Origin of the sequence: Pseudomonas sp. zfem002 (assembly GCF_032621685.1) — a bacterium.
Taxonomy (GTDB): domain Bacteria; phylum Pseudomonadota; class Gammaproteobacteria; order Pseudomonadales; family Pseudomonadaceae; genus Aquipseudomonas; species Aquipseudomonas japonica.
This window is the reverse complement of the sequence record NZ_JAVYJH010000031.1, coordinates 1-40,746: the sequence shown is the minus strand read 5'-3', so window position 1 is coordinate 40,746 and position 40,746 is coordinate 1. Positions and strand designations below refer to the sequence as shown.

Genomic DNA, 40,746 nt, shown 5'->3' with positions numbered 1-40,746 from the left:
ATATTTGGGAACGGGCGCTTCCTGCTGCGACAACTCGAAGGGACAAGAGCTGAAATGGCTCTTGCCGTGACCGCTTACAACCTCAAGCGGGCGATCAGTGTCCTGGGTGCCAAGCAAATGATGCAACTGATGGGCTGAAGAGCCTTTTTCAGCACAAAAACAAACGCCCCGAACAAGTCGGGGCGTTTGGTATAGGGCCTGTCAGTGTGTTTTCACACAGTCTGTTCGGGATCCTTTTTTTATGCGCGCGAATTGATACGACGACTTGCATCTTGCAAGCGCAGCAAAGCGGTAACTTGCAAAATGCACGATCCGGTCACTTTTGTATTTCTTTAACTTATTGTTTTTAAAGGAATTATTTTCAGCGAAAAACTGGCACAGCGTTCGCAATAACCCTGTTACACCTGCTGCCAGGAACCTCGGCGCAGACTTTTCGAAAAACAGGAGTGTCTCGTATGAAGAAGTTCGCTATTGCTGCTGCCACCGCTACCGCGCTGACCCTGACCATGGCCAACGTAGCGCTCGCTCAACAACCCGCCCAGGCCCCACTGACCCTCGCGGCCGGTGAAATGACCAAGGCGAAGGAAGCCACTTCCGATACCTGGATCACCACCAAGGTCAAAGCTGATCTGGTTACCGAGAAAGGCATTCCTGGGACCGACATCAAGGTCGAAACCAACAAAGGTGTGGTGTCCCTGTCTTCCGACGTGGCCGTGACCGAATCGCAGAAGGACATGGCAGTGGCCATTGCCAAGAAGATCAAAGGTGTTCAGGCCGTTTCGGCTGATGGCCTGAAAACCAACTGATGGATTGTCCCGCTCGCTGATCCTGACGGTTCATGCGACAGCCCAAAAGGACTTGGGCGACCCGAGCCCCGGTCATGTGCCGGGGCTCACCTTTTTGCCGATACGGTTACTCGGCGTCCAGGTGCAAGGGGGAGATCACCCGGCCGTCGGACTCGGCCTGGCCGAGGTTGGCATCGACGAAGTACACCCGGTCATCGGCGAGCTGGCCCTTGTCCACCAGGTAGTCCTTGATGCTGCTGGCCCGCGCCTGGCCTAGCTGGCGCAGGAGCACGCTGCTTTCCGCCCAGGTCTTGAGCACCGCGTCACGCAGGTTGGTGATGCGTTGCTGGGTGTCCAGCTGTTCCCATTCCTGCGGCGGCTGCTGTTTCAGGCGGGTGCGGTAGATGCCCTCGAGCATGGCCGGCTTGTCGTCTTCCGGCACCTGCAACAGGGACGCCTGCGCCGGCACCTTGTCGCCACGGCGCTGGAGGATCTTGTAGTAGGTGCTCTGGTACTCGCGCTCCAGGCGCTGCTGGGCAATCAGCGGGCCATCGCTGCTCTGGGCGCTGGTGCCTTCGATTTCCAGACGCAGGGCCGGGCGTTCCTTCAGTGCGGCCGCGAGCTTGTCGAGGGCGCCCTGGGCGTCCGCGGTCAGGTCACTGGAGCCTGGGGCGAAGGCCACATTGCCCAGGTCTTCCGCGCCGCCGCCGGCAATCAACCCGCCGATGAACTTGAACGGGGCCTGGGCTGCGCGCAGTACCAGATTGCGCAGGGTCTGCCAGACGATCGGCATCACGCTGAACTGCGGGTTGTTGAGGTCGCCACTGACCGGCAGTTCGATGGAGATCTTGCCCTCGGTGTCCTTGAGCAGCGCCACCGCCAGGCGGATCGGCAGGTCCACGGCATCGGGGCTGTCGACTTTCTCGCCCAGTTGCAACTGTTCCACCACCACCTTGTTCTCGGCCTTGAGCTGGCCGTTGGTGATCATGTAGTGCAGGTCCAGGTTGAGGCGGCCCTTGCGGATGCGGAAACCGGCGAACTTGCCCGAGTAAGGGGTCAGGGTGGTCAGCTCGACACGACGGAAGACGGTGGCGATATCCAGGCTGGCCAGCGGGTTGAAGGGATTGAGCGCGCCCTTGATAGTCACCGGTGCATAGCGGTCGACCTTGCCCTTGATGTCCACCTTGGCCGGCTTCGATTGGCGGTTGTCGATGGTGCCAATCTGGCCGTTCAGTTGCTGGATGGCCGTGGCGAAGTTCGGGGTCAGGGTCAGGTCGGCGAAGTTGGCCGAGCCGTCGTTGATATCGATCTGGCCAATGCGGATACCCAGCGGCTTATCGTTGCCCGGCGCGGCCTTGGCGCTTTTGTCCGCGGGTTGCGGGATCAGCAGGTCGTCGATGTTGGTGGTGCGGTCTTCGTTGATCATGAAGCGCGCGTAGGGCTGTTGCAGGCTGATCCTGGCGATGCTCAGCGCATCGCCATGACGGTACTCGACGCCCTCCAGGTCGAGCTGCTGCCATTTGACGAAGTCGCGATCCTTGATGGTGTCGAGGGTGTGCAACTGGTTGACCCGGGCCTTGCCGGCGACGCTGAAGGCCAGCGGCTCGGTACTCTTCAGGTCGACATCGAGGTCGCTGCCGAGCATGCCGCTGCGCAGTTCGAGACGGATGAACGGGCTGATATAGGACTGGGCGATACGCAGGTCGATGTCCTGGGTGCTTACCTTCAGCCTGGCCGAGACCGGTGCCAGGTTGACCTCGCCCGAGGCCTGCAGCTTGCCCTGTTTACCGATGCCGCTGTCGAGCTTGAGGGTAAAGGGCGACTTGTTCAGGCTGTCGAAATTCTGCAGGTCGGCGTTCAGCGGGCCGACCTCGAGAGTGACAGGTTCCTTCTGCGTGCGATCGGCCAGGTGGACCTGGTAGTTGCGCACCTGGGTGTCTTTGAGCAGGACCTGCCAGGGTTTGTCCTCGACGGCCTGCTGTTGCTCGGTCGGCTCGGCGGTGGCCGGTTCGGCTTTTTCCTTCGCTGTGGTCTTGGGCGGCTGGCTGGCGAAAAGCTTCTGCCAGTCCAGCTGGCCGTCGGACTCCAGGGCGGCCCAGGTTTCCAGCTTTTCGCTGCGGATCTTGCCAACGCTGACCACTTGCTTGGCCAGGTCGATGGAGGTCTCGCTGACATCGAGCTTGGCCAGGCGCACCAGTGGGCGGCCATCCGGTGCCTTGATGGCGAAGGACGACACGCTCAATGCGGTGTTCTCCAGCAGCAGTTCGGTGCGTTCGCCGAGGCTGAAGTTGTAGTCGCTCTGCAGGTTGTAGGTGCCGTCCTCCAGCACCAGCGGCACTGCATCGCGGACGTAGGGCCAGAACGCCTTCAGCTTGGCGTCGCTGACCTTCAGCGAGCCTTTCGAGGCGATCGGCGACAGGCTGAAGCTGCCTTTCCAGTCGATATGCCCGCCATTGGGGCCGCTGGCGACCAGGGTCAGGTCGGTGTTGTCGTCGGGCAGGGTGCTGAGGTTCTTCAGCTCCAGGTTCATTGCGTCGTAGAGGAATTCGATCGGCTCGCTGGGACGGGCATCCTCGAAGTGCAGGTAGCCATCCTTGAGCTGGATGCTGCCGATGCGCAGCGGGAACGGCTCGCTGGCCGGTTCTTCGGGCTTGGGTTCGCTCGCTGGCAGCTTGAACAGCTGGGCCAGGTTGAAGGTCCCGTCCTTGGCGAACAGCAGCTCGGTGCGCGGTTTCACCAGTTCGACCTGCTCCAGGTGCAGGGCACCGGTCCACAGGCTGTCCAGCTGCAGGTTGGCGTAGAGCTTTTCGAAACCGATCTGCTCCTTGCCCGGTTCACCGATCTGCAGACCCCAGACGCTGAGTTCCAGGCTGAACGGGTTGAGTTCGATGCGTTGCACCTGTGCCGGGACGGTGGCGTACTGCGCCAGCTGCTGATTGGCAATTCGAAGGGCAACGCCGGGGAGGATGAAGAAGCCGAGAAGGCTGTACAGGGCCAGTGCAACCAGCAAGGCGCCTATGGCGCGAGTCAATCCTTTGGGCATGTGCGGCATCTGCGTGAAGAGAGCGGGACGCTTAGAGTATGGCACGTTACTGGAGTTCCGATGGCTGTCGGCCAGCGCCGACAACCTGCCCGGAACAGGGGCTAGAGATGTAATACCAGGGTTTTCAGCGGTGGGCGGCTGTCCTGCGAAGGGAAGTCGCTGGCGGGTGTCAGCACCTGCCATTCACGCACCGGGCTCCCGGCCTTCTCGGCGCAGCGCAGCACCTGTTCGCGCCAATCGTCCATATCCACCTTGGCCAGGTTGTTGTTGCAGATCAGCACGCCGTCTTCGGCAGTGCTCAGCAGTGCCGGCTTGAGCAGGCTCTGGTAGTCGCGCAGCAGGTCCACGGTGCCGAAGGCACTCTTGGCCCAGGCGGGCGGGTCGAGGAACACCAGGTCGAACTGACGGGCCTCCAGGCGCGGATAGGAGGGCAGTTTCTGCCCGCGCCGCTGGCTGATCGGCAGCCCGGCCAGTTGGCGGATCGCCGGGAAGTAATCGGACTGGACGAAGCTCATCGGCGCCAGTTGCGGATTGAGAGCACCGTTCTCGCGACCCACGGCCAGGTTGCCCTCGGCGAAATCCAGGTTGCACACCTCGCGCGCGCCACCGGCCGCGGCGGCGAGGCCGACGCCGCAGGTATAGGCGAACAGGTTCAGTACGCTTTTGCCGGCGCTGTGCTGCTTGACCCAGCCGCGGGCATTGCGCAGGTCGAGGAACAGCAGCGGATCCTGGCCGGCGTGGCGTCCACGGACGCGATAGTTCAGGCCCCACTCGTGGCCGACCATGTCCTCCAGTGCCGCTTCGCTGGCCTGGTACACCGCGTCATGTCGGTCGACGCGGCTGTTGCCCCGCGCCCGGTCGTTGTACACCAGCAGCAGCGGCTGGCCGAGGAACGCCTCGATGGTCGCGTGCAGGTCCAGCAGGGCGTCGCGCTCCAGCGTCTGGTGAAAACTCTGCACCAGCAACTGCGGGCCGTAGCGGTCGGCGGTCAGGCCGGGCGCGCCTTCCTGGCTGCCGTGGAACAGGCGATAGCAATCGGTGCCCTGGGCATGCAGTTCGGCGAGAAGGGATTGGCGGGAGTCGAGGGCGGCGCGCAGCGCCTGATTCAAGGAGGACATGCACGTGGCCTTGGTTGCGGGCGTGCAGTTTACCAGCTGTGTGGTGGGGAGGGGCCAGGCCGGCCCCTCCCGTGTCGATCAGCGTTCGATCGCCAGGGCCACGCCCTGACCGCCGCCGATGCACAGGGTGGCGAGGCCTTTCCTGGCATCGCGCTTGATCATTTCATGCAGCAGGGTGACCAGCACACGGCAGCCCGAGGCACCGATAGGGTGGCCGATGGCGATGGCGCCACCGTTGACGTTGACCTTCGAGGCATCCCAGCCCAGTTCCTTGCCGACCGACAGGGCCTGGGCGGCGAAGGCTTCGTTGGCTTCGATCAGGTCGAGCTGGTCGAGGCTCCAGCCGGCCTTGTCCAGGCAGCGGCGGGTGGCGCCGACCGGACCGATGCCCATGATCGCCGGGTCGACGCCGGCGTTGGCGTAGGCCTTGATCCGCGCCAGTACCGGCAGATCCAGCTCCTGAGCCTTGGCCGCGCTCATCAGCATCACCGCCGCCGCGCCGTCGTTGAGCGACGAGGCGTTGCCGGCGGTAACGGTACCGTCTTTCTTGAATGCCGGCTTGAGCTTGCCCAGGGCTTCGGCAGTGGTACCGGCCCGTGGTTGCTCGTCGGTGGCGAAGGCGATCGGGTCGCCCTTGCGCTGCGGAATCAGGATCGGGGTGATTTCATCGACGAAGCGCCCGGCCTCAATGGCGGCGGCGGCTTTCTGCTGGGAAGCGGCGGCGAAGGCGTCCTGCTCTTCGCGGCTGATGCCGTACTTCTCCACCAGGTTCTCCGCGGTAATGCCCATGTGGTAGTCGTTGAAGGCATCCCACAGGCCATCGGTGATCATGCTGTCGATCAGGCTGGCGTGGCCCATGCGCAGGCCGGTGCGGGCGCCGGGCATGACGTAGTTGGCCAGGCTCATGTTCTCCTGGCCGCCGGCGATGATGATCTCGGCGTCGCCGCAGCGAATGGCCTGGGTGGCCAGGTGCAGGGCCTTGAGTCCGGAGCCGCAGACCTTGTTCAGGGTCATGGCGGGTACCGCATGGGGCAGGCCGGCCTTGATCGCGGCCTGGCGGGCAGGGTTTTGCCCTGCGCCGGCGGTGAGTACCTGGCCGAGGATCACTTCATCGACCAGTTCGCCGTCGATGCCTGTCTGGGCCAGGAGTTGGCGGATCACCGCGGCGCCGAGATCGACGGCGGGGATATTCGCCAGGGCGCCCTGGAAACTGCCGACCGCAGTCCGGGTGGCGGCGACGATTACGACATCTTGCATGCTCGAGTCCTCTGTATTGTTCGTTTTGGCGTTGAGTCTGCGGTGGGCTCGCGCATAGTGGCACAGATGGAGGGAGGATTGGGACCGCTTCGCGATCCTTCGCAGGCAAGCCAGCTCCTACAGAGGTCCGTAGGAGCGTGGCTTGCCCGCGAAGCGGTCCCTTTAAAGTATCAGGCGATCCCCATCCGCCGTCGCGCCCGATGCGCCGAACCGTCGCGCATGGCCCAGCGCAGCACCGGGGCGACCGATTGCATGCCGAGGTCCAGCATCCGCTGCTTCATCGGACTCTGTCGCAGTCCGAGCATGTCCCCGGCCCAGTCCGGCAACAGTCCGATTCCTGCCTGCATCATCAGCTTCCCCACCGGCTGTGCCAGGCGGCTCGGTGCCGGTGCCGCCAGCAGTACCCGCACCACTTCCAGGCTGCGTTCGTCGCAGCACAGTTGCGGGCGCATGCCCCGCAGGTAGTCCGCCACTTCCTGGCGCGAGCGCGGCACATTGCGTGCACCGAGGCGTTCGGCGATCAGGGCGATCTCGTTGTAGTAGGCGTCCTGCGCGGTATCGCTGAGGTTCGGGTTGCGGTAACGCAGGTGGGCGGCGAGAAAACTGCGGACTTCGGCCACATGCACCCAGGTCAGCAAGTCCGGGTCGCTGGCGGCATAGGGCTGGCCGTCCGGGGTGGTGCCGACGACCTGGAGATGGATGGTCCTGACCCGCTCGATCAGCCAGTCGGCGTCACGAGTCGAGCCGAAGGTGGTGCCAGAGATGAACTGGCTGGTCCGGCGCAGGCGGCCGAGCATGTCCTGGCGGAAGTTCGAGTGGTCCCAGACGCCGGCCAGGGCCAGCGGATGCAGGGCTTGCAGGAGCAGGGCGCTGATCCCGCCGACCAGCATGCTGGGGAAATCGCCGTGGACCCGCCAGCTGACGCTGTGCGGGCCGAACAGGCCGGGGTCGCCCTTGGGGTTCTCCAGATCGAGCTGGCCGAGGGCCAGGCCGGTGAGGCTCATCAGCTGGGTTTCGATGCGGCGGCGTAGGACTTCCATGGATACCTTGCATGCAGTGGTCGGGGGCCGCGTTGCGGCCCTTCGCGGGCAAGCCTTGCTCCTACGGGGTTGGGCATCTTGCCTGCGAAAGGGCCGCAACGCGGCCCCGGAACCGCCATTATCAGCTATTCAGCCGCTTATCGATCAACCCCTGCACCACCCCCGGATCGGCCAGGGTCGACGTGTCCCCCAGGTTATCCAGCTCGTTGCAGGCAATCTTGCGCAGAATCCGCCGCATGATCTTGCCCGAGCGGGTCTTGGGCAGCGCCGGGGCCCACTGGATCAGCTCGGGCTTGGCGAAGCTGCCGATCTCCTTGCTGACCAGCGCCAGCAGTTCCTGGCGGAGCTGCTCGTCCGGCTCGATGCCCTTCATCGGCGTCACGAAGGCATAGATGCCCTGGCCCTTGACGTCATGGGGATAACCCACCACCGCGGCTTCGGCGATGCTGTCGTGCAGGACCAGTGCGCTCTCCACCTCGGCGGTGCCGATACGGTGCCCGGAAACGTTGATCACGTCATCGATGCGCCCGGTTATCCACAGGTCGCCCTGCTCGTCGCGACGGGCGCCATCGCCGGTGAAGTAGTAACCGGGGAACGGCTTGAAGTAGGTGTCGATCATGCGCTGATGGTCGCCGTAGACACTGCGGATCTGCGCCGGCCAGCTGGCCTTGATCACCAGCAGCCCGGCACCGGCGCCTTCGATCGGCGTGCCCTTTTCGTCCAGCAGCACCGGCTGCACGCCGAACATCGGCCGGGTCGCGCAGCCCGGCTTGATATGCCGGTTGCTGATCAGCGGGGTGAGCATGATGCCGCCGGTCTCGGTCTGCCACCAGGTATCGACGATGGGGCAACGCTGCTCGCCCACTGCGTTGAAGTACCACTCCCAGGCTTCCGGGTTGATCGGTTCGCCGACGCTGCCGAGCAGGCGCAGGCTTTGCCGCGAGGTGCTCTGCAGTGGCCCTTCGCCTTCGCGCATCAGCGCGCGCAGGGCAGTGGGCGCGGTGTAGAAGATGTTGACCTTGTGCTTGTCCACTACCTGCCAGAAGCGCGAGGCATCCGGGTAGTTCGGCACGCCTTCGAACATCAGCGTGGTGGCGCCGTTGGCCAGGGGACCGTAGACGATGTAGCTGTGACCGGTGACCCAGCCGACGTCGGCGCTGCACCAGAACACCTCGCCATCGCGGTAGTCGAACACCACCTTGAAGGTCAGGGTTGCCTGCAGCAGGTAGCCGGCGGTGGTGTGCAGCACGCCCTTGGGTTTGCCGGTGCTGCCGGAGGTGTAGAGGATGAACAGCGGGTCTTCGGCGTCCATGGGTTCGGGCGGGCAGTCGTCGCCGACGCTGGCAATGGCTTCGTGGTACCAGAGGTCACGCGACTCGTTCCACTCGACCTTGCCACCGGTACGCCGGACCACCACCACGCTGGCGACATTCGGGCAACTGGCCAGGGCCTTGTCGACATTCTGCTTGAGGGCGATGGTCTTGCCGCCGCGCACGCCTTCGTCGGCGGTGATCACGGTGCGACAGTCGGCATCGAGAATGCGGTCGCGCAGCGCGTCCGGCGAGAAACCGCCGAATACCACGGAGTGGATCGCGCCGATACGCGCGCAGGCGAGCATGGCGAAGGCGGCTTCCGGAATCATCGGCATGTAGATGCACACCCGGTCGCCTTTCTTCACCCCGCGCTGTTTGAGGACGTTGGCCAGGCGGCAGACCTGCTGGTGCACCTGGCGATAGCTGAGGCTGGCGGAGCGGGCCGGGTCGTCGCCTTCCCAGATGATCGCCGGCTGGTCGCCGCGTTGTTCCAGGTGACGGTCGAGGCAGTTGTAGCTGACGTTGAGCCTGGCGTTCTTGAACCAGATGGCCTTGCCGGTGCGAATGTCGCAATCCTGGATCGTGCTCCACGGGCTGATCCAGTCCAGGCGGCGCGCCTGCTCGCTCCAGAACTGCTCGGGTTGCTCGATGGATTGGCGATAGAGGCGATCGTAGTCGCCCTGGCTCAGTTCGGCGGCACGGCTGACGGCATCGGCTTTGGGGAATTGACTGATATCGAACATGGGCACGCAACCTGTCCTGTCATTATTGGACGGCGTGCCCTCATCGACGGCGCAGCGGTCTGCGCCGTGATGTTCGAAGGCCGCCGGGTCAGGACAGTGTAGACGCTGCCCCCGGCCATGTTCGGGGGCAGCGACCGGGGGTCAGCCGCGGTGACGGCCGCGGAAGTAGTTGATCAGACCCTGGGTCGAGGCGTCTTCGGCCGGCTCCTCGATCCCGCCGATCAGGCGTTGGTAGACGCCCTTGCCGAGCTCCTTGCCCAGCTCCACGCCCCATTGGTCGAAGGCGTTGATGCCCCAGATCACGCTCTGCACGAAGACCTTGTGCTCGTACATCGCCACCAGTGCGCCGAGGCGCCGCGGGCTGATCCGCTCGACCACCAGGGTGTTGCTCGGACGGTTGCCCGGAATCACCTTGTGCGGCGCCAGACGCTGCACGTCGGCCTCGTTCATGCCCTTGTCGCGCAGCTCGGCCTCGGCTTCGGCGCGGGTCTTGCCGAGCATCAGCGCCTGGCTCTGCGACAGGCAGTTGGCGTACAGCCACTGGTGATGGTCGGCGACCGGGTTGAAGCTCACCACCGGGACGATGAAGTCGGCCGGGATCAGCTGGGTGCCCTGGTGCAGCAACTGGTGGTAGGCATGCTGGCCGTTGCAGCCGACGCCGCCCCAGATCACCGGACCGGTGTCATGGCTGACCGGCGTGCCGTCCTGGCGCACATGCTTGCCGTTGGACTCCATGTCCAGCTGCTGCAGGTGCTTGGTGATGTTGCGCAGGTAGTGGTCGTACGGCAGGATCGCGTGGCTCTGCGCGCCCCAGAAATTGCCGTACCAGACGCCGAGCAGGGCCAGCAGCACCGGCATGTTCTGTTCGAACGAAGCGTTCTGGAAATGCTGGTCCATGGTGTAGGCACCGGACAGCAGCTCCTTGAAGTTGGCGGTGCCGATGGCCAGGGCGATCGGCAGACCGATGGCCGACCACAGCGAGTAGCGTCCACCGACCCAGTCCCACATCGGGAAGATGTTCTCTTCGCGGATACCGAACGCCACGGCCGCGGCCTTGTTGCTGGAGACGGCGATGAAGTGGCGATACAGCTCGGCTTCCGAACCGCCCTGGGCCAGGTACCAGGCGCGGGCGGCCTGGGCGTTCTTCAGGGTTTCCAGGGTGTTGAACGACTTCGACGAGACGATGAACAGGGTGGTCTCGGCGCGGATATTGGCCGACAGCTCGTGGAACTCGCTGCCGTCGATGTTCGCCAGGTAGTGGCAGCGCACGCCGCGCTGGGCATACGGCAGCAGGGCCTCGGAAACCAGTTCCGGGCCGAGGAAGGAGCCGCCGATGCCGATGTTGACCACGTCGGTGATCGGCTTCTCGCTGTAGCCGCGCCACAGGCCGTCATGGATCTTGCCGACCAGTTCGGTGACCTGGTTGAGCACCTTGTGCACTTCCGGCATCACGTTGACGCCGTTGACGCTGAGCTTGTCGCCCACGGGCCGGCGCAGTGCGGTGTGCAGTGCTGGACGGCCTTCGGAGGCGTTGACGATCTCGCCGGCGAACAGGGCCTGGATGGCGTCCTTCAGGCCCACTTCATTGGCCAGGCCAACCAGCTTGTCACGGGTCTCGCTGCTGATCAGGTTTTTCGAGTAGTCGAGGAACAGGCCGCAACTGCTCAGGGAAAACTGGTTGAAACGTTGCGGGTCGGCGTTGAACGCCTCGCGCATGCTGAAATCCTGCATGGCTTCGCGGTGTTGCTGGAGTGCCTGCCAGGCTGGCAGAGCGGTGACATCATGAGGAGTACGGTAATACGCCATCGCTGCAGGTTTCCTTGATTGCTTGAACTGCCTTGGACACGGATAACACGTAGCCGTTACCGGCCCGTCGCGGATTATTTCGCGGCGGGCCGGTAAAAGCCATTGAGTTATGTCATTTCGCTGCGGCCTGGTCCCGTGGTGAGGCCACGGGGGCGTTTTCCGAGCTTAGTTGGCGTCGAGATTCAGGTGCAGGTTGTCGATCAGGCGGGTATTGCCGAGGTAGGCCGCGACCAGGATGACCAGATCACGGTCGGCGTCCGTGGCGCTGCGCAGGTTGAGCGCCTGGCGGACTTCCAGGTAGTCGGGCCTGAGGCCCGCGGCGACCAGTGCCTGCTGGCCTTCGGCAATCAGCGCGGGGTAGTCGCGGCGACCCTGGCGGATCGCTTCGGCCAGCTGGCTCAGGGTGCGGTACACCACGGGCGCGGTGGCGCGCTGCTCGGCGTTCAGGTAACCGTTGCGCGACGACAGTGCCAGGCCGTCTTCGGCGCGCACCGTGGGCTCGCCGATGATCTGGATCGGCATGTTCAGGTCGCGGACCATGGCCCGAATCACCGCCAGTTGCTGGAAGTCCTTCTGACCGAACACGGCGAGGTCCGGCTGGACCATGTTGAACAGCTTGCTGACGACCGTCGCCACGCCTTCGAAATGCCCGGGGCGGCTGGCGCCACAGAGGCCCTCGGAGAGCTGCGGAACGCTGACCCGGGTCTGCACGCCCATGCCGTCTGGATACATCTCCTCGACACTGGGGGCGAACAGCAGGTGGCAGCCGGCTTCGAGAAGCTTTTCCTGATCGGCGACGAGGGTGCGCGGATACTTGTCCAGGTCTTCGCTGGGGCCGAACTGCAGCGGGTTGACGAAGATGCTGGCAACGACGAAGTCGGCGCGCTGCGCGGCCTTGGTCACCAGCGCGGCGTGACCGCTGTGCAGGTTGCCCATGGTCGGCACGAAGGCGATGCGCTTGCCCTCGCCACGGGCGCGGGCCACCGCGGCGCGCACCTCAAGAACGGTTTTGACGGTATTCATGCGCTGAACCCATGTTCGCTGCCGGGGAAGGTGACGTCCTTCACCTCTTTGACGTAGGCCTGGAAGGCGCTCTGGATGTCCGCCTGGCCGGCCATGAAGTTCTTCACGAACTTCGGTGCGCGACCGCTCAGGGACAGGCCGAGCATGTCGTGCATGACCAGTACCTGGCCGTCGGTGGCGCTGCCGGCACCGATGCCGATCACCGGAATGCCCACCGCCTGGGTGATCTCCGCGGCCAGTTCGCTCGGCACGCATTCGAGCAGGAGCATGGCGGCACCGGCCTGTTCCAGGGCAATGGCGTCGGCGCGCATCTGCCGCGCCTGGTTTTCCTGACGCCCCTGGACCTTGTAGCCACCGAGGATATTGACCGCCTGCGGGGTCAGGCCGAGGTGGACGCACACCGGTACGCCGCGATCGGCCAGCTGGCGCACGGTGTCGCCGAGCCAGGCGGCGCCTTCGAGCTTGACCATGTGCGCGCCGGCACGCATCAGCTCGGCGCAGTTGGCGAAGGCCTGCTCGGGGGTGGAGTAGGCCATGAAGGGCACGTCGGCGAGGATCAGCGCGCCTTCGTTGCCGCGCTTGACGCTGGCGACGTGGTAGGCCATGTCGGCATTGGTCACCGGCAGGGTGCTGTCGTGGCCTTGCAGGACCATCCCCAGGGAGTCGCCTACCAACAGGATTTCTACGCCGGCACGGGCGGCGACCTGGGCGAAGGTCGCGTCGTAGCAGGTCAGCATGGCGATTTTCTCACCCTTGGCCTTGAGGGCCTGCAGGGTGGTCAGGGTTACGTCTGGCATGAAAAGCAATCCTCGTTCAGGCGCTGTGAAAGACCACTGCGTACAACGCATGTATTCATCTTCTGGAACGGCACATCATCGAGCGTGGTGTTTGGGTGAACCCGTTCCGGTCCTGGTTACGCCTTGTTTACGGCACGGGCGTGCCACGGGACGCCTATAGTCGTGAGCGCGGGGAGGGAAGTCAATTACCGTGTTACCGCATTGTTACGTCAGCGGTGTTACGGGCGTTACCGCTGGGGGAACGCCTGGCTACAGGCGTTCCAGACCGACGAACGGGCAGTCCGCGAGCAATTGCGCGAGGGGCCGCTGGTCCGCCAGACGGAAGTCTTCGGGCACCAGTTCGGCGAGGGGATAGAGCACGAACGGGCGGGCATGCATGTGGTAGTGCGGCACTTTCAGGCGCGGCTCGTCGATGACCCGGTCGGCGTAGAGCAGCATGTCCAGGTCCAGCGTGCGCGGGCCCCAGCGTTCCTTGCGTTCGCGACCCTGGTCGGCTTCGATGCCTTGCAGGGCGTCGAGCAGGGCCAGGGGCGCGAGACGGGTATCCAGCGCCGCCACGGCATTGGTGTAGCGTGGCTGGCCAGGGGACAGCGAGTCGCTGGCATAAAAGGACGAGATGCCCGCCAGTTGCGTATCGGGCAACTGCGCCAGGGCTTCGAGGGCACTGTGCAGTTGCTCGCGCGGGTTGGCCAGGTTGCTGCCGAGGCCGATGTAGGCACGCTGCATCAGGCTCACTCGTCTGCACCGCCATCGGCGCGACGGCGTTTGCCCGGGCTGCGCTTGCGCTTGCGCGGGCCGGCACCGGTGCCTTCGTCACGACCGCCCAGCTCGCGGATCATCTCGCGGCGTTCGCTTTCGTTGCATTCCTGGTAGTCGGTCCACCACTGGCCGAGGTCGTCGGTTTCCTCGCCGGCGCTTTCGCGCAGCAGGAGGAAGTCGTAGCCGGCCCGGAAGCGCGGGTTGTCCAGCAGCAGGTCGGCACGCTTGCCGCTACGCCGTGGCAGGCGTTCCTGCATGTCCCAGATCTCGCGAATCGGCAGGGTGAAGCGCTTCGGAATGGCGATGCGCTGGCACTGCTCGAAGATCAGCTCGTGGGCAGCTTCGTTCATCGCCGGGATCGGTGGCATGCCGCGGCTCTGCAGGTACAGGGCGCGCGCCGGCAAGGCAGGCCAGAGCAGGGCGGCGAAGAGGAACGCCGGGGTCACCGGCTTGCCTTGCCTGACCCGAAGATCGGTGTTGATCAGCGCCTGGCTGATCAGGGTGTGGGTGTAGGTCGGCTGGTCTTCGAGCGCCTGGGCACTGGCCGGGAACAGTGGATCGAACAGCTGCAGGTCGACCAGCATCTCGAAGGTGTCGGCGGCATGCCCGGACAGGAACAGCTTCAGCGACTCCTCGAACATGCGCGCCGCGGGAATTTCCCGGAGCATTGGCGCCAGTTCGCGGATCGGCAGCACGGTGTGCTTCTCGATACCGAAGTTGAGCTTGGCGGCGAAACGCACCGCGCGCAGCATGCGCACCGGGTCTTCCTGGTAGCGCTGGGTCGGGTCGCCGATCAGGCGGATCAGGCGGTTGCGAATGTCGTGTACGCCGTTGGCGTAGTCGAGGATGCGCTCGCTGACCGGATCGTAGTACAGCGCGTTGATCGTGAAATCGCGGCGCTGTGCGTCGTCTTCCAGGGTGCCGTAGACGTTGTCGCGCAGGATCCGTCCGCTTTCGTTGCGGGAGGACTGGTGACTGTTTTCTTCTTCGTCGACCGGATGGTTGGCGCGGAAGGTGGCTACCTCGATGATCTCGCGGCCGAAATGCACGTGGACCAGCTTGAAGCGCCGGCCAATCACACGGGCGTTGCGGAACTCGGCGCGGATCTGTTCCGGCGTGGCGCTGGTGGCGACGTCGAAGTCCTTGGGCGTGATGCCCAGGAGCAGGTCGCGCACGCAGCCACCGACCAGATAGGCCTGGTAGCCGGCGCTCTGCAGGCGTTCGACGATATTCACCGCGTGGCGGCTGAACTGATGGCGCTGCAATGAGTGTTGCGCATGGTTGATCACCTCGGGCGTGGTGCGCCTGTGGTGCTGGACACGCGCCGGGGGACGGAAAGACTGGAACAGCTTCTTCAGCATGGGATGCACTGTTTGAAGGAATTTTCGGCCAGAAACGTAGAATGGCCGCATGATGGGCACGGATTCTAGCATTTAGTCGGAAAAGGGTGTAGGCGCCCGAGAAACGGTGCGGAAGGGATTGTCGGAAAGGCGGAAACTACAAGGGGAGCCGAAGCTCCCCAAGAAGTAGTTGCGTGCTCTTATTATTTTTTTGTCGGGCTTCTTGTTTTTGTTGAGTGCCCTGACCACCCAATGCCGTGAGGCTGGTGGACTGTCTCCCTACCCGGGAGTACAAGAGCAAACGGATTGCTTTGGTCGCCGATGTTGCGATGATCTCTCGATCCAACCAGTTCAGGCTCTGCTAGAGTGCAGTTTTTGTTGTTCTCTGCCTGGTTGTGGGGCAAGCCCCAAACACAACTCCTCTCCAAAAGAATCAGTTAGCTGCGCCTCCGCCGTCTTGTTCTTATTGTGCGTGAGCCGATTCGTCTTATTTTTATTGTGTTTTGCAGTGCTTGTTATTGTTCTTGTACCGAACATATAGCAGGTGCCGTGCCAACTTTTGCAAAGCCCAGTAAAACAAGGGGTTAGGCGAGATCGGGGGTGTTTTTCGGGCGAAAAAAAACCGGGATTTCGTTACCGTAAGCCCCGGTTTCTGTTACGACCTCATCATGAGGTAACAGTTTTTGGCCGAAACGCGGTGTTACCCGTTGGGGGTGACACCATGCCGCAGCCTGCCACTCAGCTTTCGCTGGTGGCGCCGCTCTTGCGTCGCGGAATGCCCAGGCGCTGCCGGCGTTCCCACAGGCACTTGCGGCTGACGCCGAGCTTGCGTGCCAGTTCGGTCTCGGTCATGTGGTCCTGGTGTTCGAGGACGAAGTGCTGGAAGTAGTCCTCCAGCGACAGGTCCTCGGTGGGTTCGTGGCTGGTGCTGCTGGTCGCAGTGTTGACGGCTGGCAGGCTGTCGAAGGTTTCGTCGTCCTCCAGATCGCTCAGCTCGATATCGATGCCCAGCAGGTCTGCGGAAATTTCCGGGCTCTCGCAGAGAATCACCGCACGCTCCACCGCGTTTTCCAGTTCGCGCACGTTACCCGGCCAGGAGTAGTGGCGGATTGCCTGTTCGGCGTCGTGGGCGAATTTCAGGTCGTTGCGCCCGATGCGCGCGGCCTGGCGGGCGAGGAAGGCGTTGGCGATCTCGTTGACGTCGGCGCCGCGCTCGCGCAGGGCGGGCAGCTTGAGGGCGATGACGTGCAGGCGGTAGTAGAGGTCTTCACGGAACTGACCAACCTTGGCCAGGTTCTTCAGGTCGCGGTGGGTCGCGGCGATCAGGCGGACATCGACCTTCTGCGACTGCACCGAGCCGACCCGGCGGATTTCACCTTCCTGCAGCACGCGCAACAGACGGGCCTGGGCCTCGAGTGGCAGTTCGCCGATCTCGTCGAGGAACAGGGTGCCGCCGTCCGCGGCTTCCACCAGACCGGCACGACCGGCGCTGGCACCGGTGAACGCGCCTTTCTCGTGGCCGAACAGTTCGGATTCGATCAGGGTTTCCGGAATCGCCGCGCAGTTCACCGAGATCATCGGGGCCTTGGCCCGGCGGGACAGATTGTGCAGGGCACGGGCCACCAGTTCCTTGCCGGTGCCGGACTCGCCCTGGATCAGCACGTTGGAATCGGTGGGGGCGACCTTGCGGATCTTGCTGTAGAGGTCCTGCATCGGCGGACAGGAGCCGATGATGCCGATTTCGCCGTTGGCGTTGCCGGCAGCGGCCTTGTCGGCGACCGGGGTCTTGCCGTTGGCGCGTTCGGCCGGCGCCGCGGGGGCGTTCTGCCGGTCACGCAGGATGCGCGCGACGGCCTGGAGCATTTCATCGTGGTCGAACGGCTTGGCGATGTAATCCACCGCGCCCATTTTCATCGAGTCGACCGCCGAGCGCAGGCTGGCATAGCTGGTCATGATCAGCACCGGCGTACCCTGGCCCAGCTTGATCAGCTCGGTACCGGGGGCGCCGGGCAGGCGCAGGTCGCTGACGATCAGGTCGAAGGTGGCGATGCTGAATCGCTCCTGGGCTTCCTGCACCGAGCCGGCCTCGCTGACCTGGTATTGGTTGCGCTCGAGCAGGCGGCGCAGGGCGGAGCGGATGATGGTTTCGTCTTCGACGATCAGAATATGAGGCATTGATTCAATTCTCTCGACGGTCTCAGTTCACAGCGGACGTCGCTTCGACATGTCGTGGCAGGGTCACACGGATCCGGGTGCCACGTTGGCTCTTGGTATCGGCCGGGCTGTCGATGGTGATCTGTCCATAATGCTCTTCCACGATGGAATAGACCAGAGCGAGCCCCAGCCCCGTTCCTTCGCCCGGGTCCTTGGTGGTGAAGAAGGGTTCGAACAGGCGGTCCATGATGTTTTTCGGGATACCGCTGCCTTCGTCCTCGACGATCAGGTCGACGGTATGTTCGCTGGCCTCGCTGCGCACTCGCACCGCGGCACCGGCGGGAGAGGCGTCACGGGCGTTGGAGAGCAGGTTGATCAGCACTTGCGCGAGGCGTTGCGGATCGCCCTCGACCCAGTGTTCGGGATCGCACAGGTTGAAGAACTGTACTTCGAAATTGCGCCGGTTCAACGCCAGCAGACCGATGGCATCCTGCGCCACTTCGGCCAGGCATACCGGCTCGTCGCTGTGCTGGTGGCTGCCGGCGTGGGCGAAGCTCATCAGCGACTGGACGATGCGCGAGATGCGCTTGGTCTGTTCGAGAATCTGGCTGCTCAGCTCGGTGATCTCGCCGTCGTCCTCGCGTTCCTCGCGCAGGTTCTGCGCCAGGCAGGCAATGCCGGTCACCGGGTTGCCGATCTCGTGGGCGACCCCGGCGGCCAGGCGGCCGATACTGGCCAGGCGTTCGGAGTGGACCAGCTTGTCTTCGAGCATCTGGGTTTCGGTGAGATCTTCCACCAGCAGGACCAGGCCGCTGTTGCCGGGGGCCAGGGGTTCGTCGATGGCCGCCTTGTGCAGGTTAAGCCAGCGGGTCTGGCCATCGAGACCCAGGCGCTGCTTGTGCAGGTGTTCGTCGGGGACGTTGATGAAACCCTGCAGCAGGCCGCGCCAGGGTTCGACGATGGTGCTCAGGCGCGAACCGACCACGCGCTTGGCGGGAATCCCGGTGAGTTCCTCCATGGCCTTGTTCCACATGAGGATCTCCTGGTCCTTGGCCAGGGAGCACACGCCCATCGGCAGTTCCTGCAGGGTCTGCCGGTGATAGCGGCGCAGGGCGTCGAGTTCGGCGGCGAGGCCGGTGAGCCGGGAGTGGTAGTCCTCGAGGCGGCTTTCGATGAAGTGGATGTCCTCGGTGACGTAGTTCTCGCTGCCGGACTTGTAGGGCAGGAAGGTTTCCACCATGTCCTGGGCCACGCTCGGCCCCATCAGCCCGGACAGGTTGGCCTCGATGCGATCGCGCAGGCGGCGCAGCGCATAGGGACGGCGCTCGTCGAAAGGCAGGTAGAGGTCGCGCAGGGCCTGTTCGACTTCCTTCTGTGCGGCCTTGGCCCCCAGTGGCTTGGCCAGCTGAGTGGCGAATTCCTGCGGTGAAGCGGCGTGCAGTTCGCGGCGTTGCGGCCGGCGCACGTTGTCCACGGCGCAGGCTTCGGCAGCCGAGACTTCCTCGGAGCTGGCATTGGTGAACAGGGAAATCAGGGTGAACAACAGCACGTTGGCCGCCAGCGAGGCGATGGCCGCCATGTGCCAACTGGTGTCGTCCAGCACGTAGATCATGTTCAGCAGCGGGATGTAGAAGCCCTGCAGGTTGCCCACCAGCGGCAGCAGCATGGTCACCATCCACACCGTGATGCCGGCGAGCAGGCCGGCGATGAAGCCGCGGCGGTTGGCGGTCGGCCAGTACAGCACCGAGAGCACGCCGGGGAGGAACTGCAGGGTGGCGACGAAGGCGACGATGCCGAGGTTGGCCAGGTCTTGTTGTGCACCGAGCAGCAGGTAGAAACCGAAACCGGCGGCGATGATGGCGACGATCAGCGCACGGCGGGTCCACTTCAGCCAGCGGTAGATGTTGCCTTCGGCGGGGGGCTGGTACAGCGGCAGCACCAGGTGGTTCAGGGCCATGCCGGAGAGGGCCAGGGTGGTGACGATGATCAGGCCACTGGCGGCGGACAGCCCGCCGATGTAGGCGAGCAACGCCAGCGCCTGGTTGTCGGCGGCGATGCCCAGGCCGAGGGTGAAGTACTCCGGATTGGTGCTGGCGCCGAGCTTGAGGCCGGCCCAGAGAATCAACGGCACGGCCAGGCTCATCAGCAGCAGGAACAGCGGCAGGCCCCAGCTGGCGCTGACCAGCGAGCGCGGGTTGAGATTCTCGGTAAAGGCCATGTGGTACATGTGCGGCATGACGATGGCCGAGGCGAAGAACACCAGCAGCAGGGTGCGCCACGGACCTTCCTGCAGCGGCGTGTGCAGGGCGGCGAGGGCGGTCTGGTTCTGCAGCAGCCAGACTTCCAGTTGATGCGGGCCGCCGAACACACCGTACAGTGCATACAGACCGACCCCACCCAACGCCAGGAGCTTGACCACCGACTCGAAGGCGATGGCGAAGACCAGGCCTTCATGTTTTTCGCGGGTCGCGATGTGCCGCGAGCCGAAGAAGATGGTGAACAGCGTGATCATCGCGCAGAAGGCCAGGGCCACGCGGCTCTTCACCGGCTCGCCGGTGAGAATGCTGATGGAGTCGGCTACTGCCTGGATCTGCAGGGCCAGCAGCGGCAGCACACCGATCAGCATGAACACCGTGGTCAGGGCGCCGGCCCAGGTGCTGCGGAAACGGAAAGCGATCAGGTCGGCGAGCGACGACAGCTGGTAGGTACGGGTGATCTTGAGAATCGGATAGAGCAGCACCGGCGCCAGCAGGAACGCGCCGGAGACGCCGAGGTAGCAGGCGAGGAAGCCGTAGCCGTACTGATAGGCCAGGCCGACCGAGCCATAGAAGGCCCAGGCGCTGGCGTAGACACCGAGCGACAGGGTGTAGGTCAGGGGATGGCGGATGATCGCCCGGGGGATCATCCCGCGTTCGCTGATCCAGGCCACGCCGAACAGCACCAGCAGGTAGGCGGCGCTGATCAGGATCATCTGGGTCAGGCTAAAGCTCATCGGCATCACGTTGGCTCTGCAGGATAAAGGTCACGACGATCAGGATCAGCCAGAGCAGGTAAGGGCGATACCAGGCGCCGGTCGGCTCGATCCACCAGTCCATGATGGCCGGGGAGAACAGGTAGATCCCCACGACCAGGAGCAGGACCAAACGATAGATGTACATGCTGGCCTCACTGGATTTGTGCGCTTCGAACTGGACTTATTATTGGCGCAAAACGCGGGTGATGGTAACGGAAGCCCCGACGCCTGCAAACGGGCTGGCGGTCATGGGCCAAGGGATTGAATCTATTGGCCTTTCTGTTCGCCGGCAAGCACTCAGTGCAGATCTGCTTCAGGGACGGTGAGGCGCTGCGCAATCGCTTGAGCATTCCAGTGGCGGGCGGCGTGGGCCAGGACCTCCTCGGGCCGGGCTTCGAGCATGCCGGCGTCGGTGTCCTGGCCGAGTGCACGCAGGGCCCGCAGGATCAGTGGGGTGGCCTGTTCCGCCGGCAGCGGTGCGGAGCGATAGGTCTTGCCCAGCTTGTGGCCATCGGGCTGGATGATCAGCGGCACATGCAGGTAGCGTGGTTGTGACAGGCCCAGCAGTTCCTGCAGGTACAACTGGCGGGGCGTGTTGTCCAGCAGGTCGGCACCGCGGACGATATCGGTCACGCCTTGCCAGGCGTCGTCGAGCACCACCGCCAGTTGGTAGGCGTACAGGTTGTCGCGTCGGCGGATGACGAAGTCGCCGACTTCACGCCCCAGATGCTGCTGGAAATGCCCTTGGACGCGGTCATCGAAGCCGTAGGTCAATTCCGGCACCCGTATGCGAATCGCTGCGTCTTCCGGGCTGTGGCCAAGGTTGCGGCACAGTCCCGGATAGATGCCGCCATAGGCCTCCAGTTGCTTGCGCGAACAGGTGCAGGCGTAGGCCAGGCCCTGGCGGAACAGGCGTTCGACCACTTCGGCGTACGCCGCGTGACGGTCATGCTGATAGACCACCTCGCCATCCCATTCCAGGCCGTAGCTTTCCAGGGTCCTGAGAATCGCCGCCTGGGCGCCGGGGGCTTCCCGTGGCGGATCGATGTCTTCCATGCGCAGCAGCCAGCGGCCGCCCACGGCACGGGCGTCGAGCCAGGAGGCAAGGGCGGCCACCAGCGAGCCGAAGTGCAGGAAACCACTGGGAGTAGGGGCGAAGCGGCCGATGTAGCGGGAGTCGGTCATGATCTGTGCGGACTGTATAAATGAAACGGGGCGCTGGAAGCGCCCCGTTCTGCTGGAGTGAGGATCAGGCCTTGCCGACCTGTTTTTCCTTCTTCTCCGCGAGTTCCTTGCAGTCGAAGCACAGGTCCGCGGTCGGACGTGCTTCCAGGCGCCGCAGGCCGATCTCGACACCGCAGGCATCACACCAGCCGTATTCGTCGTCGATGATCTTCTGCAGGGTCTTGTCGATTTTCTTGATCAGCTTGCGCTCGCGATCGCGGTTGCGCAGTTCCAGGGCGAACTCTTCTTCCTGGCTGGCACGGTCGGCCGGGTCGGGGAAGTTGGCGGCTTCGTCCTTCATGTGGTCCACGGTGCGATCGACGCTGGTCATCAGGTCCTGTTTCCAGGCACCGAGGAGTTTGGTGAAGTGCTTTTTCATGGGCTCGCCCATGTACTCCTCACCCTTGGTCTCCACATAGGCATCGACACCGTACATGGAATGACCGGCTTTTTGCTTTTCTACGGTGGACATGAATAGACCGCCTCTCACTCATCTGATCCAATGCGCAGGATTGCTTCCATCTCCGGCGACCGCCGGCCCTGCGACTGCGAGCCGCCGAACTTACCAGATAGGATCGGGGTGCGCTACTCCCGGTTATCTCCGGTAGGACAGCGAGGTTTACCCATACGTTCGCCGTGGCGCGCGGGTAGAATCATCAGTTTAGTCCCAATTGAGAGAAGGCCAATGGCTCAGCCCTACAGTGCGCGCAGTCGCGCCATCGAACCCTTCCATGTCATGGCATTGCTGGCACGGGCCAACGAACTGCAGGCGGCCGGTCACGATGTGATCCACCTGGAAATCGGCGAGCCGGACTTTTCCACCGCCGCCCCCATCGTCGAAGCCGGGCAGGCTGCGCTGGCCGCCGGGCATACCCGCTACACCGCAGCCCGCGGCCTGCCGGCGCTGCGCGAAGCGATCTCCGGCTTCTATGCCACGCGCTACGGCCTGAGCATCGACCCGCAACGCATCCTTATTACACCCGGCGGTTCCGGGGCCCTGCTGCTGGCCAGCAGCCTGCTGGTCGATCCGGGCAAGCACTGGCTGCTGGCCGATCCGGGCTACCCCTGCAACCGCCACTTCCTGCGGCTGGTGGAGGGTGGGGCGCAACTGGTACCGGTGGGGCCGGAGGTCAACTATCAACTCAACGCCGACCTGGTCGAGCGCTATTGGGACCACGACACCGTCGGCGCCCTGGTGGCATCGCCGGCCAACCCGACCGGCACCGTGCTCGACCGTGATGCCCTGGCCGGGCTGTCCCGGGCGACCCGTGCGCACAACGGCCACCTGGTGGTGGACGAGATCTACCATGGCCTGACCTACGGCATGGATGCCCCCAGCGCCCTGGAAGTCGACGACCAGGCCTTTATCCTGAATAGTTTCTCAAAATATTTCGGCATGACCGGATGGCGTCTCGGCTGGCTGGTCGCGCCGCCGGCGGCCATCCCCGAGTTGGAGAAGCTGGCGCAGAACCTCTACATCAGTGCCCCGAGCATGGCCCAGCATGCCGCGCTGGCCTGCTTCGAGCCTCGCACCATCGAGATCCTCGAGGAGCGCCGCGCCGAGTTCGCCCGCCGCCGCGATTTCCTCCTGCCGGCCTTGCGCGAACTGGGCTTTGGCATCGCCGTGGAGCCGCAAGGCGCCTTCTATCTATATGCCGACATCAGCAAGTTCGGCGGTGACGCCTTCGCCTTCTGCCGGCACTTCCTCGAAACCGAGCACATCGCGTTCACGCCGGGCATCGACTTCGGCCGCCATCAGGCCAGTCATCATGTGCGTTTCGCCTATACCCAGAGCCTGCCGCGCCTGCACGAGGCGGTGGAGCGGATTGCCCGCGGGCTGCGGAGCTGGCAAGGCTGATGCGCTTTTCTCCTGTGCTCGAAGAGGCGCGTCTGCTGCGGCGCTACAAGCGTTTTCTCGCCGATATCGAAACCCTCGATGGCGAGCAACTGACCATCCATTGCCCCAATACCGGCTCGATGCTCAATTGCATGAAGGAGGGTGGCCAGGTCTGGTTCAGCCGCTCCAGCGACCCCAAGCGCAAGCTGCCGGGTACCTGGGAAATCAGCGAAACCCCGCAGGGGCGCCTGGCTTGCGTCAATACCGGGCGGGCCAATGCCATCGTCGAGGAAGCACTGCGGGCCGGGGTGATCCGTGAGTTGGCGGGCTTCACCGCGTTGCGCCGTGAAGTGCCTTACGGCGAAGAGAAAAGCCGCATCGACTTCCAACTGACCTTCGACAGCGGTCCGGCCTATGTCGAGGTCAAGAGCGTGACGCTCGGTTTCGACGGCAGCACCATCGCCGCCTTTCCCGATGCGGTCACCCAGCGCGGCGCCAAGCACCTGCGTGAACTGGCGGCACTGGCCCGCCAGGGCGTGCGTGCGGTGCAGCTCTATTGTGTGAATCTCGACGGTATCGAAGGCGTGCGCCCGGCGGAGGAAATCGACCCGGGCTATGCCATGGCCTTGCGCGCGGCGCAGCTCGACGGTGTGGAAGTGCTGGCCTACGGCGTTGCGCTGGACAACCAGCAGGTGCGCATCGATCGCGCCTTGCCGGTGCTGCTCAATCCTTGAGCCAGATGCCCTGGCTGTCTTCCTGGCAGTCCAGGGCCTGCAAGGCTTCACCCTCGCAGGGGCCGGCGACGCACTCGCCGCTTTCGATCAGGAACAGCGCGCCATGATGGGCGCAGGCGATCAGGCTGGCGCTGCTGTCGAGAAACTGCTCCGGCTGCCAGTTCAGCGGGATCCCGCGGTGCGGGCAACGGTTGCGGTACAGGTAGACCCGGCCCTGGCGGCGCACGCCGAGCAGTTCCAGGCCGGCGTGGCTGAATCCACGGCTCTGGCCTTCGCCCAGTTCGGCGGAATGACAAAGGAAGTGCTTCACAGGGAGTTCCGTGGCGAATGCTGGCGGCTTGACGCTCAAATGCAAATAATTATCAAATTGCTGGCCCCGATGGCGCCGGACGCCTTTATACCCTGTCCGCCGCCTCCCTTGAACCGTCATGAACAGGAAGCTCCCCAATGCGCCGATGTGCCAGCCTGATCGCCCTCTGTATCGGGCTCGTCTTCAACCCGGTGCAGGCGGAGCAACTGCCGCAGCGCTGGGTCAGCGCCGGTGGCGCGCTGAGCGAGTGGATCGCCGAACTGGGCGCCGAGTCGCGTTTGGTCGGCGTCGATACCACCAGCCAGCATCCTGAATCGCTGAAAGCCTTGCCGAGCATCGGTTACCAGCGTCAGCTGTCCGCCGAGGGGGTGCTGAGCCTGCGTCCTGACGTGCTGGTCGGTACCGAGGAAATGGGGCCGCCGCCGGTGCTTGCGCAGATCCGCGGCGCCGGGGTGCGGGTCGAACTGTTCTCCAGTCGCGCCGATCTCGAGGCCGTGCAGCTCAACCTCAAGCACCTTGGCGAACTCTTGGGCAAGCCGGAGCAGGCCGAGCAGCGCTACAGCGACTACCGCAAGCAGCTCGACAGCCTGCGCGAGCGGATCAAAACCGCTCAGGGCGCGGATAAGGCACCCGGCGTGATCCTGCTGGTAGGCCACGCTGGCGCCAAACCGATGATCGCCGGCAAGGGCACCGCAGGCGACTGGCTGATCGAGCAGGCGGGCGGACACAATCTGGCGACCCACGAGGGCTACAAGAACTTCTCCAGCGAGACCCTGGCGGCGCTGAACCCGCAGGTGGTGGTGTTCTCCGACCGCGCCCTGGCCGGTGACGCGGCCCTGCAGGCGCTGCTCAAGGAGAACCCGGCCCTGGCCGCATCCCGCGCGGCCAAGGAAAAACGCCTGGTCGACCTCGACCCGACCCTGCTGGTCGGTGGTCTCGGCCCACGCCTGCCGGCCGGCCTGCAGGCGCTGGCCCAGGCGTTCTATCCGGCGGCGAAGGCGCGCCTGGCGCCATGATCCGACTGGTCAAGCCGCGCACGCTGTTCATCGTCCTTGGCGCGCTGTGCCTGCTGGCGATCTGGTTGTCGCTGGCGCTCGGGCCGGTCAGCCTGCCGTTGCTGGATACCCTGCGCGCCGGTCTGCGCCTGCTCGGTGTGCCGGTGACGGCGGACGGGCTGGAGCAGGCCGAGCTGATCCTCGGCCAGATCCGTCTGCCACGCACCTTGCTGGGGCTGGCCGTCGGCGCGGTGCTGGCCCTGGCGGGCGTGGCCATGCAGGGCCTGTTTCGCAACCCGCTGGCCGATCCCGGGCTGGTCGGTGTGTCCAGCGGCGCGGCACTCGGTGCGGCGATTGCCATTGTCGGCAGTGCCTGGGCCGGAGGCGTGCCGGAAGCCTTCGCCCCGTACCTGCTGTCGCTATGCGCCTTTCTCGGTGGTCTCGGCGTGACCGCGCTGGTCTATCGACTGGGGCGGCGCGACGGCCAGACCAGCGTCGCCACCATGCTGCTCGCCGGGATCGCCCTGACCGCCCTGGCCAGTTCGGCGGTGGGCCTGTTCACCTACCTGGCCGACGACGCCACCCTGCGCACCCTGACCTTCTGGAACCTGGGCAGCCTCAACGGTGCCAGCTACCAGCGCCTGTGGCCGCTGGTGCTGGTGGCGAGTGCCGTGGCGCTGTGGCTGCCGCGCCGCGCCGAAGCGCTGAATGCCTTGTTGCTGGGTGAGTCGGAGGCGCGGCACCTGGGCTTCGACGTCGAGAAACTCAAGCGCGAACTGGTGTTCTGCACCGCCCTCGGTGTCGGTGCGGCGGTGGCGGCGGCGGGCTTGATCGGCTTCATCGGCCTGGTGGTGCCGCACCTGGTACGTCTCCTGGTCGGGCCGGATCACCGTGTGCTGCTGCCGGCTTCCCTGCTGGCGGGCGCTTCGCTGCTGCTGTTCGCCGATCTGATCGCGCGCCTTGCGTTGGCGCCGGCGGAACTGCCGATCGGCATCGTGACCGCGTTCATCGGCGCGCCGTTCTTTCTCTATCTATTGTTGCGGGGGCGTGCCTGATGCTCCAGGTCGAGGATTTGCAGGTGGTTCGTGGGCGCAACATCGTGCTCGACGGCATCGAACTCAGGGTGCGACCCGGCGAGGTATTGGGTGTGCTCGGGCCCAACGGGGCCGGCAAGAGCACCTTGCTCGGTGCCTTGTGTGGCGAACTGACGCCGACTCGCGGGCGCGTGTTGCTGGATGAGCGTGCGCTGTCCGACTGGCCCGGTCATGAACGCGCCCAACGCCTGGCCGTACTGCCGCAAGCGTCGAGCCTGGGTTTCGCCTTCCAGGTCGAGGAAGTGGTGAGCATGGGACGCTTGCCCCATCGCACCGGGCAGGAGCGCGATCGGGAGATCGTCAGCGCCGCGCTGCAAGCGACCGATGCCCTGCACCTGGCCGGGCGCAGTTACCTGGCACTCTCCGGTGGCGAACGTCAGCGCGTGCATCTGGCGCGAGTGCTGGCACAGTTGTGGCCGGGCGAGCAGGGCAGGACCCTGCTGCTGGACGAACCCACCTCCGCGCTCGACCCGTTGCACCAGCACACCACCCTGCAGGCGGTGCGCGGGTTTGCCGATCGCGGCGCCGCGGTGCTGGTGATCCTTCACGACCTGAACCTGGCCGCACGCTATTGTGATCGTATCCTGTTGCTGGAAAACGGCCAGCCGCATGCCTTCGACACGCCCGAGCGGGTGCTGCAGCCCGCGGCGCTGAAGGCAGTGTTCGGCCTCGACGTGCTGGTCCAGCCTCATCCCGAGCGGGGGCATCCGCTCATCATTGCCCGATAGGAGTTGCGCATGTCCCGGTCCTGGTCTTTCGGCATCCTGTTTCTGCTGGCCTGGGGCCTGGCGGGATGTCACTCCACTGGCGCGTTGCCGGCATTGCCGCCGTTACCGGCGTGGCAGAGTCCGGAAGGGCGCGAGCATGCCGAGCTTGGCCAGATCCGCGAAACCGCCAGCGGCGAGCTGCTGACTCCGTCGCAACTGGTTGAGCGGCTGGCCGTGGCGCCGCGGGTACTGGTGGGCGAGCAGCACGACAATCCCGATCACCACGCGCTGCAGCTCTGGTTGTTGCAGGCGCTGAACCAGCAGCGACCGCAGGGTAGCCTGTTGCTGGAAATGCTCGAGCCGGTGCAGCAGGACAAGGTCGATGCAGTACGTCAGCAGCAACCACTGCCGGATGATCTGGCCGCCGCTATCGACTGGCGCCAGGGCTGGGACTGGACGTTCTATGCACCGCTGCTGCGCGAGGCGTTCAGCCGCGGCTATCCGCTGCTGGCGGCCAATCTTGACCGCGACGAAATGAAGAGCATCTACCGTAACCCCCCGACATTGAGCGGCCCGCGCACCAACGCACCGGCGGTGCGGGAGGTGCTGCTGGAGGAGGTGCGCGCGGGCCATTGCGGCATGCTCCCGGAGAGCCAGTTGCCCGCCATGCTAGCGGTGCAGCAGCAACGCGATCGGCGCATGGCCCAGCGCCTGCTTCAGGCGCCCGCGCCGGCGCTGCTGCTGGCCGGTGGGCAGCACGCGCGCAAGGATGTCGGCGTACCGCTGCATCTGGCGGATCTCGGCGCGGTGTCGGGCAACCCGGTGCTGATGCTGGTGCAGGTCGGCGAGCAGGTTGGTGCGCAGGAAGCGGATTATGTCTGGTTCACCGCGGCCCTGCCGAAGCGGGACTACTGTGCCGATCTGAAATGAAGAATCGCGGGCAAAAAAAGACCCGGCAAAACTGCCGGGTCAATAACCGTGATTAGCCTGATGAGGAGATAATCTGAGAGTCCGAACCAAGGTCTTTCAGCTTATCCAACCAGTCTCGCGACCAGTTGTGGTAATCATAACGATTCTCATTTCGAAGTCAATCGGCCAATCCACAAATTTTCAATTTTTTTTCCGCTGGGTCGTCGCATCGAGTTGCTGGTTCAGGGCTTCCTTGCGCTCCACGGGAATGTCGTTCCAGTGGACATCCAGCAGAGCGCCTTCAATCGCGTACAGCAGCACCTTCGATGCCCGGAATCCCCGCGTGCGTACCGCCCGATAGGCATCCACCGCTCCGAGGCGGCGGAGGTCCGATGCGCTGTGGATGCCTACCGCGTGCAGCCATTGCGCCGAGGTCTTGCCAAGATTCTTCAGGTGCTGGAGTTCGTCGTTCATCAAGCCTCCTTGCGCCGGCTGAACGGATCTTGTGGAGGAAGTCGCGGGTAATCAATGAGGAGTGTAGCGGCACTTGGCAATAACGCGGCTATTTGCCAGTGCCGCTGGGAAGAAGCTGCCCGGGGGGTTCGCCGGGCGCGTGTCAGCGTGTGCGATAGCGCAGGCGGGTGCCGAAGTTCACTGACATGAGGATTTCGTCGGCGCTCAGTTCCGGCGGGAACCAGGTCCCGGAGATCTGCGCATGGGCCAGGCTCGCGCCCTCCAGCGGGACATCGCGCAGGTCGAGGCCACGCAGGTCGGCGGCGCGGAAATAGGCACCGCTGAAGTCGATGCCCGAGGCATCGAGGTTGCGCAGGTCGAGGCCGCGGAAGTCGCCATCACGAAAATCGATGCTGGCGTCCTGCGGTTTCTCGCGGTTGAACCCGGTGATGTCCTCGTTGTGAATCAATGCGTACAGCGAGCTGTCGAGTTGCCGTGGCTGATTCATGGAGCGCGCCTCCTGGGTGGCCAGATAATGGCATTATAGTGTCACCCAGTGCGGAAGCCGCGGAGCAGAGGCGTGAAGTGTGGACTGCTTCACGCCTCCAGCGGTTTTACAGGCCTGGCAGGCGTTGGCGGATCTGTTTGACCAGATCGTCGAGGCTGGTGCTTTCGTTGGTTTCCACACGCTTGCTCTGCAGCAGTTCCTCGGCGCTCAGGGCATCGCGGCTGGCTTGCTGCGCGGCAACCACTTCCAGGGTGGCGTCTGACGGGTCGTTCTGATCTGCCTGACGCTGCGCCAGCCAGCTGGCGATGACCGCTTGCGGTGCATTGCAGTCGAGGATCAGGAACGGCACGCCGGTCTCGCTGGCAACCTCGGCGGCGTTCTGCCGTTGTGCCTGTTTCAGGTAGGTGGCATCGATCACCACCGGGAAACCGGCGCGCAGAATCACCTCGGCCAGATGATGCAGGCGCGCATAGGTGGCCTGGTTGGCGTCGGTGCTATAGATGCCGGCTTGCAGCTGGCCCGCCGCCGCGGCGCTCTGTTCGCCGAACAGGCGCTTGCGCTCCACGTCCGAGCGCAGGCGGATCGCGCCGAGGGCTTCGACCAGGCGCATCGCCACATGGCTCTTGCCCACCGCGGACACGCCGTGAGTGATGGCCAGCAGGCGCGAAGGAATGGCGCTGTAGCTCTCCGCCAGGTTGGCGTAGTTGCGGTACTGGCGCAGGGTAGTGGCGCGCTGCACGCCATCGGCGTTGGCCGGCATGCTGAACAGCGCGACCTTGGCCCGCACCAGGGCGCGGTAGGCCTTGTAGAAATTCAGCAGTTCCAGGCCCTGGTAGTCGCCGGTGAGTTCCAGGTACTGGCTGACGAAGCGCCGCGACAGCGACTTCAGGCCGCGGTCTTCCAGGTCCATGGCGAGGAAGGCGGTGTCGGCGTAGACATCGGTAAGGCGGAACGGCTCGTTGAACTCGATGCAGTCGAAGATCACCACCTTGCCGTCGATGACGGTGGCGTTGCCCAGGTGGATATCGCCGTGGCATTCGCGGATGAAGCCTTGCGCCTTGCGCTCCGCGAGCAGCTTGTGCAGGCGGTCGAAGCTGCTGCGGGCCCACGCCTGCAGGGCGTCGAGCTGTTGCAGGTCGGCCTTGTCGCTGAGGAATGGACGGATCTGCTCGAAGTTCTGTTCCACCGGCGCCATTACGCTTTCCGGCGTGCCCAGCGGATGCTCGACGGCGACCCGCGGCGCCTGCAGGTGGAATTCGGCGATCTGCCTGGCCATCTGGTCGATGTGCGCGGCGGTCAGCTCACCGTTCGCCTGCAGGGTGCTGAGCATCTGCTCCTGGGGGAACTGGCGCATCTTCAGGGCGAACTCGATCGGCTCGCCAGCACCGCCCAGTTGCGGCGCCTCGGCGCTGCCGGTGATCGGCAGGACGTCCAGGTACAGTCCATCGGTCAGGCGCTGGTTCAGGCGCAGTTCTTCGTTGCAAAAGTGTTCACGGCTGGACAGTTCGGTGAAGTCGAGGAAGCCGAAGTTCATCGGTTTCTTGACCTTGTATGCGTAGTCGCCTGTGAGCACGACCCAGGAAATATGCGTCTCGATAACCCGGAAATCCTTCACCGGATGGGGGTACAGGGCGGGGTTCTGCAGGGCTGCGATCAAGGCTTGGCTCACGGGCGATCCTTCCGGGACAAATGGGATTTCAATCGGCCATTATGGCGGCAAGCATGCCGTCTGGAAACCGCCGGAGGGCGTCTGTCGATGAACGATAAAGTGCGTATAATCCGCGCCCATGACACGTACCCGATCCTCCCGTACCCCGAAAAAACAACCGTCTGGTCGCGCTCGCGCCTGGCTCGGCTGGGCCATCAAGCTCAGCCTGGTCGGTCTTGTGGTGCTGGCCGGTTTTGCCGTCTATCTCGATGCGATCGTCCAGGAGAAATTCTCCGGCAAGCGCTGGACCATTCCGGCCAAGGTGTATGCCCGGCCGCTGGAACTGTTCGTCGGCCAGAAGCTGAGCAAGGACGACTTTCTCGTCGAACTCGACGCGCTCGGCTATCGCCGTGAAAGCGTGGCCAATGGTCCTGGTGCGGCGGCGGTCAGCGGCAATACGGTCGACCTGAACACGCGCGGCTTCCAGTTCTATGAAGGCCTGGAGCCGGCGCAGAAAGTCCGCGTGCGTTTCTCCGGCGACTACGTGGCTGGCCTCAGCGCGGCCAACGACGCCAAGCTGGCGGTGGTGCGCCTGGAACCCCTGCTGATTGGCGGGCTGTATCCGAAGAATCTCGAAGACCGCATCCTGCTCAAGCTCGATCAGGTACCGCCCTACCTGCTGGAAACCCTGGTGGCGGTGGAAGACCGCGACTTCTATCACCACCTGGGCGTCTCGCCCAAGTCCATCGCCCGGGCGATGTGGGTCAACACCTCGTCCGGCGCCATGCGCCAGGGCGGCAGTACCCTGACCCAGCAGTTGGTGAAGAACTTCTTCCTGACCAACGAACGCAGCCTCAGCCGCAAGCTCACCGAAGCCATGATGGCGGTGCTGCTGGAGTTGCATTACGACAAGCCGGAAATCCTCGAGGCCTACCTGAACGAAGTGTTCATCGGTCAGGACGGCCAGCGCGCGGTGCATGGCTTCGGCCTGGCCAGCCAGTTCTTCTTCAGCCAGCCGCTGTCGGAACTGAAGCTGCATCAGGTGGCCCTGCTGGTGGGGATGGTCAAGGGGCCGTCCTACTACAACCCGCGGCGTTACCCGGAGCGCGCCCTGCAGCGGCGTAACCTGGTCCTCGACCTGCTGGCGGAGCAGGGCGTGGCCACGCCGGAAGCGGTCGAAGCGGCGAAGAAGATGCCGCTGGGCGTGACCAGGCGTGGCAGTCTGGCCGACAGCTCGTTCCCCGGCTTCCTCGACCTGGTCAAGCGGCAACTGCGCCAGGACTACCGCGACGAAGACCTCACCGAAGAAGGGCTGCGCATCTTCACCAGTTTCGACCCGATCCTGCAGATGAAGGCCGAGTCCTCGATGGCTGACACCTTCAAGCGCCTGGGCGGGCGCAAGGGCGCGGACGAAGTCGAGGCGGCGATGGTGGTGACCAATCCGGAAACCGGTGAGGTCCAGGCCCTGATCGGCAGTCGCCAGGCCGGATTCGCCGGTTTCAACCGGGCGATCGACGCGGTACGGCCGATCGGCTCGCTGGTCAAGCCGGCGGTCTACCTGACCGCGCTGGAGAAACCGAGCCAGTACACCCTGACCAGTTGGGTGCAGGACGAGCCGTTTTCGGTCAAGGGCGCCGATGGTCAGGTGTGGAAGCCGCAGAACTATGATCGTCGCCCGCACGGCACCATCTACCTGTACCAGGGCCTGGCCAACTCCTACAACCTGTCGACGGCCAAGCTGGGCCTGGAACTGGGTGTGCCGAATGTGCTCAAAACCATAGGACGACTGGGTGTCGAGGTCGACTGGCCGGCGTTCCCGTCGATGCTCCTGGGCGCCGGCGGCATGTCGCCGATGCAGGTGGCGACCATGTACCAGACCCTGGCCAACGGTGGCTTCAATACGCCGATGCGCGGTATCCGCAGCGTCCTGACCGCCGAAGGCGAGCCGCTCAAGCGCTATCCATTCCAGATCCAGCAGCGCTTCGACCCGGGCTCCATCTACCTGGTGCAGAACGCCATGCAGCGGGTGATGCGCGAAGGTACCGGGCGCTCGGTGTACAACGTGCTGCCGAGCTCCCTGAACCTGGCAGGCAAGACCGGTACCAGCAACGACTCGCGCGACAGCTGGTTCGCCGGCTTCAGCCAGGACCTGCTGGCGGTGGTCTGGCTCGGTCGCGACGACAACGGCAAGACGCCATTTACCGGTGCCACCGGTGCCTTGCAGGTGTGGACCAGCTTCATGCGCAAGGCCGACCCGCTGCCGCTGGATATGCCGCAGCCGGACAACGTGGTGCAGGCGTGGGTCGATCCGCGCACCGGCCAGGGCTCCGACGCGAGCTGCCCGGGCGCGGTGCAGATGCCGTATATTCGCGGCAGCGAGCCGGTCGCGGGCGCGGCCTGCGGCGGCGAACAGACACCAGCCGACTCGGTCATGGACTGGGTCAAGGGCTGGATGAATTAATCGGCGATTGCCAAGAGGACGTGACGTGAAAAAATGGTGGTTTCCTGCCCTGACGGCGCTGGCCTTGCTCAACGGCTGCGCCACCGTGCAGCGTGGCTCGATTCCGGTGGTGGACTCGGGTACCCGTGTGTCCAACAGTGAACGGGTCCAGGCCAATCGTACCGGGACCGCGGCGGTGCGCAGCGGCACCAGCCAGAACCAATCGATTCCGCAGGACAGCGGCGTGACCGTGATGATCCCGCAAGGCAGCGGTGCCACGCCGATCCAGACTTTCCCGGCCTCCACCGCGCCGTCCGGGATCAGCACCGGGCCAATCACTCCCGGGCCTGTGACGTCGGAGCCATTCACCCCGGCGCCGAGCAGCAACGCGGGCAGCTACACCATGCCTTCCGCGCCGACCGGCATTCCGCGGGCGAACAGCAGCGCGGGCGGCCTGTCGGCGGACGAGCAACTGGATGGTCCGGTGCTGGCGCTGCTGACCACGGCCCAGCAGCAGCAGGGCAGTGGTGACTACAACGGCGCTTCGTCGAGTCTGGAGCGCGCGCAGCGCATCGCACCGCGCGAGCCGCAGGTGCTGTACCGTCTGGCCCAGGTCCGCCTGGCCCAGGGTGATGCCGCGCAGTCCGAGCAACTGGCGCGTCGCGCGTTGACTTACGCCAACGGCCGTCCCGACCTGCAAGCCGGGTTGTGGAACATCATCGCCCAGTCCCGCGAAAAGCAGGGTGACGCCGCCGGTGCCGCCCTGGCGCGGCAGAAAGCCCAGGCCACGCTGTGATGGATTCGCGCATCCTGGATATCGCCGATCACCTGCTGCTGATCGAGCGCGAACTGCATGTGCAGGGCTGGTGGAGCGATGCGGCGCCGAGTGCCGAGGCGCTGGCCAGTACCGTGCCCTTCGCGGTCGACAGCATGAGCTTCGAGCAATGGCTGCAGTGGATCTTCCTGCCGCGCATGAAGGAGATCCTCGAACGTGGCCTGCCGCTACCCAATGCCTCGGGCATTCTGGTGATGGCCGAGACGGTGTATGTCGATCGCCCTGAGGAAAGTCGTCAGTTGCGCAAGCTGCTGGCGGAGTTCGATCAGTTGATCAGTCCATCTGCCTGATTTTTCTGCCGTTTATCGTCCGGGGCCGCTTTTGCGGCCCCGTTTCGTTTGGCGCGGGTCAGCGCAAACGTTTCCGTGCGGCTGGCAGAGGCGCTGCGGCGGAATTTAAACCGTGAAGTCACTTGACTTGCGCAGTTCGAATCAGAACAATCCAAAGTCCGCTGTAGGGGGACTGCCAGAAGCAGACCCGCTAAGCAGATCATGAGGCGCACACCCGCGCCGACCTGTTACACCCCGCAACGCGTTACCTCGCGCTGGGTGGGAAAACCCCGCAACACTTTGGGGCGCTCCCAATACTTGCTCAGTCAGTGCTGACGTAGTCGGCGATTCCGTCGCTCATGCTCTGCTTGGCAGTAAACCTATTAAGACCCGTTCCGGAGCGAACGGTATTCTGGCGTTTTAGAGGTGAACAACGTGGAGCTTTTATCTGGCGCTGAAATGGTCGTCCGCTTTTTGCGTGACGAAGGCGTTAAGCACATCTATGGGTACCCTGGTGGTGCTCTCCTTCATGTTTACGATGCTCTGTTCAAAGAACCGGAAGTGCACCACATCCTGGTTCGCCACGAGCAGGCAGCTACCCATATGGCGGACGGTTACGCCCGTGCTACCGGCAAGGCCGGCGTGGTACTGGTGACCTCCGGTCCTGGCGCGACTAACGCCATCACCGGCATTGCCACCGCATACATGGACTCCATTCCGATGGTCATCCTCTCCGGTCAGGTGCCCAGCACCATGGTCGGTACCGATGCCTTCCAGGAAACCGACATGATCGGTATTTCCCGGCCGATCGTGAAGCACAGCTTCATGATCAAACATGCCTCGGAAATCCCTGAAGTCCTGAAAAAAGCCTTCTATCTCGCCCAGTCCGGCCGTCCAGGCCCGGTTGTCGTCGACATTCCGAAGGACATGACCAACCCGGCTGAAAAGTTCGAGTACGTCTATCCGAAGAAGGTCAAGCTGCGCTCCTACAGCCCGGCAGTCCGTGGCCATTCCGGCCAGATCCGCAAGGCGGCGGAAATGATCCTCGCAGCCAAGCGTCCGATCATCTATGCCGGCGGCGGCGTGATCCTCGGTGGTGGCTCCGAGCCACTGACCGAACTGGCGCAACTGCTCAACGTACCGGTGACCAACACTCTGATGGGGCTCGGCGCCTATCCAGGTACCGATCGCCAGTTCGTCGGCATGCTCGGCATGCACGGCAGCTACACCGCCAACCTGGCGATGCACCATGCCGATGTGATCCTCGCTGTCGGCGCGCGTTTCGACGATCGCGTGATCAACGGGCCGGCCAAGTTCTGCCCTAACGCCAAGATCATCCACATCGACATCGATCCGGCGTCGATCTCGAAGACCGTCAAGGCTGACGTCCCGATCGTCGGACCGGTCGAGAGCGTGCTCACCGAGATGCTCGCTGCCGTTCGCGAGATCGGCGAGAAGCCTGAAAAGGCGGCCATCGATGCCTGGTGGCAGCAGATCGAAGAGTGGCGCGGCGACCGCGGACTGTTCCCTTATGACAAGGGCGACGGCAGCGTCATCAAGCCGCAGACCGTGATCGAGACCCTGTGCGAAGTCACCAAGGGCGACGCTTTCGTCACCTCCGACGTGGGCCAGCACCAGATGTTCGCGGCGCAGTACTACCGCTTCAACAAGCCGAACCGCTGGATCAACTCCGGTGGCCTGGGCACCATGGGCTTCGGTTTCCCCGCGGCCATGGGCGTCAAGCTGAACTTCCCGGAGGCCGACGTGGCCTGTGTCACCGGCGAGGGCAGTATCCAGATGAACATCCAGGAACTGTCGACCTGCCTGCAGTACGACCTGCCGGTGAAGATCGTCAACCTGAACAACGGTGTGCTGGGCATGGTTCGCCAATGGCAGGACATGTCCTACAACAGCCGTCACTCGCACTCCTACATGGAGTCGCTGCCTGACTTCGTCAAGCTGGCTGAAGCCTATGGTCATGTGGGTATCCGCATCACCAGCCTGAAGGACCTCAAGCCCAAGCTCGAAGAAGCCTTCGCCCTCAAGGATCGCCTGGTGTTCATCGACATCCAGGTCGACAACAGCGAGCACGTCTATCCGATGCAGATCAAGGATGGTTCGATGCGCGACATGTGGCTGAGCAAGACGGAGCGGACCTGATATGCGGCACATTATTTCCCTGCTGTTGGAAAACGAACCCGGTGCCCTGTCCCGCGTCGTCGGCTTGTTCTCGCAACGCAACTACAACATCGAAAGCCTGACCGTAGCACCGACCGAGGACCCGACCCTGTCGCGTCTGACGCTGACCACGGTTGGCCATGATGAGGTGATCGAGCAGATCACCAAAAACCTGAACAAACTGGTTGAGGTGGTCAAACTGGTCGACCTGTCGGAAAGTGCTCATATCGAGCGCGAACTGATGCTGGTCAAGGTGAAGGCCACTGGCGCCCAGCGTGCCGAGATCAAGCGCACCACCGATATCTATCGTGGGCAGATCGTCGACGTCAGCGCCAGCGTGTACACCGTGCAGTTGACCGGCACCAGCGACAAGCTCGACAGCTTCATTCAGGCAATCGGCACTGCGTCCATCCTGGAAACCGTGCGTAGCGGTGTCACCGGCATTGCCCGTGGCGACAAAGTGCTCAGCATCTAACTCGACAAAATTAGCGAATGGCCTGAACAAGGCCGAGATAACAGGGGTATTTTCATGAAAGTTTTCTACGACAAAGACTGCGATCTCTCGATCATCCAGGGCAAGAAAGTTGCCATCATCGGTTACGGCTCCCAGGGCCACGCTCAGGCGTGCAACCTGAAGGACTCCGGTGTGGATGTCACCGTCGGTCTGCGTAAAGGTTCGGCTACCGTTGCCAAGGCTGAAGCCCACGGCCTGAAAGTCGCTGACGTCGCTACCGCCGTCGCCGCTGCCGACCTGGTCATGATCCTGACCCCGGACGAATTCCAGGGCACCCTGTACAAGAACGAAATCGAGCCGAACATCAAGAAGGGCGCTACCCTGGCCTTCTCCCACGGCTTCTCGATCCACTACAACCAGGTCGTTCCGCGTGCCGACCTCGACGTGATCATGATCGCGCCGAAGGCCCCGGGTCACACCGTTCGTTCCGAGTTCGTCAAGGGCGGTGGTATCCCTGACCTGATCGCTGTCTACCAGGACGCTTCGGGCAACGCCAAGAATGTCGCCCTGTCCTACGCCGCTGGCGTCGGTGGCGGCCGTACCGGCATCATCGAAACCACCTTCAAGGACGAGACCGAAACCGACCTGTTCGGTGAGCAGGCCGTTCTCTGCGGCGGTACCGTCGAACTGGTCAAAGCCGGTTTCGAAACCCTGGTCGAAGCTGGCTACGCGCCGGAAATGGCCTACTTCGAGTGCCTGCACGAACTGAAGCTGATCGTCGACCTCATGTACGAAGGCGGTATCGCCAACATGAACTACTCGATCTCCAACAACGCCGAATACGGCGAGTACGTGACCGGTCCTGAAGTCATCAACGAAGAATCCCGCAAAGCCATGCGCAACGCTCTGAAGCGCATCCAGGACGGCGAGTACGCGAAGATGTTCATCAGCGAAGGTGCTACCAACTACCCATCGATGACCGCCAAGCGTCGCAACAACGCCGCCCACGGCATCGAGATCATCGGCGAGCAACTGCGCTCGATGATGCCTTGGATCTCGGCGAACAAGATCGTCGACAAAACCAAGAACTGATTGGTTTTGATGCAATGAAAACGCGGCTTCGGCCGCGTTTTTTCATTTCCGGGGTCAGCTTCTGGTATAAGCTTTCCATCCGTTTGTCGGCGAACCCTCGCCGCGAACCTTTGTCGAAACTTTCCAAACCGTTGCAAGGTAATCTCCATGAGCGAACGTCCCGAAGAGCCGAACAAGGCCTCTGACGCCGAAAGCCTGCTACCGATCGATGAGCATGTCGAAGAAGGACATGACGCCGAAGGACGCAAAGTCCGCCACCGCGGCATCTACCTGCTGCCCAACCTTTTCACCACCGCGAACCTGTTCGCCGGTTTCTACTCGATCATCAACTCGATGAGCGCCCAGAGTGCCCTGAGTGCCGGTGATCCTCGCGAGGCGAGCAAGTATTTTGCCTTCGCCGCCATCGCCATCTTCGTCGCCATGGTGCTTGACGGTCTCGACGGCCGTGTTGCGCGCATGACCAATACCCAGAGCGCCTTCGGTGCCGAGTACGATTCGCTGTCCGACATGGTTGCCTTCGGTGTGGCACCAGCGCTGCTGGCCTTTGGCTGGGCGCTGGGTGACATGGGCAAGGTCGGCTGGATGGTCGCCTTCATCTATGTCGCCGGTGCGGCGCTGCGTCTGGCTCGCTTCAATACCCAGGTGGGCAAGGCCGACAAGCGCTACTTCATCGGCCTGGCCAGTCCGGCCGCGGCGGGTGTCGTCGCCGGTACGGTCTGGGCCTTCAGTGACTACGGTATCCAGGGCTCGAAGCTGTCGTTCCTGGTCGCGTTGCTGGTTGCCGGCGCAGGCATGCTGATGGTCAGCAACATCAAGTACAACAGCTTCAAGGAACTGGACCTTAAAGGTCGGGTGCCGTTCGTGGCGATTCTCGCCGTGGTATTGGTGTTTGCCGTGGTCTTCAGTGATCCGCCGCGTATCCTGCTGCTGATCTTCCTCGCCTACGCGGCGTCCGGCCCGGCTCAATATTTGTTACGCATACGTCGCCGGAAAAACGCGGAGTAGGGCTGCAATATTTTTCAGACTCCGTAGTCTACTGCAGCATCTGTCCTGCGGTTCTGCGGAGTCATCATGCTGATCAAGTTCCCCCGGGCCTCCGACTGCTCTGAGTCGGAGGTCACGCCTGAGTCGCTCTATCTTTCCCGTCGATCCCTGCTCGGTGCTTCCGTGGCGGGTCTGGCTATTGCCGGACTGCCTGGATGGGCTGGCGCGGGCGAGGTGTCACGTTATGCCGATGCGGAGCCGGGTGCGGCGCCGGCCTGGTTTACCGAGAAATTGCCGGCCACCCGCTGGCAGGCAGTGACCGCACAGGGAGAAGCGATCACGCCATTCAAGGACGCGACCCACTACAACAACTTCTATGAGTTCGGCACTGACAAGGGCGACCCGGCGGAGAATGCCGGTGGTTTGCCGACCTCGCCCTGGACCGTTGTCATCGATGGTGAGGTTGGCAAGCCGGGGCGTTACGCGCTCGAGGACTTCGTGAAGCCTTATCAGCTCGAGGAGCGGATCTACCGGCTGCGCTGTGTGGAGGCCTGGTCGATGGTCATTCCCTGGCTGGGCTTTCCGCTCGCCGCGTTGCTCAAGGAAGTGGAGCCGACGTCGCAGGCGAAGTATGTGCGCTTCGAAACGCTGCAGGATCCCAAGCACATGCCGGGACAGCGTTCCGGCTTCGCCTTGATCGACTGGCCATATGTGGAAGGCTTGCGCCTGGATGAGGCGATGAACCCCTTGGCTATTCTCGCCGTAGGGATGTATGGCCGCGAGCTGCCAAACCAGAATGGCGCGCCGCTGCGCCTGGTGGTGCCGTGGAAGTACGGGTTCAAGAGCATCAAGTCGATCGTGCGCATCAGTCTGGTCAGCGAGCAGCCGCAAACCACCTGGCAGCGCATTGCACCGGAGGAGTATGGCTTCTATGCCAACGTCAATCCCTCGGTGGATCACCCGCGCTGGACCCAGGCACGGGAGCGCCGGTTGCCGAGCGGTCTGTTCAGCCCCAATGTGCGTGAGACGCAGATGTTCAATGGTTATGCGCAAGAAGTGAGTTCGCTGTACACCGGCCTCGACCTGAGGAAGAACTACTGATGCGCTATCCATGGTTGCGCTTGTGCATCTTCGTTCTGGCTGCCGTATGGCCGCTGTTGTGGCTGTATCAGGCATGGATCTTCGCGCTGGGGCCGGATCCGGGCAAGGTGCTGGTGGATCGCCTCGGATTGGGTGGGCTCATCTTTCTGTTGATCACCCTGGCGATGACGCCGTTGCAGAGGGTGACCGGCTGGTCCGGCTGGATTGTGGTCCGCCGGCAGTTGGGCTTGTGGTGCTTTGCTTATATAGCACTGCACCTGAGCGCTTATCTCTTCTTCATTCTTGGTCTCGACTGGGGGCAAATGACGGTCGAGTTGCGCAAGCGGCCGTACATCATCGTTGGGGTGCTGGGCTTCTTCGGGTTGCTGAGCCTCGCGCTGACCTCCAACCGTTACAGCCAGCGTCGGCTCGGGGCGCGCTGGAAGCGCCTGCACAAACTGGTCTATGTGATTCTCGGTCTGGGCCTGCTGCACTTTCTCTGGATCGTGCGGGCGGACCTCAAGGAGTGGAGCGTCTATGCCGTGATTGGCCTGGGGTTGCTGCTCCTGCGCGTACCGGCGGTCAACCAGCGCCTGCCGCGGTTTGGTAGTCGGAAAATGCGTTCCGTAACAAAAGTTTAAATAAAGTGTTGACGTGCTGTTTTATCTCTCTATAATTCGCCCCACTTCCGGCGCAGTCGAAACGGAAAACTCCTTGAGAATCAATGAGTTGGATGTTTCAGGTAGTATCGGAAGTGCTTCGGTCGTTGACGAAGGCGGTTGAAAAAGGCAGTTGACAGCAGGT

Annotated in this window: 35 protein-coding genes; 16 read left to right on the top strand and 19 right to left on the bottom strand. The window is 63.8% G+C overall.

The window, feature by feature from the left end; genetic code table 11:
- The first annotated feature begins 455 nt into the window (after positions 1–455).
- A complete protein-coding gene (locus tag RTI28_RS27145; RefSeq protein WP_316923362.1) occupies positions 456–806 on the top strand; it encodes a BON domain-containing protein in 351 nt (116 codons plus the stop codon).
- 106 nt (positions 807–912) lie between these two features.
- Here RTI28_RS27145 and RTI28_RS27140 read toward each other — a convergent pair whose 3' ends face one another.
- The 15 genes from RTI28_RS27140 to dksA form a co-directional block, all read right to left on the bottom strand.
- On the bottom strand, positions 913–3,828 hold the full coding sequence (locus RTI28_RS27140; protein ID WP_316923361.1) for a DUF748 domain-containing protein: 2,916 nt from the start codon (positions 3,826–3,828) through the stop codon (positions 913–915).
- A gap of 101 nt (positions 3,829–3,929) precedes the next feature.
- Positions 3,930–4,946: a class I SAM-dependent rRNA methyltransferase gene (locus RTI28_RS27135; RefSeq protein ID WP_316923360.1), complete on the bottom strand. Its 1,017-nt coding sequence runs from the start codon at positions 4,944–4,946 to the stop codon at positions 3,930–3,932.
- 78 nt (positions 4,947–5,024) lie between these two features.
- Positions 5,025–6,203, bottom strand: coding sequence for an acetyl-CoA C-acetyltransferase (locus RTI28_RS27130; protein ID WP_316923359.1), 1,179 nt, complete (start codon positions 6,201–6,203; stop codon positions 5,025–5,027).
- Positions 6,204–6,373: 170 nt separating this feature from the next.
- Positions 6,374–7,243: an oxygenase MpaB family protein gene (locus RTI28_RS27125; RefSeq protein ID WP_316923358.1), complete on the bottom strand. Its 870-nt coding sequence runs from the start codon at positions 7,241–7,243 to the stop codon at positions 6,374–6,376.
- 121 nt (positions 7,244–7,364) lie between these two features.
- Entirely contained in the window at positions 7,365–9,299 is a 1,935-nt protein-coding gene (acs, locus tag RTI28_RS27120) for an acetate--CoA ligase (RefSeq protein WP_316923357.1), read from the bottom strand.
- A 141-nt stretch (positions 9,300–9,440) separates the two neighbouring features.
- Positions 9,441–11,105 carry a glucose-6-phosphate isomerase gene (gene pgi, locus RTI28_RS27115; RefSeq protein ID WP_316923356.1) on the bottom strand — a complete coding sequence of 555 codons (1,665 nt, stop codon included), beginning with the start codon at positions 11,103–11,105 and terminating at the stop codon, positions 9,441–9,443.
- 165 nt (positions 11,106–11,270) lie between these two features.
- Positions 11,271–12,128, bottom strand: a complete 858-nt coding sequence (gene panC / locus RTI28_RS27110; RefSeq protein ID WP_316923355.1) for a pantoate--beta-alanine ligase — start codon at positions 12,126–12,128, stop codon at positions 11,271–11,273.
- Positions 12,125–12,925: a 3-methyl-2-oxobutanoate hydroxymethyltransferase gene (gene panB, locus RTI28_RS27105; RefSeq protein ID WP_042125762.1), complete on the bottom strand. Its 801-nt coding sequence runs from the start codon at positions 12,923–12,925 to the stop codon at positions 12,125–12,127. Before panB ends, panC begins: the two co-directional genes overlap by 4 nt.
- Before the next feature lie 249 nt (positions 12,926–13,174).
- Positions 13,175–13,651 (bottom strand): 2-amino-4-hydroxy-6-hydroxymethyldihydropteridine diphosphokinase, encoded by a 477-nt coding sequence (gene folK / locus RTI28_RS27100; protein ID WP_316923354.1) that lies wholly within the window; start codon positions 13,649–13,651, stop codon positions 13,175–13,177.
- A 5-nt stretch (positions 13,652–13,656) separates the two neighbouring features.
- Entirely contained in the window at positions 13,657–15,045 is a 1,389-nt protein-coding gene (locus RTI28_RS27095; protein ID WP_316923353.1) for a polynucleotide adenylyltransferase PcnB, read from the bottom strand.
- A 717-nt stretch (positions 15,046–15,762) separates the two neighbouring features.
- Complete coding sequence (locus RTI28_RS27090) at positions 15,763–17,199, bottom strand: sigma-54 dependent transcriptional regulator (RefSeq protein WP_316923352.1); 1,437 nt, start codon at positions 17,197–17,199, stop codon at positions 15,763–15,765.
- A gap of 22 nt (positions 17,200–17,221) precedes the next feature.
- Positions 17,222–20,176, bottom strand: a complete 2,955-nt coding sequence (locus RTI28_RS27085; RefSeq protein WP_316923351.1) for a sensor histidine kinase — start codon at positions 20,174–20,176, stop codon at positions 17,222–17,224.
- A complete protein-coding gene (locus tag RTI28_RS27080) occupies positions 20,160–20,336 on the bottom strand; it encodes a hypothetical protein (RefSeq protein ID WP_003250005.1) in 177 nt (58 codons plus the stop codon). The genes RTI28_RS27085 and RTI28_RS27080 overlap by 17 nt, the downstream gene beginning before the upstream one ends.
- Positions 20,337–20,488: 152 nt before the next feature.
- Positions 20,489–21,376: a tRNA glutamyl-Q(34) synthetase GluQRS gene (gluQRS, locus tag RTI28_RS27075; RefSeq protein ID WP_316923350.1), complete on the bottom strand. Its 888-nt coding sequence runs from the start codon at positions 21,374–21,376 to the stop codon at positions 20,489–20,491.
- Positions 21,377–21,440: 64 nt separating this feature from the next.
- Complete coding sequence (gene dksA, locus RTI28_RS27070; protein ID WP_042125775.1) at positions 21,441–21,887, bottom strand: RNA polymerase-binding protein DksA; 447 nt, start codon at positions 21,885–21,887, stop codon at positions 21,441–21,443.
- A gap of 213 nt (positions 21,888–22,100) precedes the next feature.
- On the opposite strand from dksA, the gene RTI28_RS27065 reads away from it, so the two are divergent.
- Both RTI28_RS27065 and sfsA read left to right on the top strand, forming a co-directional pair.
- Complete coding sequence (locus RTI28_RS27065; protein WP_316923349.1) at positions 22,101–23,273, top strand: pyridoxal phosphate-dependent aminotransferase; 1,173 nt, start codon at positions 22,101–22,103, stop codon at positions 23,271–23,273.
- On the top strand, positions 23,273–23,986 hold the full coding sequence (gene sfsA / locus RTI28_RS27060; protein WP_316923348.1) for a DNA/RNA nuclease SfsA: 714 nt from the start codon (positions 23,273–23,275) through the stop codon (positions 23,984–23,986). Before RTI28_RS27065 ends, sfsA begins: the two co-directional genes overlap by 1 nt.
- Here sfsA and RTI28_RS27055 read toward each other — a convergent pair.
- Complete coding sequence (locus RTI28_RS27055) at positions 23,976–24,296, bottom strand: Rieske (2Fe-2S) protein (RefSeq protein ID WP_316923347.1); 321 nt, start codon at positions 24,294–24,296, stop codon at positions 23,976–23,978. The two genes, sfsA and RTI28_RS27055, sit on opposite strands and share 11 nt — an antisense overlap.
- 137 nt (positions 24,297–24,433) lie before the next feature.
- On the opposite strand from RTI28_RS27055, the gene RTI28_RS27050 reads away from it, so the two are divergent.
- The 4 genes from RTI28_RS27050 to RTI28_RS27035 are packed head-to-tail and all read left to right on the top strand — an operon-like array spanning position 24,434 to position 28,022.
- Positions 24,434–25,312: a hemin ABC transporter substrate-binding protein gene (locus RTI28_RS27050; RefSeq protein WP_316923346.1), complete on the top strand. Its 879-nt coding sequence runs from the start codon at positions 24,434–24,436 to the stop codon at positions 25,310–25,312.
- 50 nt (positions 25,313–25,362) lie between these two features.
- Positions 25,363–26,346 (top strand): iron ABC transporter permease, encoded by a 984-nt coding sequence (locus RTI28_RS27045; RefSeq protein WP_316923363.1) that lies wholly within the window; start codon positions 25,363–25,365, stop codon positions 26,344–26,346.
- Complete coding sequence (locus tag RTI28_RS27040) at positions 26,346–27,113, top strand: heme ABC transporter ATP-binding protein (protein ID WP_316923345.1); 768 nt, start codon at positions 26,346–26,348, stop codon at positions 27,111–27,113. The genes RTI28_RS27045 and RTI28_RS27040 overlap by 1 nt, the downstream gene beginning before the upstream one ends.
- Positions 27,114–27,122: 9 nt before the next feature.
- Positions 27,123–28,022, top strand: a complete 900-nt coding sequence (locus RTI28_RS27035; protein ID WP_316923344.1) for a ChaN family lipoprotein — start codon at positions 27,123–27,125, stop codon at positions 28,020–28,022.
- A gap of 180 nt (positions 28,023–28,202) precedes the next feature.
- On the opposite strand, the gene RTI28_RS27030 is transcribed toward RTI28_RS27035, so the two are convergent.
- From RTI28_RS27030 to RTI28_RS27020, 3 genes are all read right to left on the bottom strand, one after another.
- The gene (locus RTI28_RS27030) at positions 28,203–28,475 is read right to left on the bottom strand and encodes a TfoX/Sxy family protein (protein ID WP_316923343.1); all 273 of its coding nucleotides are present in this window, start codon (positions 28,473–28,475) and stop codon (positions 28,203–28,205) included.
- 142 nt (positions 28,476–28,617) lie between these two features.
- On the bottom strand, positions 28,618–28,962 hold the full coding sequence (locus RTI28_RS27025; protein ID WP_316923342.1) for a pentapeptide repeat-containing protein: 345 nt from the start codon (positions 28,960–28,962) through the stop codon (positions 28,618–28,620).
- A gap of 106 nt (positions 28,963–29,068) precedes the next feature.
- Positions 29,069–30,631, bottom strand: a complete 1,563-nt coding sequence (locus RTI28_RS27020; protein WP_316923341.1) for an AAA family ATPase — start codon at positions 30,629–30,631, stop codon at positions 29,069–29,071.
- A 118-nt stretch (positions 30,632–30,749) separates the two neighbouring features.
- Between RTI28_RS27020 and mrcB the strand changes: the two genes are divergently transcribed.
- From mrcB to msrQ, 9 genes are all read left to right on the top strand, one after another.
- Positions 30,750–33,071, top strand: coding sequence for a penicillin-binding protein 1B (mrcB, locus tag RTI28_RS27015; protein ID WP_316923340.1), 2,322 nt, complete (start codon positions 30,750–30,752; stop codon positions 33,069–33,071).
- 25 nt (positions 33,072–33,096) lie between these two features.
- Positions 33,097–33,846 (top strand): tetratricopeptide repeat protein, encoded by a 750-nt coding sequence (locus RTI28_RS27010; protein WP_316923339.1) that lies wholly within the window; start codon positions 33,097–33,099, stop codon positions 33,844–33,846.
- Positions 33,843–34,175 (top strand): YqcC family protein, encoded by a 333-nt coding sequence (locus RTI28_RS27005; protein ID WP_316923338.1) that lies wholly within the window; start codon positions 33,843–33,845, stop codon positions 34,173–34,175. Before RTI28_RS27010 ends, RTI28_RS27005 begins: the two co-directional genes overlap by 4 nt.
- A 414-nt stretch (positions 34,176–34,589) precedes the next feature.
- Positions 34,590–36,314 (top strand): acetolactate synthase 3 large subunit, encoded by a 1,725-nt coding sequence (locus RTI28_RS27000; RefSeq protein ID WP_042125827.1) that lies wholly within the window; start codon positions 34,590–34,592, stop codon positions 36,312–36,314.
- Position 36,315: 1 nt separating this feature from the next.
- Positions 36,316–36,807, top strand: a complete 492-nt coding sequence (gene ilvN / locus RTI28_RS26995; protein ID WP_042125802.1) for an acetolactate synthase small subunit — start codon at positions 36,316–36,318, stop codon at positions 36,805–36,807.
- 54 nt (positions 36,808–36,861) lie between these two features.
- On the top strand, positions 36,862–37,878 hold the full coding sequence (gene ilvC, locus RTI28_RS26990) for a ketol-acid reductoisomerase (RefSeq protein WP_009398817.1): 1,017 nt from the start codon (positions 36,862–36,864) through the stop codon (positions 37,876–37,878).
- Positions 37,879–38,025: 147 nt separating this feature from the next.
- A complete protein-coding gene (gene pssA, locus RTI28_RS26985) occupies positions 38,026–38,883 on the top strand; it encodes a CDP-diacylglycerol--serine O-phosphatidyltransferase (RefSeq protein ID WP_316923337.1) in 858 nt (285 codons plus the stop codon).
- A 66-nt stretch (positions 38,884–38,949) separates the two neighbouring features.
- Positions 38,950–39,963, top strand: a complete 1,014-nt coding sequence (gene msrP, locus RTI28_RS26980; RefSeq protein WP_316923336.1) for a protein-methionine-sulfoxide reductase catalytic subunit MsrP — start codon at positions 38,950–38,952, stop codon at positions 39,961–39,963.
- On the top strand, positions 39,963–40,583 hold the full coding sequence (gene msrQ / locus RTI28_RS26975) for a protein-methionine-sulfoxide reductase heme-binding subunit MsrQ (RefSeq protein ID WP_316923335.1): 621 nt from the start codon (positions 39,963–39,965) through the stop codon (positions 40,581–40,583). The genes msrP and msrQ overlap by 1 nt, the downstream gene beginning before the upstream one ends.
- The last annotated feature ends 163 nt before the right edge of the window (positions 40,584–40,746 follow it).

What these genes read in the sequence shown, in the direction of transcription:
- RTI28_RS27090 (WP_316923352.1), bottom strand. Translation starts at nt 17,199, where the DNA reads ATGCCTCATATTCTGATCGTCGAAGACGAAACCATCATCCGCTCCGCC.
- msrQ (WP_316923335.1), top strand. Translation starts at nt 39,963, where the DNA reads ATGCGCTATCCATGGTTGCGCTTGTGCATCTTCGTTCTGGCTGCCGTA.
- gluQRS (WP_316923350.1), bottom strand. Translation starts at nt 21,376, where the DNA reads ATGACCGACTCCCGCTACATCGGCCGCTTCGCCCCTACTCCCAGTGGT.
- sfsA (WP_316923348.1), top strand. Translation starts at nt 23,273, where the DNA reads ATGCGCTTTTCTCCTGTGCTCGAAGAGGCGCGTCTGCTGCGGCGCTAC.
- panC (WP_316923355.1), bottom strand. Translation starts at nt 12,128, where the DNA reads ATGAATACCGTCAAAACCGTTCTTGAGGTGCGCGCCGCGGTGGCCCGC.
- RTI28_RS27035 (WP_316923344.1), top strand. Translation starts at nt 27,123, where the DNA reads ATGTCCCGGTCCTGGTCTTTCGGCATCCTGTTTCTGCTGGCCTGGGGC.
- mrcB (WP_316923340.1), top strand. Translation starts at nt 30,750, where the DNA reads ATGACACGTACCCGATCCTCCCGTACCCCGAAAAAACAACCGTCTGGT.
- RTI28_RS27050 (WP_316923346.1), top strand. Translation starts at nt 24,434, where the DNA reads ATGCGCCGATGTGCCAGCCTGATCGCCCTCTGTATCGGGCTCGTCTTC.
- RTI28_RS27085 (WP_316923351.1), bottom strand. Translation starts at nt 20,176, where the DNA reads ATGCCGATGAGCTTTAGCCTGACCCAGATGATCCTGATCAGCGCCGCC.
- RTI28_RS27065 (WP_316923349.1), top strand. Translation starts at nt 22,101, where the DNA reads ATGGCTCAGCCCTACAGTGCGCGCAGTCGCGCCATCGAACCCTTCCAT.
- dksA (WP_042125775.1), bottom strand. Translation starts at nt 21,887, where the DNA reads ATGTCCACCGTAGAAAAGCAAAAAGCCGGTCATTCCATGTACGGTGTC.
- panB (WP_042125762.1), bottom strand. Translation starts at nt 12,925, where the DNA reads ATGCCAGACGTAACCCTGACCACCCTGCAGGCCCTCAAGGCCAAGGGT.
- RTI28_RS27030 (WP_316923343.1), bottom strand. Translation starts at nt 28,475, where the DNA reads ATGAACGACGAACTCCAGCACCTGAAGAATCTTGGCAAGACCTCGGCG.
- msrP (WP_316923336.1), top strand. Translation starts at nt 38,950, where the DNA reads ATGCTGATCAAGTTCCCCCGGGCCTCCGACTGCTCTGAGTCGGAGGTC.
- pssA (WP_316923337.1), top strand. Translation starts at nt 38,026, where the DNA reads ATGAGCGAACGTCCCGAAGAGCCGAACAAGGCCTCTGACGCCGAAAGC.
- RTI28_RS27025 (WP_316923342.1), bottom strand. Translation starts at nt 28,962, where the DNA reads ATGAATCAGCCACGGCAACTCGACAGCTCGCTGTACGCATTGATTCAC.
- RTI28_RS27130 (WP_316923359.1), bottom strand. Translation starts at nt 6,203, where the DNA reads ATGCAAGATGTCGTAATCGTCGCCGCCACCCGGACTGCGGTCGGCAGT.
- ilvC (WP_009398817.1), top strand. Translation starts at nt 36,862, where the DNA reads ATGAAAGTTTTCTACGACAAAGACTGCGATCTCTCGATCATCCAGGGC.
- RTI28_RS27080 (WP_003250005.1), bottom strand. Translation starts at nt 20,336, where the DNA reads ATGTACATCTATCGTTTGGTCCTGCTCCTGGTCGTGGGGATCTACCTG.
- folK (WP_316923354.1), bottom strand. Translation starts at nt 13,651, where the DNA reads ATGCAGCGTGCCTACATCGGCCTCGGCAGCAACCTGGCCAACCCGCGC.
- RTI28_RS27135 (WP_316923360.1), bottom strand. Translation starts at nt 4,946, where the DNA reads ATGTCCTCCTTGAATCAGGCGCTGCGCGCCGCCCTCGACTCCCGCCAA.
- acs (WP_316923357.1), bottom strand. Translation starts at nt 9,299, where the DNA reads ATGTTCGATATCAGTCAATTCCCCAAAGCCGATGCCGTCAGCCGTGCC.
- RTI28_RS27145 (WP_316923362.1), top strand. Translation starts at nt 456, where the DNA reads ATGAAGAAGTTCGCTATTGCTGCTGCCACCGCTACCGCGCTGACCCTG.
- RTI28_RS27140 (WP_316923361.1), bottom strand. Translation starts at nt 3,828, where the DNA reads ATGCCCAAAGGATTGACTCGCGCCATAGGCGCCTTGCTGGTTGCACTG.
- RTI28_RS27125 (WP_316923358.1), bottom strand. Translation starts at nt 7,243, where the DNA reads ATGGAAGTCCTACGCCGCCGCATCGAAACCCAGCTGATGAGCCTCACC.
- ilvN (WP_042125802.1), top strand. Translation starts at nt 36,316, where the DNA reads ATGCGGCACATTATTTCCCTGCTGTTGGAAAACGAACCCGGTGCCCTG.
- RTI28_RS27040 (WP_316923345.1), top strand. Translation starts at nt 26,346, where the DNA reads ATGCTCCAGGTCGAGGATTTGCAGGTGGTTCGTGGGCGCAACATCGTG.
- RTI28_RS27095 (WP_316923353.1), bottom strand. Translation starts at nt 15,045, where the DNA reads ATGCTGAAGAAGCTGTTCCAGTCTTTCCGTCCCCCGGCGCGTGTCCAG.
- pgi (WP_316923356.1), bottom strand. Translation starts at nt 11,105, where the DNA reads ATGGCGTATTACCGTACTCCTCATGATGTCACCGCTCTGCCAGCCTGG.